Source organism: Chachezhania sediminis, from assembly GCF_009765275.1.
GTDB lineage: Bacteria > Pseudomonadota > Alphaproteobacteria > Rhodobacterales > Rhodobacteraceae > Chachezhania > Chachezhania sediminis.
Genome location: NZ_VOPH01000017.1, coordinates 1 through 55,161 on the forward strand (window position 1 = coordinate 1; position 55,161 = coordinate 55,161).

At 64.9% G+C, this 55,161-nt stretch carries 63 protein-coding genes, 2 tRNA genes and 1 other RNA gene (1 of these 66 only partly in view); 42 read left to right on the plus strand and 24 right to left on the minus strand.

What is annotated here, in order from left to right; genetic code table 11:
• The 19 genes from FQK05_RS24410 to FQK05_RS24500 form a co-directional block, all read left to right on the plus strand.
• Positions 1-360: hypothetical protein (locus FQK05_RS24410; RefSeq protein WP_199252764.1), on the plus strand; the 360-nt coding region annotated here is incomplete at its 5' end.
• Positions 360-947, plus strand: a complete 588-nt coding sequence (locus FQK05_RS24415; RefSeq protein WP_158971947.1) for a hypothetical protein — start codon at positions 360-362, stop codon at positions 945-947. The genes FQK05_RS24410 and FQK05_RS24415, both read left to right, overlap by 1 nt.
• The gene (locus FQK05_RS24420; protein WP_158971949.1) at positions 944-1,315 is read left to right on the plus strand and encodes a hypothetical protein; all 372 of its coding nucleotides are present in this window, start codon (positions 944-946) and stop codon (positions 1,313-1,315) included. Before FQK05_RS24415 ends, FQK05_RS24420 begins: the two co-directional genes overlap by 4 nt.
• Positions 1,312-1,605: a hypothetical protein gene (locus tag FQK05_RS24425; protein WP_158971951.1), complete on the plus strand. Its 294-nt coding sequence runs from the start codon at positions 1,312-1,314 to the stop codon at positions 1,603-1,605. The genes FQK05_RS24420 and FQK05_RS24425 overlap by 4 nt, the downstream gene beginning before the upstream one ends.
• Before the next feature lie 203 nt (positions 1,606-1,808).
• Positions 1,809-2,471 carry a DUF3164 family protein gene (locus FQK05_RS24430; protein ID WP_158971953.1) on the plus strand — a complete coding sequence of 221 codons (663 nt, stop codon included), beginning with the start codon at positions 1,809-1,811 and terminating at the stop codon, positions 2,469-2,471.
• A 51-nt stretch (positions 2,472-2,522) separates the two neighbouring features.
• Positions 2,523-2,660, plus strand: coding sequence for a hypothetical protein (locus FQK05_RS24435; RefSeq protein WP_158971955.1), 138 nt, complete (start codon positions 2,523-2,525; stop codon positions 2,658-2,660).
• A gap of 52 nt (positions 2,661-2,712) precedes the next feature.
• Positions 2,713-2,982 (plus strand): HU family DNA-binding protein, encoded by a 270-nt coding sequence (locus tag FQK05_RS24440; RefSeq protein WP_158971957.1) that lies wholly within the window; start codon positions 2,713-2,715, stop codon positions 2,980-2,982.
• An RNA gene (locus FQK05_RS24445) (hammerhead ribozyme type II) lies at positions 2,981-3,048 on the plus strand. Before FQK05_RS24440 ends, FQK05_RS24445 begins: the two co-directional genes overlap by 2 nt.
• 6 nt (positions 3,049-3,054) lie before the next feature.
• Positions 3,055-3,633 (plus strand): hypothetical protein, encoded by a 579-nt coding sequence (locus FQK05_RS24450; protein ID WP_158971959.1) that lies wholly within the window; start codon positions 3,055-3,057, stop codon positions 3,631-3,633.
• A gap of 33 nt (positions 3,634-3,666) precedes the next feature.
• Positions 3,667-3,894 carry a hypothetical protein gene (locus FQK05_RS26305; protein ID WP_233270667.1) on the plus strand — a complete coding sequence of 76 codons (228 nt, stop codon included), beginning with the start codon at positions 3,667-3,669 and terminating at the stop codon, positions 3,892-3,894.
• Positions 3,891-4,340 carry a gp16 family protein gene (locus tag FQK05_RS24460; RefSeq protein WP_158971963.1) on the plus strand — a complete coding sequence of 150 codons (450 nt, stop codon included), beginning with the start codon at positions 3,891-3,893 and terminating at the stop codon, positions 4,338-4,340. Before FQK05_RS26305 ends, FQK05_RS24460 begins: the two co-directional genes overlap by 4 nt.
• Entirely contained in the window at positions 4,337-4,738 is a 402-nt protein-coding gene (locus tag FQK05_RS24465; protein ID WP_158971965.1) for an RNA polymerase sigma factor sigma-70 region 4 domain-containing protein, read from the plus strand. Before FQK05_RS24460 ends, FQK05_RS24465 begins: the two co-directional genes overlap by 4 nt.
• Positions 4,739-4,840: 102 nt before the next feature.
• Complete coding sequence (locus FQK05_RS24470) at positions 4,841-5,752, plus strand: lysozyme (protein ID WP_158971967.1); 912 nt, start codon at positions 4,841-4,843, stop codon at positions 5,750-5,752.
• Positions 5,752-6,279 carry a hypothetical protein gene (locus FQK05_RS24475; protein WP_158971970.1) on the plus strand — a complete coding sequence of 176 codons (528 nt, stop codon included), beginning with the start codon at positions 5,752-5,754 and terminating at the stop codon, positions 6,277-6,279. Before FQK05_RS24470 ends, FQK05_RS24475 begins: the two co-directional genes overlap by 1 nt.
• A complete protein-coding gene (locus FQK05_RS24480) occupies positions 6,279-6,626 on the plus strand; it encodes a DUF2730 family protein (protein WP_158971972.1) in 348 nt (115 codons plus the stop codon). Before FQK05_RS24475 ends, FQK05_RS24480 begins: the two co-directional genes overlap by 1 nt.
• Positions 6,623-6,922 carry a VpaChn25_0724 family phage protein gene (locus FQK05_RS24485; protein WP_158971974.1) on the plus strand — a complete coding sequence of 100 codons (300 nt, stop codon included), beginning with the start codon at positions 6,623-6,625 and terminating at the stop codon, positions 6,920-6,922. The genes FQK05_RS24480 and FQK05_RS24485 overlap by 4 nt, the downstream gene beginning before the upstream one ends.
• A 3-nt stretch (positions 6,923-6,925) precedes the next feature.
• Positions 6,926-7,495 (plus strand): phage protein Gp27 family protein, encoded by a 570-nt coding sequence (locus tag FQK05_RS24490; protein WP_158971976.1) that lies wholly within the window; start codon positions 6,926-6,928, stop codon positions 7,493-7,495.
• On the plus strand, positions 7,492-9,174 hold the full coding sequence (locus FQK05_RS24495; protein ID WP_158971978.1) for a terminase large subunit domain-containing protein: 1,683 nt from the start codon (positions 7,492-7,494) through the stop codon (positions 9,172-9,174). The genes FQK05_RS24490 and FQK05_RS24495 overlap by 4 nt, the downstream gene beginning before the upstream one ends.
• Entirely contained in the window at positions 9,174-10,811 is a 1,638-nt protein-coding gene (locus tag FQK05_RS24500; protein WP_158971980.1) for a DUF935 domain-containing protein, read from the plus strand. The genes FQK05_RS24495 and FQK05_RS24500 overlap by 1 nt, the downstream gene beginning before the upstream one ends.
• A 65-nt stretch (positions 10,812-10,876) precedes the next feature.
• Here FQK05_RS24500 and FQK05_RS24505 read toward each other — a convergent pair whose 3' ends face one another.
• Entirely contained in the window at positions 10,877-11,245 is a 369-nt protein-coding gene (locus FQK05_RS24505; protein ID WP_158971982.1) for a hypothetical protein, read from the minus strand.
• A gap of 157 nt (positions 11,246-11,402) precedes the next feature.
• Between FQK05_RS24505 and FQK05_RS24510 the strand changes: the two genes are divergently transcribed.
• The 20 genes from FQK05_RS24510 to FQK05_RS24605 all read left to right on the plus strand — a co-directional run bounded on the left by FQK05_RS24510 (position 11,403) and on the right by FQK05_RS24605 (position 29,910).
• Complete coding sequence (locus tag FQK05_RS24510) at positions 11,403-12,413, plus strand: phage head morphogenesis protein (protein WP_233270668.1); 1,011 nt, start codon at positions 11,403-11,405, stop codon at positions 12,411-12,413.
• Positions 12,414-12,542: 129 nt separating this feature from the next.
• Positions 12,543-13,055 (plus strand): phage virion morphogenesis protein, encoded by a 513-nt coding sequence (locus FQK05_RS24515; protein WP_158971986.1) that lies wholly within the window; start codon positions 12,543-12,545, stop codon positions 13,053-13,055.
• Between the two features lie 114 nt (positions 13,056-13,169).
• On the plus strand, positions 13,170-14,225 hold the full coding sequence (locus tag FQK05_RS24520) for a phage protease (protein WP_158971988.1): 1,056 nt from the start codon (positions 13,170-13,172) through the stop codon (positions 14,223-14,225).
• Positions 14,225-14,683, plus strand: coding sequence for a hypothetical protein (locus FQK05_RS24525; protein ID WP_158971990.1), 459 nt, complete (start codon positions 14,225-14,227; stop codon positions 14,681-14,683). Before FQK05_RS24520 ends, FQK05_RS24525 begins: the two co-directional genes overlap by 1 nt.
• 10 nt (positions 14,684-14,693) lie before the next feature.
• The gene (locus FQK05_RS24530; RefSeq protein WP_158971992.1) at positions 14,694-15,587 is read left to right on the plus strand and encodes a Mu-like prophage major head subunit gpT family protein; all 894 of its coding nucleotides are present in this window, start codon (positions 14,694-14,696) and stop codon (positions 15,585-15,587) included.
• 69 nt (positions 15,588-15,656) lie between these two features.
• Positions 15,657-16,100, plus strand: coding sequence for a hypothetical protein (locus tag FQK05_RS24535; protein ID WP_158971994.1), 444 nt, complete (start codon positions 15,657-15,659; stop codon positions 16,098-16,100).
• A gap of 133 nt (positions 16,101-16,233) precedes the next feature.
• A complete protein-coding gene (locus FQK05_RS24540; RefSeq protein ID WP_158971996.1) occupies positions 16,234-16,662 on the plus strand; it encodes a gp436 family protein in 429 nt (142 codons plus the stop codon).
• Complete coding sequence (locus tag FQK05_RS24545; RefSeq protein WP_158971998.1) at positions 16,662-17,093, plus strand: phage tail terminator protein; 432 nt, start codon at positions 16,662-16,664, stop codon at positions 17,091-17,093. Before FQK05_RS24540 ends, FQK05_RS24545 begins: the two co-directional genes overlap by 1 nt.
• Positions 17,090-17,257: a hypothetical protein gene (locus tag FQK05_RS24550; RefSeq protein WP_158972000.1), complete on the plus strand. Its 168-nt coding sequence runs from the start codon at positions 17,090-17,092 to the stop codon at positions 17,255-17,257. The genes FQK05_RS24545 and FQK05_RS24550 overlap by 4 nt, the downstream gene beginning before the upstream one ends.
• A 3-nt stretch (positions 17,258-17,260) precedes the next feature.
• The gene (locus FQK05_RS24555; protein WP_158972002.1) at positions 17,261-18,193 is read left to right on the plus strand and encodes a phage tail tube protein; all 933 of its coding nucleotides are present in this window, start codon (positions 17,261-17,263) and stop codon (positions 18,191-18,193) included.
• Between the two features lie 24 nt (positions 18,194-18,217).
• Entirely contained in the window at positions 18,218-18,547 is a 330-nt protein-coding gene (locus FQK05_RS24560) for a hypothetical protein (RefSeq protein ID WP_158972004.1), read from the plus strand.
• Between the two features lie 113 nt (positions 18,548-18,660).
• Complete coding sequence (locus FQK05_RS24565) at positions 18,661-18,894, plus strand: DUF1799 domain-containing protein (RefSeq protein WP_199252765.1); 234 nt, start codon at positions 18,661-18,663, stop codon at positions 18,892-18,894.
• Positions 18,891-21,398, plus strand: a complete 2,508-nt coding sequence (locus FQK05_RS24570; RefSeq protein ID WP_158972006.1) for a phage tail length tape measure family protein — start codon at positions 18,891-18,893, stop codon at positions 21,396-21,398. The genes FQK05_RS24565 and FQK05_RS24570 overlap by 4 nt, the downstream gene beginning before the upstream one ends.
• Positions 21,395-21,814: a hypothetical protein gene (locus tag FQK05_RS24575; RefSeq protein ID WP_158972008.1), complete on the plus strand. Its 420-nt coding sequence runs from the start codon at positions 21,395-21,397 to the stop codon at positions 21,812-21,814. Before FQK05_RS24570 ends, FQK05_RS24575 begins: the two co-directional genes overlap by 4 nt.
• Positions 21,811-22,335 (plus strand): hypothetical protein, encoded by a 525-nt coding sequence (locus tag FQK05_RS24580; RefSeq protein ID WP_158972010.1) that lies wholly within the window; start codon positions 21,811-21,813, stop codon positions 22,333-22,335. The genes FQK05_RS24575 and FQK05_RS24580 overlap by 4 nt, the downstream gene beginning before the upstream one ends.
• Positions 22,332-22,763: an NlpC/P60 family protein gene (locus FQK05_RS24585; RefSeq protein ID WP_158972012.1), complete on the plus strand. Its 432-nt coding sequence runs from the start codon at positions 22,332-22,334 to the stop codon at positions 22,761-22,763. Before FQK05_RS24580 ends, FQK05_RS24585 begins: the two co-directional genes overlap by 4 nt.
• Positions 22,760-26,119 (plus strand): TipJ family phage tail tip protein, encoded by a 3,360-nt coding sequence (gene gpJ, locus FQK05_RS24590; RefSeq protein ID WP_158972014.1) that lies wholly within the window; start codon positions 22,760-22,762, stop codon positions 26,117-26,119. Before FQK05_RS24585 ends, gpJ begins: the two co-directional genes overlap by 4 nt.
• A gap of 21 nt (positions 26,120-26,140) precedes the next feature.
• The gene (locus tag FQK05_RS24595; protein WP_158972016.1) at positions 26,141-28,882 is read left to right on the plus strand and encodes an SGNH/GDSL hydrolase family protein; all 2,742 of its coding nucleotides are present in this window, start codon (positions 26,141-26,143) and stop codon (positions 28,880-28,882) included.
• A gap of 16 nt (positions 28,883-28,898) precedes the next feature.
• Positions 28,899-29,627: a CAP domain-containing protein gene (locus FQK05_RS24600; RefSeq protein WP_158972018.1), complete on the plus strand. Its 729-nt coding sequence runs from the start codon at positions 28,899-28,901 to the stop codon at positions 29,625-29,627.
• 91 nt (positions 29,628-29,718) lie between these two features.
• Positions 29,719-29,910, plus strand: a complete 192-nt coding sequence (locus tag FQK05_RS24605; protein ID WP_158972020.1) for a hypothetical protein — start codon at positions 29,719-29,721, stop codon at positions 29,908-29,910.
• 27 nt (positions 29,911-29,937) lie between these two features.
• Here FQK05_RS24605 and FQK05_RS24610 read toward each other — a convergent pair.
• The 13 genes from FQK05_RS24610 to FQK05_RS24670 form a co-directional block, all read right to left on the minus strand.
• Positions 29,938-30,012, minus strand: a tRNA-Phe gene (locus tag FQK05_RS24610).
• Between the two features lie 107 nt (positions 30,013-30,119).
• The gene (locus FQK05_RS24615; protein WP_158972022.1) at positions 30,120-30,338 is read right to left on the minus strand and encodes a DNA gyrase inhibitor YacG; all 219 of its coding nucleotides are present in this window, start codon (positions 30,336-30,338) and stop codon (positions 30,120-30,122) included.
• The gene (locus FQK05_RS24620; RefSeq protein ID WP_158972024.1) at positions 30,335-31,372 is read right to left on the minus strand and encodes a ribonuclease E/G; all 1,038 of its coding nucleotides are present in this window, start codon (positions 31,370-31,372) and stop codon (positions 30,335-30,337) included. The genes FQK05_RS24615 and FQK05_RS24620 overlap by 4 nt, the downstream gene beginning before the upstream one ends.
• Positions 31,369-31,944, minus strand: coding sequence for a Maf family protein (locus FQK05_RS24625; RefSeq protein WP_158972026.1), 576 nt, complete (start codon positions 31,942-31,944; stop codon positions 31,369-31,371). The genes FQK05_RS24620 and FQK05_RS24625 overlap by 4 nt, the downstream gene beginning before the upstream one ends.
• A gap of 8 nt (positions 31,945-31,952) precedes the next feature.
• A complete protein-coding gene (gene infA, locus FQK05_RS24630) occupies positions 31,953-32,171 on the minus strand; it encodes a translation initiation factor IF-1 (RefSeq protein WP_005978431.1) in 219 nt (72 codons plus the stop codon).
• An 82-nt stretch (positions 32,172-32,253) separates the two neighbouring features.
• A complete protein-coding gene (locus FQK05_RS24635) occupies positions 32,254-33,132 on the minus strand; it encodes a carbon-nitrogen hydrolase family protein (RefSeq protein ID WP_158972072.1) in 879 nt (292 codons plus the stop codon).
• A 228-nt stretch (positions 33,133-33,360) separates the two neighbouring features.
• Positions 33,361-33,630, minus strand: a complete 270-nt coding sequence (locus tag FQK05_RS24640) for an amphi-Trp domain-containing protein (protein ID WP_158972028.1) — start codon at positions 33,628-33,630, stop codon at positions 33,361-33,363.
• Entirely contained in the window at positions 33,627-34,997 is a 1,371-nt protein-coding gene (locus FQK05_RS24645; RefSeq protein WP_233270669.1) for a metallophosphoesterase, read from the minus strand. Before FQK05_RS24645 ends, FQK05_RS24640 begins: the two co-directional genes overlap by 4 nt.
• Before the next feature lie 35 nt (positions 34,998-35,032).
• Positions 35,033-35,710 carry a histidine phosphatase family protein gene (locus tag FQK05_RS24650; RefSeq protein ID WP_158972030.1) on the minus strand — a complete coding sequence of 226 codons (678 nt, stop codon included), beginning with the start codon at positions 35,708-35,710 and terminating at the stop codon, positions 35,033-35,035.
• Complete coding sequence (locus FQK05_RS24655; RefSeq protein WP_158972032.1) at positions 35,707-36,807, minus strand: HprK-related kinase B; 1,101 nt, start codon at positions 36,805-36,807, stop codon at positions 35,707-35,709. The genes FQK05_RS24650 and FQK05_RS24655 overlap by 4 nt, the downstream gene beginning before the upstream one ends.
• Positions 36,804-37,688 carry a GAK system ATP-grasp enzyme gene (locus FQK05_RS24660; protein WP_158972034.1) on the minus strand — a complete coding sequence of 295 codons (885 nt, stop codon included), beginning with the start codon at positions 37,686-37,688 and terminating at the stop codon, positions 36,804-36,806. The genes FQK05_RS24655 and FQK05_RS24660 overlap by 4 nt, the downstream gene beginning before the upstream one ends.
• Positions 37,681-39,315, minus strand: coding sequence for a phosphotransferase (locus FQK05_RS24665; RefSeq protein WP_158972036.1), 1,635 nt, complete (start codon positions 39,313-39,315; stop codon positions 37,681-37,683). Before FQK05_RS24665 ends, FQK05_RS24660 begins: the two co-directional genes overlap by 8 nt.
• 27 nt (positions 39,316-39,342) lie before the next feature.
• Positions 39,343-39,792 carry an NUDIX domain-containing protein gene (locus tag FQK05_RS24670; RefSeq protein WP_233270670.1) on the minus strand — a complete coding sequence of 150 codons (450 nt, stop codon included), beginning with the start codon at positions 39,790-39,792 and terminating at the stop codon, positions 39,343-39,345.
• A gap of 76 nt (positions 39,793-39,868) precedes the next feature.
• Here FQK05_RS24670 and FQK05_RS24675 point away from each other — a divergent pair, with 76 nt between their 5' ends.
• Positions 39,869-41,065, plus strand: a complete 1,197-nt coding sequence (locus tag FQK05_RS24675) for a GAK system CofD-like protein (protein WP_233270671.1) — start codon at positions 39,869-39,871, stop codon at positions 41,063-41,065.
• Between the two features lie 4 nt (positions 41,066-41,069).
• Here the strand turns inward: FQK05_RS24675 and ygiD are convergent, their stop codons facing one another.
• From ygiD to FQK05_RS24700, 5 genes are all read right to left on the minus strand, one after another.
• Entirely contained in the window at positions 41,070-41,891 is an 822-nt protein-coding gene (gene ygiD, locus FQK05_RS24680) for a 4,5-DOPA-extradiol-dioxygenase (RefSeq protein WP_158972042.1), read from the minus strand.
• Positions 41,892-42,041: 150 nt separating this feature from the next.
• Positions 42,042-43,610 carry a class I adenylate-forming enzyme family protein gene (locus FQK05_RS24685; protein WP_158972044.1) on the minus strand — a complete coding sequence of 523 codons (1,569 nt, stop codon included), beginning with the start codon at positions 43,608-43,610 and terminating at the stop codon, positions 42,042-42,044.
• An 80-nt stretch (positions 43,611-43,690) separates the two neighbouring features.
• Entirely contained in the window at positions 43,691-44,776 is a 1,086-nt protein-coding gene (locus FQK05_RS24690) for a DUF1513 domain-containing protein (protein WP_158972046.1), read from the minus strand.
• 1 nt (position 44,777) lies between these two features.
• Positions 44,778-45,818, minus strand: coding sequence for an imelysin family protein (locus FQK05_RS24695; protein WP_158972048.1), 1,041 nt, complete (start codon positions 45,816-45,818; stop codon positions 44,778-44,780).
• Between the two features lie 27 nt (positions 45,819-45,845).
• On the minus strand, positions 45,846-47,123 hold the full coding sequence (locus tag FQK05_RS24700; protein ID WP_158972050.1) for an imelysin family protein: 1,278 nt from the start codon (positions 47,121-47,123) through the stop codon (positions 45,846-45,848).
• A 305-nt stretch (positions 47,124-47,428) separates the two neighbouring features.
• Here FQK05_RS24700 and FQK05_RS24705 point away from each other — a divergent pair.
• Positions 47,429-47,504: transfer RNA gene (locus FQK05_RS24705), tRNA-Trp, on the plus strand.
• A 517-nt stretch (positions 47,505-48,021) separates the two neighbouring features.
• Here FQK05_RS24705 and FQK05_RS24710 read toward each other — a convergent pair.
• The 5 genes from FQK05_RS24710 to FQK05_RS24730 form a co-directional block, all read right to left on the minus strand.
• Positions 48,022-49,842, minus strand: a complete 1,821-nt coding sequence (locus FQK05_RS24710; RefSeq protein WP_158972052.1) for a UvrD-helicase domain-containing protein — start codon at positions 49,840-49,842, stop codon at positions 48,022-48,024.
• A gap of 11 nt (positions 49,843-49,853) precedes the next feature.
• Entirely contained in the window at positions 49,854-51,713 is a 1,860-nt protein-coding gene (locus tag FQK05_RS24715) for an ATP-dependent nuclease (protein ID WP_233270672.1), read from the minus strand.
• A 345-nt stretch (positions 51,714-52,058) separates the two neighbouring features.
• Positions 52,059-53,762: an IS66 family transposase gene (gene tnpC / locus FQK05_RS24720; RefSeq protein WP_158972054.1), complete on the minus strand. Its 1,704-nt coding sequence runs from the start codon at positions 53,760-53,762 to the stop codon at positions 52,059-52,061.
• A 203-nt stretch (positions 53,763-53,965) separates the two neighbouring features.
• Complete coding sequence (locus FQK05_RS24725; RefSeq protein ID WP_233270673.1) at positions 53,966-54,220, minus strand: helix-turn-helix domain-containing protein; 255 nt, start codon at positions 54,218-54,220, stop codon at positions 53,966-53,968.
• A gap of 154 nt (positions 54,221-54,374) precedes the next feature.
• Entirely contained in the window at positions 54,375-54,548 is a 174-nt protein-coding gene (locus FQK05_RS24730) for a hypothetical protein (protein WP_158972056.1), read from the minus strand.
• Positions 54,549-54,665: 117 nt separating this feature from the next.
• On the opposite strand from FQK05_RS24730, the gene FQK05_RS24735 reads away from it, so the two are divergent.
• Positions 54,666-55,161: the 5' portion of a type I restriction-modification system subunit M gene (locus tag FQK05_RS24735; RefSeq protein ID WP_158972058.1), read on the plus strand. Its footprint extends 1,958 nt past the window's final position; the window shows 496 of its 2,454 coding nt (coding positions 1-496); the start codon lies at positions 54,666-54,668; the stop codon falls past the right edge of the window.

Consider the following 55,161-nt stretch of genomic DNA (forward strand, 5'->3'; position numbering starts at 1 on the left):
CATCACCATCTGAACCGCCCGCTCGCGGAACTCCGCCGGGTACGGGCTCGTCGTATTCTTCTTCCTGTCCATGGAGAGCTATCCTTTGAGAATTTTGCTCTCCGGGCAAGCCGGGGCGGTTCAGACCTTCGCGAGGTCCAGATGCTGGCCCGGATGAAGTGTTCCGGCGTCGAAATCGACGAAGACGTTCTGACGGAGGTTCTGCGCGCCGCCAACGGTCGCGCAAGGCGCATCGTCGTCATCCTGGGCCAGATCCGGGAGGATGCCGCCCTTCGTGGAAAAGATCGTTGCACCATGGCGGATGCAGAGCGGATCCGCTTCTACACCGGCGATGCGCCTGCACCGCGGGGAGGCCGCTGATGTCCGTTTCCACGTCCGGCCGTCCGCCGGTTCATGAGCGCAAGCCGGCCCGCCAGGATATCTGGGAAGCCATTCAGGCCACGCCGGAGGGCTTCACCCTGGGCCACCTGCGGAACCGCTCCCTGGCCGACAGGAAGACGATCCAGGACTATCTGAAGTGCCTGATCGCCGCCGGCTATGTCGTGAAGCACGAGGACCTGGACCCGCCGACCTATGACCTGGTCAAGGACGGTGGCCACCATGCCCCGCGCCTGCGGGCCGACGGCACCCCGGTTACCCAGGGCGGCGGTGTCGAGAACATGTGGCGGAGCATCTACATGCTGCGCGAGTTCACCCATGTGGACATTGCCCAGCATGCCACGACGCTGTCGGTCACGGTGACCAACGAGACCGCCAAGTCCTATGTTTCGATGCTGCTCAAGTGCGGTTACCTGAAGGTCCTGCGCAAGGCCGAGCCGGTGAAAGGACGCCTGGCGCTCTACCGGCTGATCCGGAACAACGGCCCGCTGCCCCCCAAGATCCAGCGGGTGAAGCGGATCTATGACCCGAACACCCACGAGGTTTTCGAGCCGCAGGGGGCCGCATGACCAGTCAAATTGAAATCGCGCGCGCCGCTTGGGGACCGGAGATCCCGGACTGGGTTGTCACGCTGGCGCAGGAATGTGCCCAGGCCAGCCAGAACAAGGTCGCCACAAAGCTGGGCTACTCCGCAGCGCTGGTCAGCCAGGTGCTGCGCCGCAAGTACCCAGGGGACCTTCGCGCCGTCGAGACGGCCGTGCGCGGCGCCTACGAGGATTTCGTGATCGCCTGCCCGGCGCTTGGCCCGATCGCCCCGAAGCTATGTCAGGAGTGGCGGGGCAAGGCGCGGAAGTTCTCTGCCGAGAACAGCCAGCGGGTCCGGATGTTCCGGGCCTGCAACGCCTGCCCGCATTTCCGGAAGGAGCCGCAGATATGACCCAAACGCGTTTGCTGGAACGGATCGAAACGACCGAGTTCTCGAACGAGGCAGTTGCCCAGTACCAGCAACTGATCGGCACGCCACCATCGAATGAAGACGAGGCCGTCGTCCTCACCGCCGCGGCGGTGATCCTGACCCGCGAGCGGCCGGGGATCACCTGGGATGACGACGTGGCCCTGGTGCGCCTGGGCTCCGAATTCATCGAACTGATGTTCGCCGTGCGGGACCGGCGGCGCGCTTCGACCAGCCAGCGTGGGCTTCGGATCGTGGGAGGCGCCGATGTCTGAACGTTGGGAGCTGCACGAGATGATGCAGAAGGCGGCGCGCGGTCTGGGCAAGGTTGATGTCCTGGGCCCGCGGGGTGCCACCCTGGTGAGCCAGGAAGAGTTCGAGGCGATGGCCGGAACGCTGGTGCTGTTCGGCCTTGTTGCCATCCCGCCCGGGGCACCGGCCCCGGAAACCATCACATCACTTACGAGGAGCCGCAGACATGAGCGCGCACACGACGAGTTTCACCCCGGCCGAAGTGCCGGACGGCCGGATCCTGGTGAACGGCAAGACCTACATGGAAGATGCCAAGGGCAAGCTGACGCCGATCGAACTGATCAAGCCCCAGCACCTTCTGGAGGATGAAACGGTCCGGAAGGTCATGGGGTACGCCCTGGCCCTGAGCGATCAGGTGAAGCGCTTCAAGGCGCACACCTTCGAGGACCTGGGCGCCTTCGACGAGCTCCTGGCGCAGGAATACGAGCTGGTGAAGGGCGGGCCGAAGGGCAACCGGACCTATCAGACCCACGATGGCCTGATGAAGATCGAGGTCCGCGTGGCCGATCTGATCGACCTCGGGCCGGAACTGCAGGTCGCCAAGGGCCTGCTCGACGAGTGCCTCACCGAATGGACCGCTGAAACCCGGTCCGAGATCCGCGGCATCATCACCAACACGTTCAACACCGAGAAGGAAGGCAAGGTGAACCGGGCCCTTCTTTTCACGCTGTTGCGCCTGGAGGTCGAGGATCCGCGCTGGAACCGGGCGATGGACGCGATCCGCGATGCGATCCGCGTCGTGGGCTCGAAGACCTACTACCGGATCCAGATGCGCGAGAGCCTCGACGCGCCCTGGGGAACCGTCACCATCGATCTGGCGAAAGCCTGAGCGATGGAGGGGCAAGTTTCCATCACCGTGAACCTGGGCACGATCTTGCTCGTGGCAGAGATCCTGCGTCGGGAACGTTCGGCCGAGACCCCGGACATCGACGATGCCTGCAAGGCCATCAGCAGCGCCATGCTTTCGCTGAAACGAAACATTGCAGACGGCGCCGCCATCGGCCCGGCGAAAGCCTGAACCCATCCCGGCCGGGGGGTCCGGTCGGGACATAACCACCAAGGAGAGACCTATGAAAACCTACACGAAAACCGCCCTGATCAAGGACGTGGCAGCGGAAACCAAACTCAACCAGGCGACGGTCGGCACCGTGCTCGACGCGATCCTGGGCAAGATCTCCGATCAGACGGCCGCGGGCGACAAGGTGGCGATCCCCGGCTTCGGCAAGTTCGAGACCCGGACCCGGGCCGCCCGCACCGGTCGCAACCCGGCCACCGGCGCATCCGTGGAGATCCCGGAGCGGACCTCCCTGAAGTTCACCGCGTCGAAGAGCGCGCCTTAAGCGAAACGCCCCGAGGTTCGGGGCGTCGTCCTGGCGTGGTGGCCGGGGCCTGATGAGCAGCCGGAGGAAGACATGAGCGGATTTGAACTGCGCGATCGCGGCGACGGCAACGTCGACCTGGTCGAGATTGTCCCGACCGTGATCGCCACTTTCACGGACCGGGCGCATGCCGAACGGTACTTCAACGTCCTGACCGGAAGCGGCGCGCCGGATCAGCCCCAGGGCGTCGTCACCATCGAAAACCATGCGCCCGGCGTGGATGTCAGCTTGCAAGAGGCCTCCGCTGAAGGCGGCGGGCCTGTGGTCGTCGTCTCCCCGACCGACCCGATGCCGATCGTGAAACGGAAGTCGCCCCCCGTCGCGCCCGTCCAGGCCCCCCCTTCGGACGAGCCCGACGAGGCGCAGTGGACGTCCGCCTTCAAGGCGCTGGCGGACGGCGGCGATCTGAAGACGGAAGCCGACAAGCTGAGCGTGGACTTCCACAAGCTTCGGGGCAAATACGCAAGGTGGTGCCGGGATCAGAAGGAGGCCGCGGTCGAACCCGCGGCTGCGTCGGATCAGAGCAGCCGGGTCGATTGCCGGCTGTGTGGCCGTGCGTTCAAGGAGACGCCCGAAAGCGACGGGCTGTGCGCGCGGTGCTTCCATGGATGAGGATCTGAGCCAGAAGTTCGGGAGTGACCGGTGATGCGCCTTCGACCGGATCAATCCATTCCCGAGCGCGTCGCGATCCTTGAAGCCGCACTGGAGAAGCTCCTCGATCGAGACGACATAATGTCCGTCGAACCTACCGAAAAGCCCGGCGAGATGGCCGTTTGGGTCCGCACCCGATGGTGCGGGTCCTGCGAAAGCGGGGATCGCACCGGGTACGATCTCGGCCAGCTCGCCCGCGAGCTGGAGGTGCTGCTGTCATGACGGACCGAGCCCTGCAACGTCAGATCCACGTCGCCTGCCGCGAGCTGGGCCTGGACGCGGACACCCGGCACGACCTGCAACTGGCGGTCACCGGCAAGGCCAGCATGTCCGACATGTCCGATGCCGACCTGCACCTCGTCATGTCCGCCCTGAAGGATCGCGGCTTCAAGCCGGCCGGAAAAGGCGCCTTCAAGGGCCGTTCAGAGCCGCTGGCTCCCCGGGCCGATCTGCGCTTCGTCCATGTACTCTGGAAGCAGCTTGGCGATGCCGGCGCACTGACGCGTCCGGATCGGGACGGGCTCAACGCGTTCATCCGGTCCCGGTTCGAAGGCAAGTGGCAGTTCGTTCCGCTGGACGTGGACGCGCTTCGGGATCCGGTCCAGATCAATGCCGTGATCCAGGCCCTGAAGGACATGTGCCGGCGGGAAGGGATCGATCTGGAATGACCCGGCAGGAGAACCGCGAAGGCACGTTCCCGAAACCGCCCGTCCAGATCGAACCGTTCGTCCGGGTCCTGGGGCCGGACCGGGCGGCAACCTTCCTTTTGGAGTTCGGCGGGGCCGAGCTGTACCTCACGGCCAACCCGAAAGGACGGTCCCGGCTCGCCGAACTCTTTGACGTGGAGACCGCAGCCGAGATCGCGAGAGCGGCGGAGCATCTGCCCCGGCGGATCCCGACGGCCAAGCCCTGGCTGGCGTTGCTGATGCATTCTCGGGACTTGCCTATCGCCGAAATTGCCCGCAAGCTGCATGTCACCGACGTGACGGTCCGAAGCTACCTGAAGGCCGCGAATACGCGGTCTTCCGACCCTCCTTCCCGACAGATGAATTTGCCCGGCCTCTGACACCCGCAAACCCTTGCGGGTGTTTCCGTTTCCGGCGCCGGGCCACCTTGGAGCAAAGCGAAGGGCGCTGATCGCCCCCGCGCGATCTCACGAGGTTCTTCCATGCAGACCAGCGCCGAAGGGGTGGCTTTCATCGAGCGCCATGAAGGGGTCGTCCTGACCGCCTATCGCGATCCTGTCGGGATCTGGACGATCGGCAGCGGGCTGACCGCGGCCTCCGGCGTCGTGACGCCCAAGGCGGGCATGAAGATCAGCAAGGCCGAGGCGGCGGGACTGCTGTCCAGGGCGCTTGCCGTGAACTACGCGCCGGCCGTGGCCGGTGTGATGCCCGGCGCGCGCCAGCACGAATTCGACGGCGGCGTGAGTTTCCACTTCAACACCGGCGCCATCGGCCGGGCCTCCTGGGTCCGGGCGTGGATCGAACGTGACTGGTCGGAGGTCGGGCGCCGGATCAAGCTATGGAACAAGGGGGGGGGCAAGGTGCTGCCCGGATTGCAGCGCCGCCGCGAGGAAGAGTTCCTGCTGATCCAATTCGGTAGCTATGCCGGCAAGGTCGCCCAGAACCCGCCCAGTGGTTGCGCCCGGATCGTGGTGCCGGTGACGCCTGACGAGATTGCCGCGATCCGCGAAGGTTTCACCGCACTCGGTTATCCGGTCGGCGATGACACCCGCGGTGTGGCGAAAGAGGCCGTCCTGGCATTCCAGCGGGACCACGCCCTTCTGGCGGATGCCATCCTGGGCAAGGCCACCCTTTCGACGCTTCAACGGATGCTGGATGCCCGGTCCAAGGTGAAGGCCGCCGGCGGCAGCGCCGCCGTCGCGGCACCGGCGACCCAGGCCCCGGCAATCGCGGGCGACACGAGCGCGGCCGACTGGCTCGGCTGGGCCGGGTGGATCGCGCTTGCCGTCTGCCTCTGCTGGGGGCTGTGGCTGGCCTGGACCTATCGCGACGCCATCGCCGCCAAGATCGCACCCCGCGCCCCGAAACTTGCCACCTTCCTGCGGAGCTTCTGATGGTCTCGTCTGCCCTTGTCACGCTTGCCGCCCAGGCCGGCGCGCCCCTTGTCGAACGGGTCCTGGCCAACAGGATCGGCCAGGGGAACGCCGCGCTGGTCGGCCAGGTCCTTCAGAGCGTGGCGCAGAATGCCGGGACAACTCCCGATCAGCTGGAAATGCTTGCGGAGACGCGGCCCGAAGAGCTGGGCAAGGCAATGGTCCGGGCAGAGGCGGAGGCGCCCGAGCTGATCGAGCTGCACGAGACGGCCCTGAAGGGCCAGTTCGCGCTTCTGCAGGCCGAAAAGACGGACCCCGTATGGATGCGCGCCTGGCGCCCGCTGTCCATGTACCTGGTGGGCTTTCTCTGGCTCTGGAGCATCGTGGTCCTGCATGTGCTGAACGCGATCTTCAAGATCGCGCTGCCGCAGCCCGACCTCGTAACCCTGTTCCAGCTGACGGCCGTCTGGCTTGGCCTCTACATGGGCGGCCACACGGTCAAGGACTTCGTCTCCGTGAAGTGGGGCGGGAAAGGCGCTCCGCGGTGATGATCGACCTGGACACTGCGCACCGCGCCCTGGTCTTCGTGAGCCTGGTCGTGTCGTTGTGCTCGGCCGCCTATGCCTTCTTTGCGACGCGGAGGAAGGACGTGGACCGGCGCTTCGACGAGGGCAGCAAGCGGATGGACCGGCACGACCTGCGCCTGCAGGCCGTTGAGCAGGCCATCCAGACCATGCCCGGCAAAGACGACATGCACCGGCTGGAGCTGCACCTGAGCGAAATGTCCGGCGATATGAAGGCGATGTCCGCCACGATGATGGCCATGGCCGAAAGCCAGACCAGGACGGAGCGCATCGTCAGCCGTCACGAAGACCACCTGAGGGGCACCACATGACCGCCTACAACGAGACCCTGCGCAAGCACCGCCGCCTGGCGATCCTTCGACACCTGGAGGCCTGCATGGACTACACGTCCAACGCCTCGATCCTCACCGATGTCCTGGACGGTGTCGGCGTGACGTCGAGCCGTGACCAGGTCGTGACCGAGCTGGCCTGGCTGAAGGAGAACGGCTTCGTCACCTTCGAGGACGCAGGGGCCTTCCTGGTCGTCGAGGCCACCGCCCGCGGCGTCGAAATCGCCCGCGGCCGCGCCCTCCACCCGGAGATCCAGCGTCCGAGCGCCCGGAGGTAAACCATGCCTCCGCCCCGCAAGGTTGACCTGCTGCCCGCCGAGCTGCGGCTCTGGCTCCAGGAGGAGCTGAAGTCCCGTGGCTTCGGCGACTATGTCGCCCTGGCCGATGCCCTGAACACCCGCCTGGAAGAGGACGGGCTGGAGCTGCGCATCGGCAAGAGCGCGATCCATGCCTTCGGCCAGGAGTACGAGCATTTCGTGAAGGCGCAGGAACAGGCCAGTGCCTGGGCCGCGGGCTGGATGAACGACAACGGCCTGGAGGAAGAGGCCAAGCGCCACAACGTGCTGTTCCAGATGATCACCACGCTCGCCTTCAAGGTCATGCAGTCGCAGATGATGAAGGAAGGCGACGAGATCGATGCGCGCGAACTGCACTTCCTGGGCAAGATGCTGAAGGACGTCATGAGCTCGTCGGGCATCCGCGAGAAGCTCATGGAGGAAGAGCGGGAGCGCATCGCCCGGGAAACCCGCGAGCGGGCGGCTGCCACGGTCGAGAAGCATGCCCGCAGCGCCGGCATGACCGCCGAGACGGTCGAGGGGATCAAGGCGGAGATCCTCGGGGTCTCGGCATGACCGCCCCGATCACCCGCGAGGAATGGGAGCGCCAGCGCCGCGAAGCAACGGAGGCGCTGCCGGATGTCATCGATCAGGTCGGGCTTCCGAAGGTTCTGCTGCCCTACCAGGCGCAGGCCGTCTCGCTCCTGGACAGCGCTTCGACCCATGTCCTCTTCATCGAGAAGAGCCGCCGGATCGGCCTGACCTGGGGCCTTGCCGCCTATGCCGTTCTGCGTGCCGGCCGCGAGAAGGCCGCGGGCGGCATGGACGTCATGTACATCTCCTACAGCCAGGAGATGACGCGCGAGTTCATCGATGCCTGCGCCATGTGGGCGCGCGCCTTCTCGGTCGCGGCCCAGGCGCACGAGGAATTCCTGTTCCCGGACAGCGACGAGAACGGGGATCGCTCGATCAAGGCCTTCCGGATCGCCTTCGCCTCGGGCTTCGAGATCATCGCGCTCAGCTCTGCCCCGCGGGGCCTGCGCGGCAAGCAGGGTGTGGTGATCATCGACGAGGCGGCCTTCGTCGACAGCCTCGCGGAGCTCCTGAAGGCGGCGCTTGCCTTTCTTATGTGGGGCGGCCAGGTCGTGGTCTGCTCGACCCATGACGGCACCGAGAACGTCTTCAACCAGCAGATCCAGGACATCCTCGCCGAACGCTCGCCCTACAAGCACCTGCGTATCGATTTCGACCAGGCGCTGCGCGACGGGCTGTACCAGCGGATCTGCCTTGTCCGCGGCAAGGAGTGGACGCCCGAGGGCGAGGCGGGGTGGCGCCAGGAGATCATCGACTTCTACGGCGACGGTGCCGATGAGGAACTGTTCTGCATCCCGTCCATGGGCTCGGGCGCCTGGCTTTCGGCCCCGCTGATCGAGGCGCGGATGACGGCGAAGATGGCGCCGGTCCTGCGCCTGGAGCTGCCGGCAAACTATCTCCAGCTGTCCGAGGTCGAACGCCTGGCGCTGTTCCGGCCGTTTATGGAGGAGCTGGAGGCCGCGCTGGCTGAGCTCGACCTCGATCTGCTCTACGCCTTCGGCTTCGACTTCGCCCGCGTCTCGGATCTGTCCGTCGCCTCGCTGCTGGCCATTGAACAGCGTCTTCAACGCCGGGAAGGCCTCTCGGTCGAAATGCGCAACGTGCCGGGCGACGAGCAGAAGACCGTCGTGCGCGCGATCCTGAGCCATGTCCGCGCCCGTCTTGTCGGTGCAGCCTTCGACGCCACCGGCATGGGCTGGACCGTGGCCGAGGACATGGGCCGCGAATTCGGCCTGCGCGAGGGCGAGGACGGCGGCGGGCTGGTCTGGGCGATCAAGTTTTCCGAGGACTGGTATCGCCTTCACATGCCGCCGCTGAAGGCCGCCTTTGAAGACGACCAGATCGCACTCGCACCAGATGCGGAGCACCTTTCCGACCTCCGGGTGATCAAGCTGATCCGGGGCACGCCCCGGGTGCCGCCGACCCGTGAAGGCGAGAAGGGCAAGAAGCGCCACGGCGACTATGCGATCGCCCTGGCGCTGGCGCATTTCGCGAGCCGGATGCGGTGGGTCGAATACGACTACCGCGGTGCCGGCGGCAGCCATGCCGGGCAGCGTTCCGGCGCATCGATGACGGACACGGCCGAGGAGGCCGACCGCGCAGGTGAGCGCCGCGACTGGTGGTCCAGTCCGCTGGGTGCCGGGCTTAGGGGAGCAGTTTGATGGGTAAGATACCGCAAGTCCTGGACCGCTGGGGCCGCCCGGTGAAGCGCAGCGCCCTGACCGAGGAGGTGGCAGCACCTACCGTCGGGGGCGTGCGGTCGCCGATCACTGGCTACCCGGCCGACGGTCTCACGCCATTGCGCCTGGCCTCGATCCTGCGCGAGGCGGACCAGGGCGATCCGGTCCGCTACCTGGAACTGGCCGAGACGATCGAGGAGCGCGATCCGCATTACCTGGGCGTCCTGGGCACCCGCCGCCGGTCCGTCAGCCAGATTGACGTGACCGTGGAAGCGGCAAGCGACAGCGCGCAGGACCAGAAGACTGCCCAGATGGTCCGCGACTGGCTGAAGCGCGACGAGTTGACCGAGGAGATCTTCGATATCCTGGACACGATCGGGAAGGGCTATTCCTTCACCGAGATCATCTGGGAGACCTCCGAAGGCCAGTGGCAGCCCGCGCGCCTGGAATGGCGCGACCCGCGCTGGTTCCGCTTCGCCCGTCATGACCTGGCCACACCGCTGATGCTGGACGAGAACGGCCAGGAGGTCCCGCTTTCGCCCTTCAAGTTCATCTTCGCCCAGATCCGGGCGAAGAGCGGGATCGCCCTGCGGTCGGGCCTTGCCCGGGTGGCCACCTGGGGCTGGATGTTCAAGGCCTACACGCAGCGGGACTGGGCGATCTTCACACAGACCTACGGTCAGCCCGTCCGCCTTGGGAAGTACGGCGCCGGCGCGTCCGACCGCGACAAGGACACGCTCTTCCGGGCGGTGGCCAATATCGCGGGCGATTGCGCGGCGATCATTCCGGACAGCATGTCGATCGACTTCGTGGAGGCGAAGAGCATCGGGTCTTCGACCGACCATTACGAGAAGCGCTCCGACTGGCTGGACAAGCAGATCTCGAAGGCGGTCCTGGGCCAGACCTCCACCACGGACGCTATCACCGGCGGGCTCGGCTCCGGACAGGAGCACCGCGAGGTTCAGGAGGATATCGAGCGGGCGGATGCCCGTGCCCTGGCCGCGATCCTGAACCGGGATCTGATCCGGCCCTGGGTCGATCTGGAGCATGGCCCCCAGAAGGCCTACCCGCGCCTGGTCATCGCCCGGCCCGAGAAAGAGGACCTGACGGCATTCTCCAATGCCCTGGCACCCCTGATCACCGCCGGACTGCGGGTCCGGCAGTCCGAGGTCCGGGACAAGTTCGGCCTGTCCGATCCGGATGAAAAGGACGAGATCCTGGTGCCCCGGTCCGCGCAGCCGGGCGTGCAGCCCGGTGACGGGAACGGGAATGGCGCTGAGAGCGCCGTTAAATACCCATTAAAGGGCCAGAGCGCTCCGGCGGGGGGCGTTGCCGCCCTTCAGGCGGAAAGCGCCTCAGCGGCCCGCTCAGCGGCTCCCGATGAAATTGCCCCGATCCTCGACCGGATGGCACGCGAGGCCGATCCAGAGATGGAAGCGATGCTGGGCCAGATCGAGGTGATGCTTGAGGCGGCCGGGTCGCTGGAAGAGTTCCGGGAAATGCTGCTGACCGGGTTCCCGGATCTGGACGCGGGCGGCTTTGCCAATGTGCTGGGCGACGCGATGGCCGCGGCACATGCCGGGGGCCGTGCCGCTGTCGAAGAGGACGGTGATGGCTGAGGATCGCGAGACCTTTGGGGCGGCAATGGATCGTGCCGTCGCGGTGGCGACGCGCCAGCCTCCCGTCATTCTTTCCGAACTGTCAGGCTGTCTCGATGAAGTTCTTCGAGCGCGCCCAACCGCTCCAGGAACAACGCAAGCACTGGCTCCCCAAGCCTCGTCGAAGACGAACCGTCCAAAAGCCAGCTTGGAGACGGAAGGGGATTGCCATCTTCTGCAGCGATCCGAAGAACGATGACCCATTGCGTGAGCAGGACCCGCAACCCTTCGCGAGCGCCGTCCGGCCATTGCGCAAGCGTTTCGACGCGCAAGGTCCGGTTCGCACTGAGCTGGACTGACGCGGCTTCGAAATCAGGCTCGACGCCTGGAGAGCGCTCTCCCCAGAACGCTGCCTGCAAGAAGCCGAAGACGATGCTTTCGAGCGTTTTCTCCATGGAGGCACGCTAATTGGCCGATCCTGAGTCGTCTATCACAACAATCTTCCGCCGGCCCTTCCCGGAGCAGGTCGCGGCCTTTCGCCTTCGCCTGGGCAACCTGGTTCCGACCAGCAGCTGGCAGGATGTGTGGCAGGGTGCCAACGACCGTGGCTTCATGGTGGCGGGCGCCACGAAAGCAGACCTTCTGGCCGACCTCGCGGCCGCCGTCGACAAGGAGATCAACGAGGGCACCAGCCTGGAGGAGTTCCGCCGCGACTTCCGCCAGATCGTGGAACGCCGTGGCTGGCACGGCTGGACCGGTGAAGGCACGAAGGCGGGCGAAGCCTGGCGCACGCGCGTCATATACCGGACCAATGCCAGGACCAGCTATGCGGCCGGCCGCCTGGCGCAGCTTCGCGAAGGGAAGTTCGCGTTCTGGATCTACAGGCATGGCGGATCGCTGGAGCCGCGGCCCGAGCATCTCGCCTGGGATCGCATCGCCTTGCCGCCCGATCATCCCTTCTGGGAGACCCACGCCACGCCGAATGGCTGGGGCTGCAGCTGCTACATCGTCGGTGCCCGGACCAGGGCCGGGATCCGGCGCCTGGGCGGCGACCCCGACAAGGTCCTGCCCGAGGGCTGGCAGAAGCTCGACCCTAAAACCGGGGCACCACGCGGGATCGATCGGGGCTGGGCTTATGCGCCGGGGAACACGGTCAGCGACACGGTCACGGCACTTCGGCCGAAGCTCGACGCCCTGCCGCCGCAGCCCTCGATCGACCTGATACGAAGCTGGCTGCAGGAAGGGCCCTTTGCCAAGTGGATGGAGGCACCAGAAGGGAACTGGCCCCTGGTCCGGATATCCACAGAGGACGCCGCCAGGATCGGAGCCCAGCGTGAGGTCGCGGATCTTTCGGCCGAGACGGCTCTGAAACAGCTGCGGGTGCATCCCGAGCTCACGCCGGCCGAGTATGTACGAGCCCAGGAAACGATCAGCCGTGCGACCCACAAGGTTCAGGACACGCCCCGAAGCCTGATCTACATCCTGGATGAACCGGACGGCCATCTGCTGGTCGTCAAGGCGACGCGGACCGGTGAGGGGCTCTTCATCACCAGCTTCCGCCGCATGAGTGCGGAAGGGGTCAATCGTGACCGTCTGATCCGCAGGCTTCTGAGAAGGGAGTAATGCAGGCGGCGGGGCCCCGCACCCGGGGGAGAACCCGGAAACCCCGCATGGCGCTCCGTCAGGTCGAAACCGATCGTGCTACGGCCGCGAGAATATTACCGTGTCACGCCTGCATAAAGGAAGATAGCCATGATCACCGTTGAAATCAACGACGCCCAGGTCAGGCAGGCCCTTGACGAGATCGCCCGTGCGCTCACGGATCTGACCCCGGCGATGCAGGACATTGGCGAGTATCTGACCGAGACCACGAAGGAGCGGTTCCGCAAGGGGGTGAGCCCGGAGGGAACGCCATGGGCGCCGAAGAGCCAGGCCACGATCGACGCCTATGTCGCCCGGAAGGACAAGGTGGACTTCCGGCCGCTGCACGGCCCTTCCGGTCGGCTGTCGAGCGAGATCTCGTATCAGGCCGGTCCGTCTCAGGTCGAGATCGGGTCGAACCTCATCTACGCGGCTGTCCAACACTTCGGCGCCGAGGCGGGACAGTTCGGCGCCCGGATCGGCACCGACAAGCGCGGCCGGTTCTATTTCATGCCGATCCCCTGGGGTGACATCCCGGCGCGGCCCTTCCTGGGCCTCTCGGCCGAGGACCGGACCGGTGTCCTGGAGATCCTCGAAGAGTACGTCACCGGCGCCCAGGAGTGATCCGCGCTTGACCGGCTGACCGGCACCGGGCAACCTGACGGCAGAGCAAAAAGCGCCAACCCCGCAAACCCTTGCGGGTGTATTGGCCCCTCCCATCGCGGCGAATATGGCCGCATGGAAAACGCCCTTGTCACCCTCTCTGCGATGGAACTGCCCGCGCCCGGCGAAGGCGCGGTCGTGCCGGAATGGGTCCAGCTTCTGCCCAAGGGACAGGTCGCCGCCTATGACGGCCGCGGTCCCTGGCACTACGACGATGCGAAGCGGGTGATCGAGGAGAGCTTCTCGCGCCGCCGCCGGATCCACATCGACGAGAACCACTCCACCGATACCGCCGCCAAGCTTGGCCTGGCGGCGCCCGCCCGGGGCTTCATCACCGAGATGGAAGAGCGCGCCGATGGCATCTGGGGCCGGGTCGACTGGACCGAGAGCGGCCGCGCGCTGCTGTCCGACCGGGCCTACTGGGGCATCTCGCCCGTCCTCGCCTACGAGAAACTGACCGGCAAGGTGGCGGCAATCTCGCGCGCCGCCCTGACCAACGACCCCGCCCTGCGCGAGCTCCTCGCGCTCAACAGCACGGAGAAACCCGACATGTTTGCAGCGAAGGTGGCCAAGATCCTTGGCCTGTCCGAGGATGCCTCGGAAGACGACATCGTTGCCGCCCTGGGCAAGCGCCTGGACAAGAGCGGTGAAGGTGAGGCCGCAATGAGCTCCTCGCTGTCCCGGATCGGCACGGCCATGGGCCTTGAGGGCGAGGTGTCGCTGACGGCAATCATCGCCGCCGCCACCGGGCTGAAGGCCGCCGGCACCGAGCAGACCGAAACGATCGCGACCCTGCAGAGCCGGGTCAACACGCTCGAAACCAACGGCAAGCGCAAGGCTGCCGAGGATTTCGTCGACGGTGCCATCCGCGATCTGCGCGCCGGCGTGAAAGCCAGCCGCGAGGAATACGTCACGCTCCACATGGAAAGCCCGGAGCGCGCCGAGAAGCTGGTCGCGGGCCTGCCGAAGCTGGACCGCAGCGGTACCACTATCACGCCCCCGGCCGCGACCCAGGAAGGCCAGGCCACGCTGAGCGCCGACCAGAGCGCCGCGGCCCGGCTGATCGGGGTCGATCCCAAGGCCTACGCTGAAACCCTGAAGGCCGAAGCCGCCGCGAAGGAGACCTTCTGATGACCGCGCTGACCGCAGATCGCAACACGCCCCGTTCCGAGGGCGATCTTCGCAGCGGCCTGGTGGCCGCCGCCACCCTCGTCTATGCCGGCGCGCTGCTGATGCGGAACGCCGCGGGCAACGTGATCGAGGGGCAGACCGCCACCGGCCTGGTCGGCATCGGCCGCGCCGAAGAGCGGGTCGACAACAGCACGGGCAGCGCCGGCGATCTTTCGGTCCGCTACCGCCCCGGCACCTTCCGCTTCGCCAACTCGGCCGCCGCGGATGAGATCACCATCGCCGATATCGGCCAACTGGCCTACGCGGTCGATGACCAGACCGTCGCCAAGACCGATGGCACCGCCTCGCGCTCGGCGGCCGGCATCGTCGACGCGGTCGACGACCAGGGCGTCTGGGTGCGCCTGGACGAAGCCCTGACCAACGCCGCCGCGACCGCTGCGGCCGCCGCAGCAGCCTAAGGATCCCACCATGCTTATCAACGCCGCAAATCTCGACAGCCTGCGCGTCGGCTTCAAGACGTCCTTCCAGAACGGCCTGGGCCAGGCTTCCACCATGTGGGAACGGGTCGCGACCGAAGTCACGTCGACCCAGAAGGAACAGAAGTACGGCTGGCTCGGCAAGCTGCCGAACGTCCGGGAATGGATCGGCGCACGCGCCGTCCAGAACCTCCAGAGCCACGATTACGCCATCAAGGAAAAGCCCTGGGAACTGACCATCGGCGTCGATCGCGACGACATCGAGACCGACAATCTCGGGATCTACGGGCCGCTCTTCCAGGAGATGGGCCAGTCCACGGGCTCCAAGAAGGATGCCCTGGTCTACGCGCTGCTGAAGGAAGGCTTCGCCACCGCCTGCTATGACGGCCAGTACTTCTTCGACACCGACCACCCGGTGCTGGACGAGGACGGCGAGGTGATCTCGGTCAGCAACTCCGGCGGCGGGGGCGGCACGCCCTGGTTCCTGCTCTGCACCAACCGCGCGCTGAAGCCGGTGATCCTGCAGAAGCGCAAGGACTTCGAGTTCGTCGCCAAGGACAAGGTCACCGACGACAACGTCTTCAACAACAAGGAATTCGTCTACGGCGCGGATGCCCGGTTCAACGCGGGCTTCGGGTTCTGGCAGATGGCCTACGGGTCGCAGCAGACGCTGAACGCCGCCGCCTATGCGACCGCGCGTGCCGCGCTGACCGGCATGAAGGGCGACTACGGCCGCCCCCTGGGCCTGATGCCGAACCTGCTGGTCGTGCCGCCCGCGCTGGAAAGCGCCGGCCGCAAGATCCTCAATTCGGAACTCGGCACCGGTGGCGAGACCAACGAATGGAAGGGCACGGCCGAGCTGCTGGTCGTTCCCTGGCTCGCCTGACGACCGAGAAATCAGTTTCCCGAGGGGCCGGTTCGGCCGGCCCCTTTCGCAAACTGATAGGAGGTCGCCGTGACCGAGAAAAGCGAAGCCCGGATCGCCCTGGAAGCCCGCGCCGCGGAGCTGGACGTCAAGTTCGCCTGGAACACGGGTGACGACACGCTGGCCGCCCGGGTGCAGGAAGCCGAGGCCAAGGCACAGGCGAAGAATACCGCACCGGAGACGCCGCCGCAGGAAAACCCGGAAGGGTCCGCCACGCAGGCGGTTGGTGGCGAGGGTCCGGTCCAGGCGGAGGCACCGGAGGCCTCCGCCACCAATCCCCAGCCGGCACCGGCTGAAGCTGTTTCCGTCCTGGTCATCACTGGCCCGGCCCGCGGGTTTCGCCGGGCGGGCCGCCATTTCGGCCCGGAGAAGGTGATCATCCCCGTGGATGACCTGACCCCCACCGAATTCGAACGGCTTGTGAACGAACCCGCGCTGACCGTCGTGAAGACGGACGTGCCGGCGTCGACCTGATCCCCGGCGGGAGGCCGGCGGGCAGCGGCCGGGATGGGCGCCGGCCGTGAGCGCATGAGCCCAGCTCCTTCGGGGGCCTGCCTGGCGGCGGGAGATCGCCGCCAGGACTTCTCCAGACAGGATTGCTCGACAGATGCCCTATGCCACCCTCGACCAGCTCACGGACCGCTTTGGCGCGCAGATGCTCGTCAGCCTGACCGACCGTGCCGCGGTGGCGACCGGCTCGATCGACACGGATGTCGTGGACCGGGCGCTGGCCGATACCGACGCCGAGATCGATGGCTTCCTGCGCCCCCGCTACGTCCTGCCCTTGGCCGAAGTTCCGCCGCTGATCGCCGACCTGGCGCTGGCCGTCGCCATCTACAAGCTGCACCGCTACGAGCCCGACCCGAAGATCCAGAAGGATTACGAGCTGGCCCGGCGCTCGCTTGAAGGCATCTCGCGGGGCGCCATCCGTATCCCGGCCGAAGGTGTCGAACCCGAGACCTCCGACGGTACCGGCGCCCGGATGACCGATCGCGAGCGGCCCTTCACCGAGGCGAACATGAAGGGCTTCATCTGATGATCGACCAGGTGATTGCCCGGCTGAAGGCAGAGGTGACGGAACTGGGCGGGCGCGTCGAAGGCGCGGCCAGTTTCGCGACCCTGATGCAGCAGAACGCGCTGCCGCAGGTCACGCCGGCCGCCCATGTGCTGCCTGTCGGGCTGACAGGAGGCAGCGCCAATGCCGCGACGGGCATGTTCACCCAGCTCTTCGACGAGGCCGTGGGCGTGATCCTGACCATCCGGGGTCACGACCAGACCGGCGGGCGTTCGCTCGACCTGACCCAGGCGCTGATCCGGGCCGTCATCGCGGCCATCGCTGGCTGGGAGCCCGCGGACGAGATCGGCAGCTTCCGCCTCGTGCGGGGCAACCTGGTCAGCCTGCGCGCCGGTGCGCTGGTCTACCAGCTCGACTTCTCCATCACCGACCAGCTGAGGATCCCGACATGACTGCCAAGACCCGGAAGGCCCTCCCGCAAAGCGGCGGGTCCTGGAAGCGCGACGACAAGGGCAAGCTGACCGCCCTGGTCAAGCCGCCCCGCACCGAAACACTGGCAAAGCCGCCGGCCGCCAATCCCGCGCCCGCCACCTCCGCGGCGAAGAAGGAGGGCTGACCCATGCCCATCAAGTGGAAATCCAAGATCCTCCTGGCGAAGATCGAGAGCGCCTATGGCATCGACCCGACGCCCGCCGGTGCTGTCAACGCTGTGTCTGCCACGGACGTGCAACTGACGCCCATGGAAGGTTCGGATGTCGATCGCGCGCTGGAAACGCCCTGGCTGGGCGCCACTGGCACGATCCCGACCGAGCTGCATGCCATGCTGCGCTTCAAGGTCGAACTGGCCCCGTCTGGCGCGGCCGGGACGGCACCTGCCTGGGGGACGCTGCTGCGGGCCTGCGCCGTGGCCGAGACGATCGATGCGGGCGTGTCGGTCACCTACAACCCGGTCAGCGACGGACACGAGAGCATCACGCTGTACCTTCTGATCGGCGCGACCCGCTACGTGCTTCTCGGCAGCCGTGGCAACTGCACCTTCGAGGTGAATGCCCAGGGCATCGTCTATCTGAACTTCGAGTTCACGGGCCTCTTCACCCTGCCCACGGAACAGACCCGTCCGACGGTGGACCTGAGCGCCTACCAGAAGCCGCTGCTGGCGACCAATGCCAACACGCCGACCTTCCAGATGGCCGGCGAGGATTTCGTGATGCGCAGCTTCACCCTGAACCTGGGCAACGCGGTCGAGACGCGGTTCCTGATCGGGTCCGAAGGGGTGCTGATCACCGATCGCGCCGAAACGGTCGAGACGGTCGTGGAAGCCGTGCCGCTGACCACCTTCGATCCCTTCACCCTGGCGGCCGGACAGACCGGCGTCGAGATCGACCTGGTCCATGGCACGACGGCGGGGTCCATCGCCGCGATCAACATCCCGACCGCCCAGATGCAGCGACCGCAGGGGCTGAACAACAGCCAGAACATCAAGGAATGGCCGCTGCGCCTGGTGCCACTGCCAGCGGCCGGCAACGACCAGTGGACCCTCACCCTCACCTGATCCGCGAAAGCACCGGAGCCCGACATGTTCAAGATCACCGCCAATCCCGCGTTCACCCACCCGGTCACCGTCCTGGTCCCCCAGGATGAAGGCCACGTTGAACAGACCTTCAAGGCCCGGTTCAAGGTCCTGCCCGACGGCGAGGCCGAAGGGTTCGACGTCGCATCGAAAGATGGGCTGAAGGACTTCCTGCGCGCGGTCTGGGTGGGCCTTGAAGACGTGGTCGATGACGCGGGCCAGCAGCTCTCCTGGTCGACCGATCTGCGCGAACAGATGCTGGGGCTGCCTTATGTGCGCCTGGCGCTGCTGCGCACCTACATGGCCGCCCTGACCAAGGCCAAGTCGGGAAACTGAAGGCGGCCGGGCGGGCCTGGGCAGAAGGCCGGCTTGGCCGGGACGAAGACGGGGGCGCCGAGGATGACGCGGCGCTTTGGGGGATCGACCTTTCGAAGCTTGCGCCGCGACCCGTGGCCTTCGAGCTCTGGGCCGATCACCTGAAGGCGCTGGAGCTCTTCCTGGCGATTTCCACCCAGTGGCGGGTCGTCGCCGGCCTCGGCGGCGCGGTCACCATCGGGCTCGATTACAGCGCGGCCGAGGCCGGGCTGCGACTGGAAGGCAAGATCCCGGCTCCCTCGGTCTGGTCCGACATCCGGATGATCGAGCGGGGCGCCCTTGAGGTTCTGAACGAGGACAAGGCATGACGGCGGCACTCTCCATCCTGATCCAGGCGGACGGCAAGGCGGCCGAGGCCACGCTCCGTGAGTTTGGAGCCAGTGCCGAGAAGGCCGGGCTGTCTGTCCGCAACCTCGGCAAGAAGGGCGCCGCCACCGACGCGGAAATCTCTGCGCTGAACAGCGAGCTGGCCAAGGCATCGGCCCAGGTCGAGGTCCTGACGAGAGCCGAAGCCAGCGCCGTCGCCCAGATGGCGGCGCTGCAGGCACAATCCGACCGGGTCAACGCGAAGATGCTCGGGATCGGCCAGAGCACCCCGCTGGCCGCAGGCAGCGTTTCCAACCTCACCGCGAACTTCAACGACCTGATCGTCATGATGGCTGCGGGGCAGAACCCGCTGCAGCTGGCCCTGCAGCAGGGCACCCAGATCACGCAAGTCATCGGCCCGATGGGGGCAGCCGGTGCCGTGAGGGCCCTTGGCACCGCGTTCCTGTCGCTTCTGAGCCCGGTCAACATCGTGACGCTTGGCGTGATCGCCGGCGGGGCCGCCCTGGCGCAATGGGCGTTCCAGGTGGACGAGACCAAGAAGAAGACGCTGACCTTCGCCGAGAAGGTGGACGAGGCGGCCGCCGCGATCAGCCGGGCCGGGTCGGCCGCGCAACTGGCCAGCATGGGCGGGCTGGAAGAACTGCGCTCGAAATACGGCGAGATATCGGACGAGGTGCTGGGCCTGTCCAAGCGTCTTTTCGATATCGAGAAACGCGCGGCCGTGGCCAAGGTCCAGGTCGTGCTGGACGATGCCACCGGCCCGGCCTTCGAGGCCGAGATCGAGAAGATCGCCGGCGCCGTCGGCGCAGCGCTTGCCGGCGCAGGCAGCCAGGCCAATGCAGAACAGATCGCCGAAGCGGAACGGGAAATACGAGATCTGGAAGCACAGATCGCGCTGGCGCGGCTTTCGAACCGGTCCACTCGCGACATGGAAAGCCAGCTGACCGAGCAGCGACAAGAGCTGGCCGCCCTGAAAGGTGACATCGCCGCGATCGGCGATCTCGCGTCCGAACTCTCGATCCCGCCTCAGTTCGCGGCCGAGATCGCCGAGATCCGCAATGCCCTGCGCGGTGCGATCGATGCGGGCGACATCGCCGGCGTGGCCGATCAGCTGGCGCGGATGCAGGCGGCGCTGGCGGCCAGCGGCGCAACCATCGACCAGAAAGTACTGGACGGGCTGACCAGTGCCGAAGACGTCGCCCGGGCGCTGGCTGCGCGTTTGAAAGAAGGCGAGAGCAACGCCGCCGGCATCGCCAACGCGAACATGGTCGGCAGCATTGCCGCCGCCCGGTCCGAGGCGTCGCGGCTGGCGGACGAACTGCGCCGCGCCTATGACGCCTCGGTCTCCCTGGCGGCACAGGGCGCCGTGGATCTGCAGGAGGCGCGCATCCGCCTGGAAACCGCCGGGAACCCGGTGGAAGAGGCCCGCCAGCTGGGCGTCCTGCGGATGCAGCAGGTCCAGGGCGTCCGCCGCCAGGATGCCGATGCCCCCGAGATCGCGGCGCTGGATGCCGAAGCCATAGCCTATGGCAACCTCATGGCCGAGAAGGCCAAGGTCGACGCGCAACGTTCCGAGGCGTTGAAGAGTGCGCGGGGCTCGGCCAGGGCCACGGACCAGGAGCGCGAGGCGATCGCGAACCTGATCGCCCAGCAGCAGCTGCAGATCGAACTGCTGCGGGAAACCGACCCGGTCCAGAAGGAGATGATCCGCAATCGCGAGACCCTTGCGGCCGCGACCGATAGCGAACGCGCGGCCGTGGAAGGCCTGATCCGGCAGCGCCAGCAGGAAGAGACCCGTCTTGCCTCTCTGACCGAGCAACAGGATTTCTACGCAGGCTCTGCCTACAGCGCGCTCGACGGGTTGATCCTGCGCGGCAGGACGCTGGGCGATGTCTTCGAGAACGTTGCCGACATGATCGCATCGGCGGTTCTGCAGGCAGCCCTTATGGGCGAAGGGGCCTTCGCGGGCGCCCTGGGAACCTCCACAGGGGGCGGCCTCTTGGGCATGGCAGTCTCGGGGATCACGGGGAGCCTGACCAAGAGCGCCGGCACGGCCATTGCCGGGGCGCTGCCGGCGGCGGCGACCGGCGGCTATATCCATGGTCCCGGCAGCGGGACGTCCGACGACGTGCTGATGTGGGGTTCCTCGGGCGAGTTCATGATGAACGCCCAGGCGACGCGACGCTATCGGCATATCCTGGAAGCCATGAATGCCGGCGGGCTGCCGGCCTTCGCGCGGGGGGGCGCCCTGAGCCAGGCCGCCAGCGCCGGCCAGGCCGGCACGCTCGGGCTGTCCCTCGTGGTCAACGACTATTCCGGCCAGGGCGTGGAGACCGAACAGGGCACCGACAGCCTTGGCCGCCCGCAGCTGACCATGACCGTCGGCCGTCAGGTGGCCTCGGCCGTCTCGCAACGGGGCAATCCGTTGCGCAAGGCGATGTCGCAGGAGTTCGCCCTGCGACCGGCCGGGAGGAACCGCGGATGATCCTCGACTGGCCCGATACCTTGCCGCGTCCCGAGCGCAACAGCTGGTCGGCGGAGCCGCAGGACGGCCGACGCCGCCGCCAGGGCGATGCCGGCCCTCCGGGGTTCGCGCGCCGCTTCTCCAGCGTCGCGACCATGGTGACCCTCTCGCTGCTGCTCGACCGTGGCCAGAAGGCCGTCTTCGATCTTTTCTATCGCGACGACTGCGCCTGGGGCAGCCGCCTGTTCCGGATGCCGGACCCCACGACCCATGGTTGGCCGCTCTACACGACCGAGGGCGTGCCCCTCCTCGATGGCGAAGGACAGCCGATCCTCATGGCCAAGATCTGGCTGTGCTCCTGGGGGGACAAGGTGCCGGTCGAGACGCTCAAGGGGGGCGAGTTCCGCAAGACCTTCAGCCTCGTGGTGATGCCATGAGACGGGTGAGCCTCAATGCGCGTCAGGCGCAGGACGCGGTCTCGATCGAGGAGATCTATGTCGCGCTTTTCGAGATCAGCCATCCGGAGCTCGAAGACGTGATCCGCCTTTCGACCTACCCCGCGGAGCGGTTCTCGACCGACCCGCTGATCTATTGCACCCGGTCGACGTGGCGCGGCGCAAATCCGGTGACCGAGCCCTGGCTTTGGACCATCGCATCCGCCTTGCTGCCGTCGGACCTGGACGACGCCCCGGCCTCCGCCTCGATCGTCCTGGAGAACCTCGACAGCGACATGGTGGAGATCTGCCGGAGCATGATCACTCCACCGTCGATCTGCATGGCCGTCGTGCTGGCGGCCAGCCCGAACGTGATCGAGGCCGAGTTCCTGGACCTCCAGATCCTGGCCGCCGACATCGATGCGGGCTCGATCACCCTGTCGATCAGCCGCGACGAGATCGAGGCCGAGCCGTTCCCATCCGGCCGCATGACGCGTGACCGCTTCCCGGGGCTGCACCTATGAGCTGGAGCAACGCCTATATCGGCCTGCCCTGGGCGGACCTCGGCCGCGGCCGTGACGGCGCCGACTGCTGGGGCCTGGCCTGCATCATCTACCAGGAGGAACTGGGGATCGGTCTGCCGGATTATCTTGGCTACAGCTCGGCCGAGGAACGCGGCGAGATCGCGGCCCTCATCGCAGGCGCCGAGACCTCGCCGCTCTGGCTGCCCGTGAACGGGCCGGCCATTGCCTTCGACATCGCGGTCTTCCGGCGCGGCCGTTTCGCCTCGCATGTCGGCATCGTCGTGCGCCACGGGCTGATGATCCACATGGAAGGCGACGATTGCGCCAAGATTGCCGACTACACGCACGGCAGCTGGAAGCCGCGTTTCAAGGGGCATTACCGGCACGTTGAACGCCCCGTTCAAATCGTCACGGAGGTGCGGCGATGACCGGATCCCTGACCCATGTCCTGGCCGCGTCGCAGTTCGATCCGGACCGGGATCGGATCGTTCTGGACCTGCCCGCGGGCCAGACGCTGGCCGAGATCCTCGCCGCCGCCGTTCCGGGCCTGTCCGAAGCGGAGCGCGCCCTTTGCCGGATCGCCCTGGTGACCGACCGCGGGTCCGAGATCATCGCGGAAGCGTACTGGCACCGCGTCCGGCCGCAACCGGGTGTCCGGGTGGTCATCCGCTTCGTGCCGGGCGGCAACAACCTGCGCTCCGTCCTGACCATCGTCGTGGCGATCGCGGCCGTGGCGGCAGGGCAGTACTATGCCCTGAGCTTTTTCCCAGCCGGCTCCTTCGGTTTTGCGGCTGTTTCCGCCGGGATCTCCCTCGGCGTGACCGTCGTCGGCCAGCTGTTGATCAATGCCCTGATCCCGCCGGTCGTGCCCACCACCCCGGAAAGCCGCCAGGCCGAAAACCGCTATTCAATCTCCTCGATCCGCAACCGCGCCGATCCGAACGGCGCGGTGCCCGTGATCCTGGGACAGATCCGCGTCGCACCGCCGTTCGCGGCTATCAGCTTCTCCGAAATCGGGGGCGATTGGCAGTTCCTGCATTCGGCCTTCAACTTTGGCGAAGGTCGGCTGTCGCTTTCCGACATTCGGATCGGCGAGACCTCCCTCAGCGAGTTCAGTGATGTCGATCTGGAGACCCGCGATGGGCTGGAGACCGACCTTCCGCTCAGCCTCTACCCCCGCCAGGTGGCCGAAGAGAGCGTCGCGATCGAGTTGGTACGCCCGCTGGCCCGGGACGATCTGGGCGAAGTCATCGCCGGGGATCCCGCGGTCGCAACACCGGTCGTGCGCACGACCGGCGCGGATGCCGACGGCGCTTCCGTTCTGCTGGCCTTCCCCTCGGGTCTTGTGCGTTTCGATGGCGATGGCGTGGCGCAGACCGAGGAAGTGTCGATCCTGATCGAGCACCGCCTGGCAGAGGCCGCCAGTTGGACCGAAGTCGAGACGCTGTCGATCCGTGCCGCCAAGCTGGAAAGCTTCTACCGCCAGCACAGCTGGACCTTCCCGAGCCGCGGCCGCTGGCAGGTCCGCCTGACCATGCTGACGGACGAGAACACCGACAGCAATCGCCAGCGCCGCTGCAGCTGGGCCGCGCTCCAGACCCTGCGCCCGGAATACCCGCTGAACTATGGCCGCCCGCTGTCGCTGATCGGGACTCGGATCCGGGCAACGCATCAACTCTCCGGTGCGCTCGACAACCTGACTGCGCTCGCCGGCCGGATCTGCCTCGACTACGACCATGGCACCGGCACCTGGATCGAACGCGTCACCTCCAACCCGGCGGCGCTCTACCGTTTCGTGCTGCAGACAGAAGCCAACCCGAAGGCGGTCTCCGACGCGGGCCTGGACCTCGACCTGATCGAGGACTGGCACGACTTCTGCCGTCTCAACGATCTGAAATACGACCGGGCCCTGATCGAGGTCTCCACAACCCTGCGGGATGTCCTGATCGAGATCGCCGCGGCCGGCCGGGCCACGCCCCGCCACGATGGCGTGAAATGGGGCGTCACGATCGACAGGGCGCAGGAGCTGGTCGTCGACCATATCAGCCCGCGCAACTCCTGGGACTTCAAGTGCCACCGGGCCTATTTTGAGCCGCCCCATGCCTTCCGTGTCCGCTTCCTGGACGCAACCAACGACTTCAAGGAAGCCGAGCGGGTGGTGCGCTGGCCGGGTTACGAAGGCGAGATCACCCTGACGGAAGCCCTGGAGCTGCCCGGCAAGACCGACCCGGCCGAGGTCTGGATCGAAGCCCGCCGCCGCATGTACGAGGCGATCCACCGGCCCGATACCTACCAGGTCACACAGGCCGGCCCGGTGCGTGTCGCGACCCGAGGCGACAAGGTGGTCCTGAGCCACGATGTCCTGGACAAGGTCCAGCGCGGCGCCCGTGTGAAATCCGTCCAGGGCAGCCTGATCGAGCTCGACGAGCTGGTCACGATGGAAACGGGCGAGGCCTACGGGATCCGCTTCAGGGTGTTTGCGGAAACCGCCGAGGGGGAAGAGCCCGACACGATCGGCACCTCCGTCGTCCGGACCGTCGCGACCGTCGAAGGCGAAACCCGGGTCCTGAGCCTGACCGGCAGCGGCGACATGCCCATGGCCGGAGACCTTGTCCTCTTTGGCAAGGCCGCCTCGGAGAGCCTGAAGGCCATCGTGACCCGGGTCGAAGCGACCGAGGACGGCCACTCCATCCTGCACCTGGTGGACGAGGCTTCGATCATCGACGAACTGCTCGCGGCCGATACCGTGCCGGCCTGGTCCGGCCGTGTCGGAGAGGAGCTTGACGAGAACCTTTTGCAGCCGTCGGCGCCGCGTTTCGTTTCGATCCGTTCGGGTGTCTCGGGCACCGGTGCCGAGGATCTGGTCGAATACCTGATCGAGCCGGGCAGCGGCGCAATCGGCGCGGCCTCCTTCGACGTTGATCACCGTCTGGCAGGCGCCCCGAGCTGGACCGAGACCAGCATTCCTGCCGCCAACGGTGGTGCCGCGATCGACGACTACGTCCGCGACGACCCCATCGAAATGCGGGCACGGGCCGTCTCGGCTACAGGCGTCGAAGGTCCCTGGGGCGCTACCGTCAGCCTGACCGTCGGTGCGGGCGACGCGGACATCCCCGCGGCGCTCGACGAAGATGCCATCGGGGTCACGGTGCTCCTCGGCGGGGTGCTCATCCAGGTCGCGACAGGGGCGGATGCCGCCACGGCTGCACTGCAAGTCTACATCAACCAGACAGGAACGCTCGATCGCGAGACGGACGCCGCCGGAGCCCCGGTCGCAGTCACGCCACTGCAGAGCTACTCGGTCGCCCTGGGTGACACGACGCGGCAAGAGCTGATCGTGGGCGGCAACATGGGCGATGCCACTGACTGGGACCTCGACGCAGGCTGGGCTGTTTCTGGCGGTGTCGCCACCCATACCCCGGGCACAAGCGACACGATCGGGCAAGCGCTGTCAGCGACGGCCGGGAAATTCTACCGTATCGCCTTCACGGTCAGCGGCCGGACCGCCGGGTCCGTGACACCGCGCCTGACCGGGGGTTCTGACCGGCCGGGTGTGGCGGTTTCGACAAACGGCGACCACGCGGACAGGATCCAGGCGGTCACCGGCAACGACACATTCGAGTTCCTGTCGAGCAGCGACTTCGACGGCTCGATCGATGCCGTTTCGGCCTACCGCGAGACCACCGCATGCCTCGATCAGGGCACGCATTTCATCTGGATCGAACCGCAGAATTCGGACGGCGTGCCCGGTCCGATCAGCGGTCCGTACTCTGTCAACATCTAGGAGCGTCAAATGCCGCCAGGGATGACCACCACCACAGTCGACGAAATTGATGTTGCCGACGAGCTGATCGGCAACCGCGATGGCAGTACGGGCAGGCTTGCTTGGCTAAAGTTTGCAGTCCAGCTCCTCAGTTCTGGCCCGTTCGTGGCCCGGTTTAATGAGACAGACGCAAAGATCTCCTCGAACACGCTCTCCGTGTCTACATGGGCTGTGCTGGAGACCCTGTCAGCCGCCGCCGATGGAACCGGGGCCGAGGTGCTGGACAGTGACGGCGGCACGCACAGCCAGGCGACGGCCACCGGATACGATGGCGCCGCCGTCAACAATGCCGGCCGGTATAGCTGGAAAGACAGCTGGTCGCGCTGGGTTCGCATCGGCGATACCGGCCTGTCGGCGAAGGCCAACACTGCAGACCTCGGCGTAGCGGCCTTCAGCAACAACAGTGACGACCTGACCGAGGGCACGGCGAACCTGTTCGCATCGCCGGAGAACATCGCCGCCGTCATCGGGGGCACCGAGGTCAAGACTGAACCCGTCGGCGACGACACCGTACCTATGTTGGATAGCGAGGCGGACGGTGCGCTGACGCGCGGCGCTCTTAGCACCCTGCCGATCAGCACCAAGACGCAGGCCGCCCTGGACCTCAAGGCCAACGCCGCACAGGTCGATGCAATCGCCCCCGCGTTGCGCCTCCTGACCCGTCAGCAGATCCGTGCCGAGTTGGACGAGGCGTTCTCGTCGCAGATCACCGGCACGGACCGTACGGCAATCACAAACGGCAGCGCGGCGACCTCTGACACGCTGGGGGCCGTGTGGCGTTTGAACGGGGTCGATGCCCCGGGCGGCTGGCAGACTATCGCGCCGCGAGTGGACGTCGCGGTCGAGCCGGGGCGGGTCTACAAGGCGCGCGTGCGGTTCCTGCGGGTCACGGATCCGGCAGATCCGTCCGGCCATGCCATCCAGGTCAGGATGCAGAACCTTTCCGCATCGCGCGCCAATGTCGGCGATGGCCTGGTTCAGGATCTGGGCAGCGTTGTCGTCGCCGATGGCGTGGTCACCTACGAATTTACCTTCGCCATGGAGCCGGGTCAGGATTACCAGTGCCCAGCCACGACCCGCTATGCCGTTCCGTTCTTGCGGATCTTCGGTGGCGACCACGAGACCGACGTGGCAGTGATCGAGGTCAAGGACGTGACCGACCTGATCTCCGAGGCGGCAGCGCTTGCGACGCACGCGGGGAACACTGAAAACCCGCATGGCGTGACGGCAGAGCAGGTCGGACTGGGCGAGGTCAACAATACCGCCGATGCCGATAAGCCGATCAGCACAGCCACACAAGAGGCACTGGGCGAAAAGTCGGACAAGGGCCACGAGCACGATGCAGCCGACATCAGCGACAGCACCGAGGCCGGTCGGTCCATTCTGACTGCGGAAGACGCGGCAGAACAGCGCGCCGCCCTTGGGTTGGGGACCGCTGCTGAGGCGGCAGAGTCTGATTTCGTCCTATCGTCTTCGTTTTCCGTGAAATACAGCGATAAGTCCGGAGCCCTCCTGCATGACAGCCGCGGCTTCTGGTTCAGGCTACTGGCCGCCCGCTCGATTGCCAGGCACACTGCGAAACCTGGGGTGCATCTGGAGGATCAGCGCGGATTTACGGTGCGACTGGATAACGTCGATCCCCGCGACGCGATCCCGAATGTCCTGCCCCTGCACACGAACGGCTCAGGCGTATGGGCGCTTAGGCTGCAACTGGGCCTACTGGCCGCCGGGGGCAGCACCACGGCGCGCCTAGCGCTATTCGGCGATAGCTGGCACCAGCACGCCTATATCACGCAGGCCATCATGGACCTGCTCTATGCCCGGTACGGGCAGGGCGCTGACGGCTGGATCTCGCCCACACATGACAGCTCTGGAGCCGCGGACGAGAATATCAACGATGTGGCGGTCAGCATCTCCGGCTGGACCGAGGTGGATGTGACCGACGATGGCGGCACCGTGGCCGACCCGTGGTCAATCACCGCCGATTATCTGGAGACCACCGGTACGGACGCGACATGGTCCGCTACCGGCCTTCGGGCCGAGACGATCCATATCTACTACGAGGACGGCGACGGCACCCTTCGCTATCGGATCGACGGGGGCAGTTGGGTCGCGGTGGCGGGGACCGACAGCGGCAATCCGGCCCATGTCGCGATCTCCGGACTGTCCACCGGGGCGACACACAGCGTGGAGATCGATACTGTGGGCAATACCGGCAGAGTCAGGTACGGCGGCCTCTACTGCACCGGTATCCCCGGCGTCGAAGTCAGCAAGTGCGGCAACGGTGGCGCCACCTCTCTGGACTGGGCCCGGATCATGGCATCGCCGATGCTGTCGTACATTCTGGCCGACGTGGACCCGCACGCCGCCACGATCTGCCTGGGCACCAACGATATCAGCAACGCGGTCAAACCGACGCAGTATCGCGCCGCCATCGAAAGCATGATCGACGTCATTCGCGGTATCAGCCCGGACTGCGGAATCGTGCTGGATCCGCCGAACGAGTGTTTCCGGGCGGGCACATTCGTCGTTGCAGATTACACGGCGCAGTGTGCCGCGGCGGCGGCGGATGGTCTCAATGTCGAGTTCATCAACATGGCCGAACTGATCGGGCCCTATGCCAGCACCAAGGACCTCGGGATCTGGCGGGACAACTCGCACCTGAACGCGCTCGGCGGATTTCTCTTCGCCCGGCATCTCTTCCGCACCTTCTTCACCATCTGACCTAAGGAGCATCACCATGGGCGCACTGCTTACGATCCCCGCGGGCCTCAACATCGAGGCCGTGGCTGACGGCTACGAGGCTGCCGTCGCGACAGGGCTTGTCTACGCCAACTTCTTCAACACGACGGCGAACTTGCAGCGCAACTTGGCGGACGGCGGCGATCCTGGGACCTCTTTCGGCACACCGGTCGTGGACGCCGAGTTTGCAGAGGTCGGAGAGGACGACTACATCGACACAGGCATCCCCTCGCCAACTGGTGATTTCACCTGGATCGTCGTGGCCAATACGACCGACAATGACCAGACGAGCTGGCTGATCAACAGCCGCAACGCGGCCGCCGATACGGGGCACTGGCTCTACCGGGCACAGTTCGCACCGGACCGGCTGACGGCGGGGGGATATTTCGATGTGTCCGGCGTTCCGACTGCCGATACGCTGACCAGCCCGATAGGCATCCTGACCGAAGGCGTCCCGTTCTGTGTCGCGTTGCGCTACAACGCAACTTCAGGATTGCGCAAGATTGATGCGCTGACCGCTGGCGAGGCAACCAGCGATACGGTGGCCGATCCGCCGGAAGCCTCTTCCGACACGATCCTGATCGGTCGCACGGTGGATGACATCAGCTCTGGTGGCTCCGGCATCGCCGCCGTGTTCCTCTATGACCGCAGCCTGTCCGACAGCGAACTGGCCGTTCAATACGCGCAGATCAAGGCGGCCATGGCCGTGGTCGGCGTAACGGTTTGATGAGAAGTGAGCCGAGGGTCAGCGGCCGTTGCTGTAAGACCCTCGGCAATCGCGCTGCTGCAATTTTCCGTGTCGCACACTGAAAAAATCCATGTCGCGCTACACTCAAGACTCGAAGGTCATGGGGCTGCACTATTCCAAGAATGCTGCGCTTGCCCGCAAGAACAGGAAAACGATGCAGGTCTGGGAAACGGAATACAAACGACGCGCCAAACAGGCAAAAGTGTCAAACCCACAGGAAAAAGCGTCAAACCCTGACAAGAGGAGCTTATCAGATGACTAAAAACGACTTACTTTTTATATGCTTAAATGGTGCCCGGGGGCGGAATCGAACCACCGACACGAGGATTTTCAATCCACTGCTCTACCCCTGAGCTACCCGGGCACGGGGAAGGTCTGACCTTCGGGGTGGGCGATGTCTATGCCGACAAAAAGGTAGTGTCCAGAGGGTTTTTTCCTGTTTCGGCATCCCCTCGCGAAGACGTCGTGACGCTAGTGCAGGCGGCCCTTGCGTGGGCTGCCCTCGACGCCGCCCGCACAGCGCTCCTCCTCCAGGGCCCGTTCGTATTCGTCGGGCTCCAGCGGTTCGGCCGAGGGCACGGCATAGCTGCCGGACATCCACTTGCCCAGGTCGATATCGGCGCAGCGGCGCGAGCAGAAGGGCCGGTAGCTGGCCTCGGTCCTGGCGCCGCAGATCGGGCACTTGCTCATCCCGGAACCTCCGACAGGGGCACGCGGCCCCGCTTGCGTTGCAGTTCGTAATGGCCAAGGCCGGTCCAGCCGACCAGGGCGGTTTCCTCGGCGTCGTGGCGGAAGGCCGCGCGCAGGACGCTTTCCAGCGTCCCGCGATCCTTCTTGGCCATTGGCGCGAAGTCGATCACGATCTGGCCGCCAAGGCCGCGGATCCGCAGCGCGCGCGGAAGGGCCCGGGCACAGGCGATATTGGCCTTGATCCCCGCCGCCAAAGACGTGTCGGAGCCCGTGTTAACGTCCACCGCCACCAGCGCGCGGGTGGCTTCGACGGCCATCCAGGCGCCGCCGCCCACGTCCTCGCGGTAGCCGCGGGCCAGTTCGATCGCGTCGGCCACGCCGTGGGTTTCGAAATTACCGCTGGCAGAGACGACCTCGGCCGGGTCGGCCCATTCTCGCCAGGCCAGCACATGGGGGCTGTCACCATCCAGCAGCCGTTCGGGCTCTGTGCCGGTATCGGCTTCGACCTGCGCCGCAAGGGACAGCATGTTGGCGATATCTTCGGCGATGTCGCGATCGTCCGCCCCCGCACAGGACGACCGAAGGACCAGCCCGGTACCTTCCGGCAGCCCCCCCAGTTCGGCCAGTGCCTCTTGCACGCCGACCTGGATCCGGTCGCGTTCGTCGTCGTCCCGGATCGCGCGCGACAGGTTGATGCCTGGGGCGGCGGGCGTGACGATGGCGTGGCGGCTCTTGAAGATCAGGCGTTGGGTGACCGGGAAGGCCTTGCCCGGTTCGGCATAGGACGTCACCTGCACCAGAATCATGTCGCCCGGTGCCAGGCCGCGGACCTGACGCAGGAAGGCGGTGCCGTCGGGCGTGGTCAGAAAGACGCCCCCCTGCCCTTTCACCGGCCGGTCCGCGCGGGCGCGATAGATCGTGCCGGGCGGCGGGGCCGACCCTTCGAGATACAGGTCCTCGAGCTTGCCATCGACCATCAGGGCGGCGGCCTCGGCCTTGCCCAACGTGTCCAGCAGGATCTGGCGGCCCTTCATGTCGTTCTCCATACCGGCAGGCCCGCGGCCTGCAGAAGCCCGGCCGTTTCGGCCAAGGGTAGCCCTACGATGGCAGTGAACGACCCCGAAATCCACGGGATCAGCGCGCCGGCCGGCCCCTGGATCCCGTAACCGCCGGCCTTACCCTGCCAATCGCCGGTGTCGAGGTAGCTGCGGATCTCGTCCGGGGACAGAACCTTCATCTTCACGTGGCTAACCACGTCGCGCTCCCAGACTCTTTCGCCCAGGCGCACGGCCACCGCGGTGATCACACTGTGGCGCCGGCCGGACATCAGGTTCAGAAAGGCCGCGGCCTCGTCCCGATCCGCGGGCTTGCCCAGGATCCGGCGGCCAAGCGCCACGGTGGTATCCGCACACAGCACGACATCACAGGACCCGGCCGTGACGGCCTGGACCTTCTGGCGCGCCATGCGCTGGCAATAGGGACGGGGCAATTCGCCCTTGGCGGGCGTCTCGTCGATATCGGGCGGGCGCACGTCATCCGGCACCACACCGATCTGGGCCAGAAGCTCCAGCCGGCGCGGACTGCCCGAGCCCAAGATGAAGGCCATGACTGGCCTTACTTGAACCGATAGTTGATACGACCCTTGGTCAGATCGTACGGGGTCATCTCGACCTGGACCTTGTCGCCGGCCAGAACACGGATCCGGTTCTTGCGCATCTTTCCTGCCGTATGTGCGATGATCTCATGGCCGTTTTCAAGCTCGACCCGGAACGTCGCATTGGGCAGGAGTTCCTTCACGACACCGGGAAATTCGAGCGTATCTTCCTTGGCCATGGTCTCTCCATAGGTAAAACTCCGCCTAGGTGCGGAGCATGCGCCTAAATGAGCGCTGCCGCCCCTTATTTCAAGGGGATTCTTAACGCATCACGACGGAAGTGACTTCGGTCGCCACATCGTCCTGTTCGTCCCAGTGCCTGCGGTGCAGCGTGACGCCATCGGCGCGGACCGCTTCGACCAGCCCAAGGTCCACATCGGCATAGACCCAGCCGGGCACGTTCATCTCTCCCTCGGCGATCACGCCGGTAGGGGGAAAGCCCGTGTCGGGCGGCCCGAAAATGCCGCCGCGCCCCACCCCGGCCTCGATCGCCGGAAGCCACGGCACGTCCCCGATGACCGAGGACATGGCGACCACGCACTGATTTTCCATCGCCCGCGCCATCGACCCGATCCGCACCCGGGAGTATCCGGTCAGCCGTTCGGTCGCGGACGGCACAAGGATCAGGTCGGCATCCTTCAGGGCCCGGCCCAGCAAGGGGAATTCGCTGTCATAGCAGATCAGGATCCCGATCTTGCCCAGGCTTGTATCGAACAGTTTCAAGCCGTTACGCCCCGGCGCGATGTCCCAGTCCTCGCGTTCGAAGCGGGTCATGATCTGTTTCGCCTGGGTCCCGGTCCGGCCGTCCGGAGCGAAGAAATGCGCGCGGTTGACGGGGCGCCCTTCGGTCAATGCCGGCACGGACGGTGCCAGGACATGCACGCCATGTTCGGCCGCAAGCCGGGCGAAAAGCGCGTTCATGTCGTCCGCCCGTTCGACCACCGCCGTGATCGAGGCCTCGAGATCCGCCGCGACCTCTTCCCCCGCGAGCGACGCCAGTTCCATCGATCCGTATTCCGGAAAGATCAGCAGATCCGCGCCCGCTCCGGCGGCTTCGCCGATCCAGGACGTGATCTTCCGTTCGTACTCTTCCCAGCTGTTCAGCCAGTCGAGCGGATAGGTTGCAGCAGCGATCTTGATCATCCGTTCGGTCCCTGGTTGCCGCATGCAGGATCGTGCCGATCCCGCTGGCCAACATGTCATTAGGCCCATTTGCCCAGCGCCACCATGCGAAAGATGTCGCCGGCCCGGGCCCGGTTTCGCATCCCGCGGACGGCAGGCAGGCCAGCCGGACCCGGCAGGCGATTCCCGATCAAACTGCAAAAGACCGCCGGGATCGTCCACCCCTACCCGACAGAAGCCTTCTGCTCAGGTGACCCTTGGGGCCGCTTTCCGGTCGTCCTCGTCGGGACGCTCGCTCCACGCGACCGAGATGTCGAAGCGGCAGGCGCCGTCGTTCTTCTCGCCCCGGATGCGAATGGTCATCAGGCCCTCGGGCTGAAGGGTAAAGCTGCCGTCCTCGTCCGAAAAGGTCAGCTCGCCCTTGGCGACGCCCTTGGTCACGGCCTCCAGCAGGACCTTGATGGTCTTGCGGTCCTGCACGGACTGGTGGCGGAACTTGCCTTCGGCCTGTTTCATTGGCGCGGTCCTTCTTGCCCGTGGTGCAGCGGGTGGAAATGCTTGGCCATCGGAAAATCGGCGCAAAGCCCCACCATGTCGCCGGTCGGATAGATCAGCGTGGCACCAGCGCCGTGGCCCGCCAGCCCTTCCAGCGCGCGGGTGCCCGCGTCCAGCGACACGTCGCCTTCCAGATGAAGCAAACCGTTCTTAGCCAAGAGCCTTTGGCCTGCGTGATTGTTGACGTGGCCCTGCACGACCATCTTGACCCCCGTCGCCAGCAGGTCGTCGACCCCCTGTTCCGTCAAAGTCCGGTCGCTGTCGCGGTACTTGGTCCGCATCATGTTGGCCACGGCCCCGAAGTAGAAGCCGAAAGGATCCCTCAGCGCCTCGTCCAGGAAGGCGTGGTTGACGGCATCGGGGCCGTCCTCTGCCAGAAGCCTGCAGGCGGCATCGTCCAGGCCCGCATGAACAAACAGGATCGACCCCGTGCGCGTCACCGCCTGCATGCGGCCATAGAACCAGGACAGATCGCCGTTTCCCAGGAACAGATCCCGGCAGGCCCGCGCCGCGGCCAGGATCATGCGCATGGTCAGGCCATAGTCCTCGGCGGCCTCGGCAAAGGTGCGGCGCTTCTTCTCGCCCCGCTGGATCTCGCGCGCGCGGGCCTTGCCTTTCAGGTACGGCTTGGCCGCCCTTTCGAAACGTTTGGCCCAGTCGTCCCCGGGATAAAGGATCGCCTTGCACGCAGCCTCGTCCGGCAGGTCGGCGGGCAGGCCGTGGGGCGCGACATGTTTCCCGTAAACCTCGGCCAGCAGGGGCATGGCCTTGCGACCCAGCCGGATGAACAGATGTTCGGTCAGGGCCCGCGTGGCGGCGACGCCACCGCAGGGCGCACGTTCCAGCGCCATCAGCGCCACCAGGAAGCGCAGATCGTGATTGCCGGCCAGCAGATGAACGTCGGCCCCGGTGTCGATCAGCGCCTTCAGGGCCGCCAGCAGGTCCAGGTTGCTGGGACCCTTGTCCAGGCAGTCGCCGCCGACGACGATCTTGGCCGTCCGGCCGAAGGGCGTCAGCTGGAACTGCCGCGGCTGCGCCCGGTCGCGGCGGATGGCCCCGGCAGCCACCAGCGAGCGCAGAAAGCCGTCGGCATCGGCATGGGCGTCGGACACGAAGACGACCGGCCTGTCCGGAAAGCGCCACGTCCCGTGCCGCGCGGCCCGCGCCAGGCTTGCGGCAACCGACGCCGCGCCGGTCCCGGTGGCACAGCCCGAATGTCCCTGATCCAGCGGCCAGCTGACCATGCCCCGGGGCAGGCCCGTCATGTCGGGCAGATCGTCGCCGGCCAGCGGCAGCAGCGGGCTGTGAAAGGCGATCGGTTCGGACATCTCGAAGTCTCGTTTCCTGTCAAAGTCGCGTGTCTTCAGTCCGGCGCTTCGGACCGTCTTTGCTTCCATTCACCACCCGCGTGGCGCCATTGGCCCGAGGGGTGGTCTTCCAGAACTACAGGACGACCATGAAACATACTTAACAACGGGACCTCTGCCGCAGTCAGGGCGCCAAGGTGGCAGGAAGCATGGCGGAAGGCCGCCCCGTGGCCCACATATAGGGTAACGCACGACGCATGAGAAACGGTCCCCCGGACATGATCCGCAACACGGCGTCCCGCCTCTGCCAGCGATTCAGCCCCCGGCAGGGGCAGGCAGTAATCGGGATCGGCCTTCCAGCCTGCGGGCGGCGGACCAAAGCGGGGATCGGCAGCCAGCACCGCCTCGATCTGCTCCAGCGTCAGGTTCGCGGCACTGCCGACCGACCGTTCCGTCAGCGCGTCTGTCTGGCGGATCTCGGTCACATCGAGACCGGCCGCAACCAGCGTGTCGGCCACGATCTCTGCCGTCTGCCAAGCGCGCAGCAGGGTGGAACAATGGATCACCGGGTCCAATGATAGGCCGCCGTCGCCCAGGTATCGGGCCAGTTCGCCCCCTCCATCGGCCGCGTGACCGCGGCCTTCGTCTGTCAGGGGATAGGGCTGCCAAGCGCTTGGCGCGCCCTTCGCTTGGGCATAGGCACCGTGACGCAGGAAGGCCGCCCGGGCGGTCATGTCGCCATCGCCCTGGCAAAGAGCGTGCGGCCCGCATCTGCCAGCGCGTCGAAATCGACCCGGCCCGTGACCTCGAACATCGCGACATTGCGCAGCGCGTCCAGATACCCGGCCGGCAGGGGCGTTTCGGTATCCGCCAGAAAGCTGCCATCGGGCTTGTGGTAGAAGACCCCGGGGCTTTTCATGATCGCCGGCAGCAGGTCGGGTCGGTCATGAAGTGATACCGGCCGCACCAGCGTCGGCGCATCGGTGTCGTGCCGCCAGTTCAGGACCCAGTAATGGGTGATCACCGTCGCCAGCCGCGTCCGCCCGGCGCCATAGACGGCGTCTATGTCGACGTCGTGCTTGTCCTCCAGCGACCAGAGGTCGGCCTTGTCCATCGCCGCAACCTCGGCCAGGCGCGCCGGCGTCAGCAGGCCATGCAGACGCGGATTGCCCAGGATGGTGCCCGGGTTGATCCGCGGGGGCTTCGGCACGCCAAGACCCCGGGCCCCGTCGGAAGCCGCGCGCAGAAGAAGCCGGTCGTTGGTGACATAGGACAAGCCGCCCATGTCCATCAGCCGCAGGATGGTGGTGGACTTACCCCCACCCGACAGGCCCGACACCGCCAGCCCGCGCAGCCCGTCCGTCACGGCAGCAGCATGGGCGATCTGCCAGCCGTCGCGCTGTGCCGCGCCCAGGATCTGGGAATTGGCGAAGTTCACGATCTGGTTCAGGTTCTGCCCCGCCGGCCCGAAGGCCACGGCGACCCCCTGCCCCAGAAGGAACGCCATGCCGGTGCGCACCTTCACCACCAGCCGGCCGTCGGCCAGATCGGCATAGGCATCCTTGCGCCCGACCTTCCCCGGCTCGCGCGCCCATGGGATGACCGGCGGCAGATCCGTCAGCGGCGGGCAATCCAGCACGTGGATGGTGATGCAATCTTCCGCCCCCTCGCCCACCACGGCCGGGGCCAGCATCGCGGCAAGGTCCGCGCGCAAAGCGGCTGGGCAGCGCAAGGTCAGGTGAATGTCGCCGGCCTTCAGGAAGATCGGTTCGGTCCCCTTCAGCGGCGAAAGGTCCAGACGATCAAGGATATCGGATACGCGCGTGGTCATGCAGTTACCTGTTCCAGGACATGGTCCGCCAGCAGCGCCGCGGCATCCAGTCCGCAACCTTCGTTCACACCGCGGAAACCGCCGAAGGCCGAAACCTCGAACACCACCGGACCACTGGCGGTCAGGGCCACATCGACGGTGGTAAAGGACAGCCCGAAGGGCGCCTGTGCCTTTTCGGCCAGGGCGATCAGGTCGGCATCGGGGTCGAAGGCCGCGTATTTCCCGCCACTGTGGATCGTCGTGTTCCACGCGTCGCTTTGCGACACGCGGGCATAGGTACAAAGGTACTTTCCACCAAGGAACACCATGCCAAGGTCCTGCCCCGACAGGTCCAGCTTCTGCTGGATATACATCACCGGGTTGGCCACCCCGAAATCCGCCAGCACCCGATCAAGGTCGGGATCTTCGGCGGAAACCAGCGCCATGCCCCGCGCCTTGGTGGAATAGAGCGGCTTCAGAACCGCGCCGCCGAAGGCATCAATGGCGGCACGGGCTGCGGTCAGGTCCTCGGTCACGCGGGTCGCGGGCATCGGCACACCGGCATTGGCCAAGGACACGGTGCAGGCCAGCCGGTCGATCAGGCGCAGGATCGATTCGGGGCGGGAAAAGATCCGGACGCCCTTCGCTTCGGCCACCCGCAGCAGTTCCAGCCGGTCCAGCGCATGGGGCGAATAGGTTTCCGAGATCTTCTTGACCACCAGACCGTCCAGCGTGGACAAGTCCAGCCCGTCATGGATCAACCGGCCCGTGGCCAGGTCGCAATCGACCTGCCCCATGTCGATCACGTGGCGAAAGCCGGTCCGCGCTTCCAGCGCGTCGGCCATGGCTTCGGTCGACCATTTGCCGGGAATGCCGACAACGCCGATGCGGTGGTTACTCACGAAACAGCTCCTCGATGGGCAGGCTCAAGCGCTGTTCCTTGCCTGCGGGGCAAGCCAGCGCTAGGTCGAGCAGATAGCGCGACCGCTGGAACATCCGCCGCGCATGGGCACGGTCGAACACGAAACGGGTGGACGACGCGAAGGACCGCGCCAGGCCCAGCGCCAGGCGATAGTCGAAGGTCGTGTCCTTCCGGGCCCGCGCGAACTTGCGCGACACGTTGTGGAAATCCCCGGCCATGGCCGCGATCCGCCGCCGGATCGGCACGTCGTGGATCTGAAGCCGGTACATCGACACCAGGAAGACGGAAATGTCCTGCACGTAATCCATATAGCGCGACCGGTGCAGGTCGATGAAATGGATCCGCCGCTCGCCCGGGTCATAGATTATGTTGTCGAGGTTGAAATCCCCATGAATGAAGACCGAAAACGGCGCTGCCAGCGCCGCTTCGCGCGTCGCCGCCCGTTCGATCAGATCTTCGAAACCCGCGATCTTCAGGCCCCCGATCCGGCGCGTGCCTTCGTCGAATTCCGGGTGCACGCGGATCACGTCGCCCATCCGGGCCTTCAGCTGCGCCATCGACCCCATCGCCGCCGGTTCGTCCGTCCGCGTCCGCGTCCAGACATCGCGCAGGGTGCTGGACAGCGCGTCCTGCGCCTCGGCCAGCAGGGCGTCGCTTTCGTTCAGAAGGATATGTTCCAGCGTCTGCCCCGGCAGGTGTTCGATTAAGAGCGCGGCGGACCGGCCGCGTTTTTCCCAGGACAGGATCTTGGGCGCGAGACCCGGATAGATCGTATGCCAGCTTTTCACGCCGTCGCGTTCCTCGCGCAGCTTGGCCTTTTCGCCGTCCTTGAAGACCGCCGGCACCGGTCTGTCGCCGTCCCGCGCCGTGACCGAGGATATCGCGCTGCCCGACTTCGTGTCCGCAAGCGGCGCCACCGCCATGTCGCCGGAAGTTTCCGACAGGATCGACCGCAGGGTCAAATAGCGATCGAACTGCACCGACTGGCCGATATTGGCGGAAATCAGTGCCTCGCCGATGCTTTCCAGCGCCTCGCCCATGCGCCGCACCTCGTTTGCGGTCAGCAGGCAGTGGGCCAGGTCCTCGATATCCCGGCCTTCGCGCATTTCGGCCGTATAGGTCGCGAAGAGGGTGCGATAACGCTTTTCGACCTTGGCCGAGGTCTGACCGATGGACACGGCCTTGCGGCTGTCGCGCGCGGCGATGGCAGGCATGACGCCGTCCACGGCCTTGCGGACCTGGGCCACGACCTCTGCATAGACCGGGCCGCGCAGAAGCTCTGGCCGGGACACGGCTTCGGCCTGCAGAACTGCCTGACGGGCGTGGCGGCCGATCAGATCCAGGTTCCGGGCCACCAGCTCCATGTTCTTCAGGAGCAGGCGCTGGGGTTCGGTGCCCTTCTTCCGCGACAACTGCGCGATCGAGGCATCGTGCACCCGCTGGCGCAGATTGTAGGCATAGCCTGCCCGCACCATCAGCCGCTGGGCCGCACCGTCGCCCGGCGCCTTGAAGTAATCCTGAAGCTTGGCCAGCTGGCTATCGAGTTCCGCGCACAGGAAGTGGAGGTTCTCGTCAATCGCCCGCGGCAGGCCGGGCTGATGCTTCATCGCGTCCTCGCAGGTCGGGTTTGCGCGCTACTCGTCAAGCAGGCCCAGGTATTGCGGTGCATCCTTGGCCGCAAGAATTGTACGATAGTCCGGCTTGAACCGCGCCGGCGGCGTGTCGAGCGAGGCCCAGATGGTGCCGATCTGCGACGGATCCGGCGCCGGACCCAGCTTCGGGTCATAGCCATCGGCGACGGTACACAGGAACAGGAATTCCAGCCGGTGAAGCCGGCCCGCGTCCTTCTTCTGGAACAGTTCGGCCACGTGCAGCAGTGGGCCGACCCTGACCTTGGCCCCGATCTCCTCGGCGCATTCGCGGACGACGCACTGGGCCAGCGTCTCGCCCGGGTCCTGCTTGCCGCCGGGCAGGGTCAGATAGGGCTTCTGGCCGCTGCGCTTCTTCAATTGCACAAGAACATGACGGTCCCGCAGGATCACGGCACGGGCAGCCGGGCGAATGGGCAGTGTGAACCTGTTCAAAACGTCGCGTGCCTTGCCTATCTCGCCGGTTTGTGGTCCCGGATGGTTGCGGGACAAGTGCCTTGGAGACCCAGCCGTGTCAAACCCCATCGTCGCCAGAAGCGGCGAAACGACCGTGACGGCCCGCCCCGGCCGGGCCCTGCCCGACGTGCCGGCGGACGGTCCGCGACTGCTGTTCTTCAGCGGCGGCACGGCGCTGAACGACATGTCGCGGCGGCTGAAGCGCTATACTTGGAATTCCGTCCACCTGATCACGCCCTTCGACAGCGGCGGCAGCAGCCAAGTCCTGCGCCGCGCCTTCGACATGCCGGCCGTGGGCGACCTGCGCAGCCGGCTGATGGCACTGGCGGATGAAACGGTCGAAGGCCAGTTCCATGTCTACCGCCTGTTCACCCACCGTTTCGCCAAGGTCGACCTGCCGTCCGGCCGCCCGGCCCCGGCGGGGGAATACGCGGCCCTCTTGGAAGGAACCCATCCGCTACTGCAGGACGTGCCGGACCCCGCCCGGCAGGTCATCGACATGTTGCTGGTGGAATTCGACGCACACCTGCCGAAAGAATTCGATTTCCGCGGCGCCAGCGTCGGCAACCTGATCCTGGCGGGCGTCTATTTCGCCCATGGCCGGCAACTTGCCCCAGCGCTGGAACTGATGACGAAGATGGCCGGGGTGCAGGGCATCGTCCGCGGCATCGTCGACGTGAACCTGGAGATCGGGGCGGAACTGGACGACGGCACCACCGTCATCGGCCAGCGCGACATCACCGGCAAGGAAGTGGCGCCACTGGCCCGTCCCATCCGTCGCCTGTTCCTGGTGGGACCTGACGGAGAGCTGCCGCCCCAGTCGGTCCCGCTGGGCGAGCAGAACCGCGACCTGATCACCGGAGCGGACCTGATCTGCTTTCCCCCCGGAAGCCTTTACACCAGCGTCATCGCCAACCTGCTGCCCGCGGGCGTGGGGAGGGCCGTCGCCGCCTCGACCGCGCCGAAGGTGCATGTGCCGAACCTTGGGACGGATCCCGAATGCCAGGGGCAGGATCTGGTCGCCCGGGTCGAGGCAATCCTGTCCGCCCTGCGCGCCGATGCGGGCGAGGTGGAGGCCGTCGACCTGATCGGCTTCGTGCTGGCAGACGTGGACACCTATGACCGGGACGCGGCCGGAGAGCTGAAGCGCCGCCACGGGATCGAGACGGTGGTCATGCCGTTGGTCAGGCCCCAACGACCCGACCGCTACGACCCGGACCTGCTGGCCCGGGCGCTTGTTCAGATGGCCTGATCCGTCACGCGTAGATGAAGGACCGCATCGAGGCGGCGCCCAGGTCGATCCCTTCGGCAAAGAAGGCCAGGTCGTCCTTGTCGTCCGCAAGCGCCGCACCGTAAAGCGCGGGGATGAAGTGTTCGACTGTCGGATGGGCCAGCCGCATCAGGTTGCCGATCTTCGGCGCCTCGACGAAGGCAGCGACATTGCGGTCGACCAGCCAGTCGGCGGTCATCTGGTCGAATTCCACGGCAAAGTCATGCGGCACCCCGTCGAAGCGCAGGGCGCGCAGATTGTGGACCAGATTGCCCGACCCCATGACCAGCACGCCACGGTCGCGCAGCGCCTTCAGGTCGCGCGCCAGTTCGACATGCTTTTCGAACGACATGCGCAGGTCGATCGACAGCTGGAAGACCGGCACATCGGCATTGGGGAAGATCTTGGCCAGCACGGCCCAGGACCCGTGGTCCAGGCCCCATTCGACGTCTTCCTCGACATGGGCATGGCTGGACAGCATCGCCGCAACTTCGCGTGCGATCCCGGGCGCGCCAGGAACCGGGTACTGCTGGGCATAGAGTTCCGCCGGAAAACCGCCGAAATCGTGGATCGTCCTGGGGCGTTCCGAGACATGGACCAGCGTCGTGCCCCGGGTCATCCAGTGGGCCGAGATGCACAGCACCGCCTGCGGCACCGGAAGGGCCTCGCCCAGCTGGGCCCAGGACCGGGTATAGCTGTTGTCGTCGATCACATTCATCGGGCTGCCGTGCCCCACGAAAACGACCGGCATCCGCGGGCTGGCCTTCAGCCCGGCGGTCATTTCGTCAAAACTCACTGTGCGTGGCATGTTCGTGCCCTCCTGCCAGATCCCGCCAAGATAGGGCACCGAACTTCCTGCGCCACCCTGCGCGCAAGCGCGGTACATGTGCAGAGCAAGAGAGAGCGCGATGTCCCGGGGCGGAAGGATGCCCCCCCGCCCCGCCAGGTCGGGCCTGTGTCAGGCCGGGGTCTTTTCCCAGAAGGGCGCGCGCAGATCCTTCTTCAGGATCTTGCCGATGGAACTGCGGGGCAGGACGTCCCGGATCTCTACCCCCGAAAGGCGCTGGCTCTTGCCCAGTTTCCCGTTCGCGCGGGCGCAGATTTCTTCCGCTGTCGCGTTCGATCCCGGTTTCAGCACGACAAGGCCCAGGGGGGTCTCGCCCCAGGCATCCGAAGGCACGCCGATCACGGCAGCATCCGTCACGTCCGGATCCGCCAGAAGCACCAGTTCCAGGTCGTTGGCATAGATGTTCAGCCCACCCGAGATAATCATGTCCTTCTTGCGGTCCGACAGAACAAGAAAGCCATCTTCATCGAAGCTGCCCATGTCGCCGGACTTGAAATAGGCGTCGCCGTTTTCGTCCCGCCAGATGTAGTCGGCGGTCAGATCTTCGCGCCCGTGATAGCCGGCCATCATTGCGGCGCTGCGGCCGCAGATCTCTCCGATCTCGCCCGGGGCGACTTCGAGGCCCTTCTCGTCCAGAAGCTTGATCTTCACGCCCGGGCCCGGCTGGCCCACGGTGTGCAGTTTGTCCGGGTGGGCGCCGGTGTCCAGCACCGTGACCCCGCCGCCTTCGGTCAGGCCGTAGTATTCGACCAGGTTGCCCGGGAACCGTGCCAGCACGTCGGCCTTCACATCCGCCCGCAAGGGGGCCGAGGTCGACAGCTTCAGCTTCATCGAAGACAGGTCGAAACTGTCGAAATCCGGCACGTCCATGATCCGCTTGTACTGGACCGGGACCAGCATCGAATGGGTGATCTTCTCGCGCTCGATGATCTCCAACAGCCCCCGCGCGTCGAACTTGGGCATCAGGTGCACGGTCGAGCCGCCGACCAGCGTCGGCAGGAAAGCCACGATGGTCGTGTTGGAATAAAGCGGTGTCGACAGCAGCGTGCGCGCCTGCTGATCGTATCCGTTGGCCGTCACGCGATCCATCTGCACGGCGCGCATCCAGTGGGAATGGACGATACCCTTGGGTGTGCCCGTGGTCCCCGAAGAATAGATGATGTTGAAGGGATCGGTCATCGCGATCTCGACCATCGGATCGGTGTCCGGGGCCGCGTCTGTCAGGGCCTGGAAATCCTCGTACCCGTCGGCGACGAAATCGATGGCGAAGCGGCGGACCGGCAGCCGGTCCAGGAACGGGTCCACCAGCGCATGGTATTGTTCTGCCACGAAGAAAATCGGCGCGCCGCAATCGGTCAGCATCTTTTCCAGCGCATCAGACGACGACATCGTGGCCAGCGGCGTCACGCAGCCGCCGGCGCGCAGGATGCCCATGAATAGCTCGGCAAAGGCGACGGAGTTGGGCGACAGCACGGCGATATTGTCGCCCTTCTGCAGACCGGCGGCCAGCAGCATGTTCGCAACACGGTTGATCCGCGCGTCGAACTGGGCCCAGGTCAGGCGGGTGTCGCCGCAGACCAGCGCCTCAAGCCCCGCGTTTTTCCTGGCGGATTTGCGGACCATCTCGACCACCGTTTCGGTGGGCGGCGTTTCCGGCGCAGACGGATTGATCGTGACCATAATGTTCCTCCCTCGACGCCGGACTTTCCCGCCAAGGCCCGCTTTTTGCAAGCCTTACATTTGTCAGGAAGGGGAACATGTCACAGGGCGCAAACAGAGGGAATCGCCACGAGGTGATTGTCGAAGACCAGGTCCCATGCCGTCGCGGCGGGTTTCAACCCGGTAGAGTTGCCGACCGAAAGGCCGCCCGCCCGGCTGATCACCACGCCGTCGCCGAAAGGGGCAACGCCGCTGGCCAGTTTCAGATCCACGGACCCTTTCGCAGCACCCGTCGCGGCATCGTAGAACAGGACGTGATTGCCACGCGGCCCCGTCACCGCGATCTCGTGCCCGTCGCCCGAAACGGCAAGGGAATCGGCGAATTGCTGCATCCGGGCGGTTTCGGGATGGGGAAGGTAACGCAGGTCGTCCCCCTTGCGGTGAATCGCGGCCAGCGGGACAATCTGCATGGGATTGCCGAACCATTGCATCGCCAAGACCACCTGCCCGTCTGGCGTTTCCGCCACATGGCGGATGGAGTTCGGGCGCATCTCCACCGGCGGTTCCACAACTTCGGCAAGGGTTCCGTCGGGGTGCAGATAGGTCAGGTTCGGGCGGATGTTGGGCAGGTTCAGCTTGGCACGTTCAAAGGCCGGATGGGTCTGGATCCCGCCATTGGCCACAACGAAGCGACCGTCGCGAAGGCGCAGGATCTCGTGCGGGCCGATTCCGCCGGAGGTCATCTCGTCCACGCGCCGGTAACCGGCAGCGACGTCCCAGACGCCGACCCGGCCCGCCGGTGCGTCATAGTCGTTTTCCGTAGTCAGAAGCCACTTTCCGTCCGGCGTAAAGGCACCGTGGCCGTAGAAATGCCGCCCCTCGGGCGCCGGCAATTCGGCCTGGACCCGGCCCGTGGTACAGTCGATCACCTGCGCCACCGTGCCGGGGCGACGGGGAAAGGCGATCAGTTCAGCCCTTTGGGGATGAGCCGCGGCGGCATGGCCGCGGGCGGGCACGGGGATGCGGAACACCTCGGCCCCTGTGCCATCCAGCCCCACGATGAAGGTGGCATAGTCGCCATCGTTCGCTGCACTGACGAACAACGGCGCACCCGCGGCCGCCCAGCCCTTGGTGGCAAGACCCGCAAGGACGGCCGATCCGGCCGCGAGGAAGCCGCGGCGATCCATGTCAGTCCCCGTCGGCCGGGCTGAAGCCGGTGTCGACGCCCAGGGCGGGCCCGACCTCCTGCGCCAGCGTGGTGCGCAGGTCGCTGATTCTGTTCTGAAGCGCTTCGACCCGAAGCCGGGTCTGCGGATCCGCCACTGCCTCGGCAATGGGTCCACCGATGCGGTCGATCCGCTGCTGCGCCAGTTGCAGGCCCTGCAGAACCTTGTCCCTATCCCGCGGCTTGATGTCCCCGGCGAAACCGTCGCTGATCATCAGGGCGATCCCATCCAGCTGGGCATCGATCAGGTCCGCGGTCAGATCCGACCGCCAGGCCTCGGCCCTTGTCGGGAAAGGGTGGTCATAGGTTCCAAGGGGCCGGGCCAGTCGCTGGTCCGAAATCCGGACAAGGCCGAAATCCAGCGCGGTATAAAGGGTCTTGGTGAATTCCTCGGGCGAGCGGTAGACCGGATTGTCAGGGCCCGCCGCCAGCGCCAGTTCGGCCCAGCCTTCCGGTCCGAACCAGTCGCCATAAAGCCGACCCGCCACCTGGGTCATGTAGGCGGTGATGCCGACGATCGCCGGGCATTCCGGCATGTCCTCGTAGAGCAGCCGCTCCAGCGCCGGGAACCCCTGCCCCGCGGCGGACCCGAGTTCCACTGTTTCCGCCAGCCGCTGCGCCTCGGCCGGGTGCGACAGCAGTCCCTGCAGCGCGCGACCGACGAAGTTCTTCTTGTCGGGCCAGAAATTCACCGACAACGCCGCGGCGTTCCGTTCGATGGGCCCGAACTGATAGCTGTCGAGCGGCGCCCAGGCCAGCCAGGCGTCCCGGAAGGCGGTCCGGACCTCCTCCTTGGGCGCGTCGTTGTCGCAATGATCGATGGCCGCGGCTTCCAGCGTGACCGTGGCATCGCGGAAGGCGCCAAACTGGCGATCCAGAACCGCCAGCGCACGTTCCCGAAGCGCCTCGTGATCCGGAGCGCCGCTGCCCGGTCCCCCGCCCTCCTGCGCCACGGTCGTCGTTGCAGCAAGGATCAGGCACAGGGCCGGCAGAAGTCTTGGCATGGAACGGCGCTCCTTTTGCTTGCGCCCTTACTGGAACACGGCGCTTTCGTTGTCGAGACTGTCCGACCCTTCGATCGTCACACCTTCGAGACCGACAACCTCGATCGCGCGCTCGATCTCGCGGGTCTGGGCGACCAGCGCGTCGATGGCGGTCATCAGCAGCAACTCGCCCGCGGCATTGCCGCTGCCCAGCATCTGGTCATAGGACATGACACCGGCTTCGGCGGTGGTCTTGATGGCGCCCAGCGACATCATGGTGTGGTCCAGCGCCCCCGACAGCGCAGCGGCCAGCGCCGGATCGCGTTCGGCCACGATATCCTTCAGCGACGGACCTTCGACGACCGACCCGTCAATGCGGACATAGCGGCCGTTATAGACGTTCCACATGCCCAGCCCGTCGTAATAGTGGCTGTTGTGGGTGTTGTCGGAAAAGCAGTCGTGCTCTTCCTCGGGGTCGTGCAGCAGCACACCCAGCTTCATCCGCTCGCCCGCCTGCTCGCCATAGGACAGCGACCCCAGGCCGGTGAAGGCCATCACCAGACCATTCGCCGGATCGGCAGAGACATCGGCCCGCCCCTGCCCGCCTTCCGACCAGTTGGCAACGGCCTCTTCCAGATCCGACACCAGAAGGTCGGTCGCAGCGACCAGATAGGCCACGCGACGATCGCAATTTCCGCCAGTGCAGTTCGCGGTATCGAAGTCGGTCGCCGGGCGCTCGCCCGCGCCCGGACCGGTGCCGTTCAAGTCCTGGCCCCAAAGCAGGAATTCGATGGCGTGGTAACCGGTGGCCACGTTCGCCTCGATCCCGTCGATTTCATGCAGGCTTTCGATCAGGTCCGCATTGATCTCGGTCGCATCCAGCACCTTGCCCGACAGCTCCACCGTCGGATTGGCAATAATGTTGATCTGAGCGTAGGGGTTTTCGTCGTTCCCGCCCAGGCCCGCATCGACATAATCGATCAGCCCTTCGTCCAGCGGCCAGGCGTTCACCTTGCCCTCCCAGTCGTCGACGGTCGGGTTGCCGAAGCGGAACGCCTCGGTCTGCTGATAGGGAACGCGGGCCGACTTCCACGCCGCCCGGGCCGCTGCCAGCGTCGCCTCTGACGGATCGGCAACCAGGGCCGCGACGGCATCCTTCAGCACCCGTGCCGTGGACAGGCTGTCCTCGTACCCGGCCTGTGCGATATCGGCATAGGTCGCGATGACATCGGCGGGTTCCACCGCATCGGCCGCCCAGGCGCTGCCGCCCGAAACGAGAGCAGCAACAACTGCGACAGAGGTGAGCAAATCGGAACGCAGACGCATGAGCCTATCCTTGAAAGCCATTTCAGATACAGGTTTGCTCCCGTGATAGTCCCATCACCCGCACCCGTCCACCATTTCCGACTTTTTTGCTCGGATACGACGCCGAGGCGCCACGCGCGTTGCCTGTGACGTCCGCCACGGACAGAGGACCCAGCTTCTCGGCCGCCCTGCATCGCAGGACCCCGGCGCACAGCTATCGCAACGACACCAATGTCGCCCACCCCGGGGAAATGCATGTCCTCGCGCCAAACACGGCGATATCCGGTTGACGCTTATGTCGGAAAAACCTATTCAGCGCTCCACGTAGGGGTATAGCTCAGCTGGTAGAGCGACGGTCTCCAAAACCGTAGGTCGCGGGTTCGAACCCTGCTGCCCCTGCCACTTCCAAGCTCATCGACTGTCCGAATTTCGGCGCTTCATCGTACCCGATACTCGGTGCGCTGAACCCGTCTTGCCGCCATCATGACCTCGCACACCAGACACCGCGAAATGTCGGCTACCATTCAGTTCACTGACATGACGCATCGTTGTAAGCGTTACAAAGGGCCCCCTAATTGGTCTATTCCACGCTCCCCTTAGGCACCTTATATTGGCGTACGCCAATACGGGAGCCCGAGAATCGGTTGTGATCGGCCATATTTGCCGTCCACGATCATCAGATTTGTGTCCGCTTCGCGCCTCCATGTCGGTCGTTGGAGGGCTGACGGCGATCGCCTAAACGTGGAATCGGAATAAGCCGCCGGGGGCGTGGCCACGATCTCCGACGGTCGTGCCTCTCCATTTGTGGGCGTTCTTTGACCAGGACAGATGTTAGCTCGCTCGCCGGCGGAGTTGAGCAGCGGCATCGCTCACATTGTGACTTCTCTAAAGTGACGCCTGAGATGGCACGGGCCACCTCTCAGGCAGATTCCAGAAGAATGCAGACGTCGTCGTGTGGCGTCATGATCGTGGTGCGCAATTTAGCCCTGGTAACGCTTACACGAAAATTCTGGCGAGCCTGGGAAAGGTCGCCGTCTCCCTTGTTCTCGCGGACGATCCGATCCGGGTTCGCCTTGATCTCCTTGCCGACCCGCACGGGCCATCCTTCGAAGATGATCACTTCGTCGAACTGCTTTCCCTTTGCCTTGTGCATGTTCATCACAACGATGCCCGTCTCGGGGCGCTGCGTGGTGGCAAAGTGGTCCTGAACGAACGCCAGCCGCGTGATGTCAAGCGCATCAGCATATCGACCTCGCTCGCGCCAGTTCTGTTCCATCGTATTGCGCAGCATATTGCCCCGCTCGAGCAGACGCACGTTGCGGGCGTCGTTCGCAATCGCCCGTAGTCGGGGACACGCTCCATCAGCAAGCTTGGCGCGAATGGCGATCCAGTCCTTGTCAGGATCGCCGAGCATGACAACCTGCTGGCTTGCGTAGAGTACGGCAGCGATAGGTTGGATGACGCTGTTCGCGTGCGGGGCGCGTCCCGCGGCGATCCGCTGGTTCCATTTCGCCAGCGCCCTCTCCAGTCTGATCGCATCTCCCAGATCACCCTTGCCTGGGTCAGGCCCCCCACGGCCGCGAAGGTACTGGCACATCAGGTGGACCAACTGGTCGAGGTCATCCGCAGCACGCGCTTGCTGGAGTAGTAGCGCGATGACGTCGGCTGCCAGGATCGGTCCTTCCATATCGATTGAGGCGGCATGGGCGATGGCGGGCACGTTGCCGAACGGTTCGCGCAGGATATCGGAAACAAGCCGCATCATCCGCTTGGTCGGAACGAGGATTGCTAGCGACCAAGCGGGCCGCCCTGTGGCGATCAACCGAGCACGCGCCTGCAAGACCCGCGTGACCAGCGCTGCATAGGCCTGGCTCCGATTAGATGGAAACCCGTAAAAAACGATTCCTTCATACTCGGACTTGCTGAAGTTGGCGGTCAGTACCTCGTTGCCGAAAAGCAGAATGTCCGTGTCCTTGCTGCGGTGGTTATCCGAACCGAGCTCGGTGAAGGTCGGAGCGAACGCAGCCTTGAAGTGGTCAAGGCGAGCGGGATCGGCCCCGATAAACTCGAAAATCCGTTGCTCGGGGTCAGCCAGCGCGATCAAGGTGCAACGGTCGCCAAGCGCCTTAACGACGCGCCACTGAGCCGCGCTGGTATCTTGGAACTCATCGAGAATGATGCAGGGCCAGGTGATGGCAGCGAGCGCTCGCAGTTTGGCCGACTCCTCTAGAAGCCGCGCTACGAGATCGGCAAACAGATCGAAGCAGATTTTCCCCTCAGCAAACGCAAGGCGGTCCCGCTCAGCCTTCTCGCGCGTTCGCTTTTTGGTTAGCTCGGCATCGTCGAGCTTTTTGTCGGCGCCATATTCCCGGCGAATTGTAGCCAAGGCAATCGCCTCACCGGGTGGCGCGAGTATCGAGATCCTGCGCGGCAGGCCGACCAAATAGCCGTGCGTCTTGAGCAGCCGCCAGAAGAAGCTGTGATAAGTGTCGACCTCAATCCGGCTCTGATCGGCGGGCGAGATGTCCTGTTCCTCGTCGATCGCTTCGAGGACACGGGATACTGTCGCGCGCGCGAAGCTAAGAAAGAGGACACGCTGTCCGGGCTTGAGCGTTTCGCGGGCGATCTTTGCCGCCTTCAGGATCGACACGGTTGTCTTCCCCGAGCCGGGGCCGCCTGTGACCAACTGATGGCCGGCGGTCGCGAGTACGATCTGCTGCTTCGGCGTAAGGTCGACCATGATTCTTACTGCTACAAGCCGGAAAGGACGTCGAAATCGCCGCCGTCACCGCCAGTTGCCGGCCCCGCAGCCGGCGGAGCTGGGGGCGGATCGCACAGCTCGCGCAGCCGTGCGCAGGTCTGCCGAAACCAGAGAGGTATCTCGGCCTCTGAGCACTGGGCGAGGAAGTCGGCGATGCCCCAGTTGCCCTTCGACCACTGAAAATAATCCATCAGCGCATCGATTATATTCACATTGGAGCCCTTATGCTTGGCCAACAGATGCTGCGGCCAAGCCAGCGACTCCGAGAAGCGGTTCATTGCCTCCACAGTGGTGTTCTTCAGGACAAGTTCTTCAATGCCCTTTTCAGGATGCATGAACAGGTGTTCGACTTCGGCCTCGATCGCCTGCTGTGCCGCCTTTGTCTGCAGGTCACACAGCGCGAACACTCGCTTGCCCAGCCCCGCATAGAGCTTGCCCAGATCTGCAATCTGAGTCTCGGTCTTCGCATTAACTATTGTAATGCCCAAGGCTTCGATCGAGGTGTAGGCCGCCGGATTGAGATCAGAGAGCCGGCGCGCGACGACTGGAAGAGCTGCTGCTTCGGAATCACCCTCCGCGATAAGCACCCGGCGCGCCAGCAGCCCTTCGCAAAATTTAGTGCGGAAGTCCTGACGGTAGCGCTTGTGCTTTACGCTGTCGGGTAGGGTGAGCGACGACTGGCTTAGCACGCCTTGGTCCGTCCGTGAAAGGATGACGGTCTCGTCAAGACTGAACTCTTCCAGGACATAGGGGGAATGCGAGGTGAGGATCGACTGGGCCGCGAGCTTGCGTAGCTCATGGACGATCCGCTTCTGCGCATAGGGAGGAATGGCGGTTTCGACCTCCTCCATGGCGAAGATCACATTCTGCTTGTCCTCTGCGATCTGAGAGAGAAGCGCCAAGACGAGCATGTTAACAGTGCCTGTGCCCTGCCGATAGAAAGGCGCGGCATGGTCGCCATTGCCGGTGGCGATAAAGGCAGTGATCACTTTGCGCAAATGCTCCCGCGTCAGGCTGGAGACTCGAAGCTGCGGCTGGGCACCCCATTCACGGGGAACATATTTTTTGAGCGAGACATTCACGCTTTCGAGGACCCCGCTGATGCCCATTTCAGGGGCGCCCGCCACGTCCAGTGTGGAAAGTGCTTCGAGTGTGCCCTCCCAGAGTCGAGGGCGGATCTCCTTCAGGCGGAGGATGATGTCGAGTAGGCTGCCATGCTCAAGGCTGAGCGCGCGCGACCCGGTCCTGAGCGAGCGGAGAAACAGGAAGCCGCAACGCTGCTTATCGTTCTTGCGGAACGGCGTGGGCGTGTCGTCCTCGGTCAGGCTGCGGGTAAAATAGGTGGTCCCGGTGAAGTCGTCCTCGTCGGGATCATATTGACCGATAAAAGTGACGCGCAGCGCCGCGTTGATGGCCGCGGCATCTATGCCGGCGGGGTTCGCTTCTGTGAACAGAGTTCCATCGACCGTGTTGAGCCACTCAATGCTACCGCCGAAACGAGCGAGCTGTTCGTCCGACAGGTCAGTGATGGTCACTTCGATCTCGATCCGCGGTGGCGCTGCATCTACCGGTGGGTTGCCCCCGACATTCACGGGGGCATCACTTCCTTGGTCGGCCGCTTCCACAGCAGGCGGAAGATAGCGCCCCTCGAAGAAATCGTGCTCGTCTACCGGCGGCCGACGGGATAGCCGATCGGGCCCCAGCACCAGATCGATGGCCTCCAGAACCGAAGATTTGCCGGTATTGTTGTCGCCGATAAGCACCGCATGGGCCGGCAAGCAGATGGTGGCGCACCTGATTCCGCGAAAGTTGTTGATCGATACCGAATGAATTCGCACTTCTGCCTCCACCCCACCGCTCCTGCGCAAGATGAAGCAAGGTTGGCCTGTTGGAAAGCAAAGACAGGTAATTAATGTGTTCTAAAGGAACTTCTCCGTCGGATTGGCCATCTGTGCTGTGAGGCCCAATATCCGACTTCTTTGGGAGCAGCAGCGATCGTTGCACCCCACGGGCGAAGCGCAGCCTTCTGTGAGGTTCCAGGTTCGTCGAGCGTCAGCGTCTCAGGGCGACTACCATTAGAGAGATTGGCTGAGTCTAACAGCAGCCCTACCCACTTTTGTGCTGAAAACCAAACAGACGTTAGGCGGCTCCAAAGCGGCCATCCGTCGTCCCCGCAGCGAACGACCAATCCCGCCCTACTTCACGGGCCGCAGCTTCACCTTGCAGTGTTCTGGCGCACTCCACGGCAAATACCGACTGTAATCGATATCCTCATCAAGATTGTTCGCTCTCATCTCTGCCAGATCGTCAATCATCCAGGAAAAATAGCGGTACGTGTCCACTCGGTTTAGCTTGCATGTTTCAACCAACGACGACATCGCTGCCCACGTCTGTCCACCCTCTTCGCTACCGATGAAGAGGCTACCCTTGCGCTGAAGGATGATCGGTTTGAACTGACGTTCAACTGGATTTGTATCGAGATCTATGCGTCCGTCTTTCAAGAACTGTGTCAAGGATTCCCATCGTTCCAGCGTATAATTAATAGCCTTGCCGAGTTCGTCTCTCTGCAATGTTCCAGCTGATGCTTCCTGCAATCTTGAGTGAAGGCGCTGAACGACTTCTTCAGATATCTCTCTGCGATATGTTAGCCTTGCATCTGGTGTTTGTCCTTGAAGAATGCTTTCAACTTCAAAAAGCTCAGACATTATCTCGACGACCCCATTTGGCAGGCTCGAGTTCATCTGTTTCGCAGCTTTAATAAATTTGCGCCGGGCATGCACCCAGCATTCGACAGACACAATGTTCGCAACATCGGTACCCATTTGGCCAAGGCGGCCACATCCTGCATAACCGTCGTGCTGTACGATTAACGACTTCCCACCAAGGATGCCGTGAATATGCGTCATCGACCGCGAAGCTCGATGGAAATAGACCGTTGAGCGTGGGGCGTTGCCGCCAAAGGGGCTGTCGTCACGGTGAGCCGCGTACATGTAGGAATTCGCTGTTTTTCCTTCTCCCGGACGCTGGATTTTCAAAACTGTCTCATCAAAGAAGATTCGCAAAGCATCATCCAGAGTATGTCGCTCAAGTTCAGCCATTACATGCTTGAGCTGGATGCCGAGCCGCCTGATTTGTTTGCACATGGTCGAACGATAATAGGTGATGCCACTATGATTGAGCATGTTTTCGATCCGATATAAGGGCATCCCCCAGCCGTAGCGCATCGTCACTAAGTAGGCCAACATACTTGTCCCGCTCGTCGAGCCAGGCATCAACGTAGGCTTGTAAAGAGTCCCGACAGTGACATCTTCTTTTCGGCAGCGATAGCGAGGATACTTGCGAACTGCGATATAGTACTTTGCGGGTGCTACCTCACGTTTTTCATCAATATCATAATTTCTAATTGCACCGCCGCAGCCGCATGGGCACGTCTCTGGAAACTCCATCGGGACTTCGACGCGCTCCAGGCCATCCCAATTCTTCGCACCACGACCGTTCCTGTTACGTGGCCTCGGCGGCAGAACGGCGGCATAACTCTTGAGTTGCCTGGGAAAGGCAGGGCCGCTTCCCTCGCATTGATCATCAGCACGCATAGCCTCTTGACGTCTTTTTGCTTTTTCCGTTTCAGACTTCGGGCTGTATTGCTCATGCAGCAATTCTACAGTGCGTGCCGTTTGTTCCGCCACTTTGGCATTCAAGTCTTCTACTTGACGTCTTGTGCGCTTGAGCTCTGAGCGCAATGCCTTGATCTCCGAAGTTGCCTTGGAAAGCCTAGCTTGCAATTTTCCGTATTCATTGTCGCGCTTACGATCCGCCTGCTCAATAACTTCAGTGAGCCTTTGAACATACCCGTCCTGGTGGCCTGCGAGTTGGGCGCAGGCCGCTTGTATAATATCCATCCCATCATCCCAGTGGCCAAACAGGGTCTAGGCTCAAACACGCGAGCAAGACCCGAGTGTGCATGCCCGTGGGGTGACGGACATGAGGCTTGACTTCTTCGTTCGTGTCGGGAATAGATGAGGTGTCGCGCCGAGCGATTTTTCGAGGCCCTTGGGATTGCCGTCCCGGGGCCTCAACTCTTCCAGAGCCCTTTGTTTCTAGCTCATGTGCCCTCTCTGCTGTTGGCAGGGTAGCGGTCAGGGAAAAGCGCTGCCGGGCGAGTAGCCAAAGCCTGCGCCAAGATCAGTTCGATGCGCGCGGACCTGCTTTTTCCAAGTGAAACCGCACTAACGGAAGAAACGCTAACCTCCGCGCGTCTCGCGATCTCAGCGAAGGTCAGACCGCGCAGGGAAAGCTCGTATCGGATTCGAGCATGTCTTTCTCTATCGATGGCCAAATCCAATGGAGCGCCTTTCACCTTCGCGAATCAATTTAATAAGCAGATGGCGCGCTGAATAGTGAAGGTCAACAGTCAAGTTGATATGAAAAATTGTCGGCTATTTTTAAAACGCCGCTAGCGCTCGATTAATCGGAATTTTTCGCGGGCGCAATAGGATATTTTTCGCAAACTGTCATCCCGGCTGAAGCTGGTTATTTATAAGCGCTTCGCGCGGGAATGGAGTTATTTTTCGCAAGGCCTTAATTCGTTTTTTCGCAAGCCTTGCGGACGCCTGCTTGGCGTCGTTTTTTTCTGCACCTTTTTTGGCGTTGACGACCAGTAGCCCATTCAGAGTCGGCAGTTTCAAGGTCTTGGCTCGACTTGGTCAGGCAAGGCGTATCTGTTCCTTGCGGCCAGGACACGCTAGACCTGAAGCCATCTCGCGCGATGAGAACGCGGGCGACTGGGCGAAGGGCAGAGCACGATGGCTATCAAGAAGAGCGATATCTACAGATCCCTTTGGGACAGCTGTGACCAGCTGCGGGGTGGCATGGATGCTTCCCTCTACAAGGACTACATCCTCACGCTTCTGTTCGTGAAGTACGTCTCTGACCGCGTGGGTAAGCCCGACGCGTTGATCGAGGTCCCCAAGGGCTGCTCCTTCGACGACCTCAAGAAGCTCCGCGGCTCCAAGGACATTGGTGAAGCTATCGACACGGCCATCGCCGGGATCGCCGGAGCCAACGACCTCAAGAACGTCATCGACCGCGCCTACTTCAACGATTCAGAGAAGTTCGGCCGTGGCGCCAAGATGGTCACGACGCTGACCGCCCTCATTAACATCTTCAGCCGGGCGGAGCTGAACTTCAGCCGCAACCGGGCCGATGGCGATGACATCCTGGGCGACGCTTATGAATACCTGATGCGCAACTTCGCGACCGAGTCCGGCAAGAGCAAAGGCCAGTTCTACACGCCGGCGG

Bases quoted from the DNA above. Each gene is read 5' to 3' on its own strand.
- FQK05_RS24415 (WP_158971947.1), top strand. From the start codon at position 360: ATGTCCGTTTCCACGTCCGGCCGTCCGCCGGTTCATGAGCGCAAGCCG.
- FQK05_RS24420 (WP_158971949.1), top strand. From the start codon at position 944: ATGACCAGTCAAATTGAAATCGCGCGCGCCGCTTGGGGACCGGAGATC.
- FQK05_RS24425 (WP_158971951.1), top strand. From the start codon at position 1,312: ATGACCCAAACGCGTTTGCTGGAACGGATCGAAACGACCGAGTTCTCG.
- FQK05_RS24430 (WP_158971953.1), top strand. From the start codon at position 1,809: ATGAGCGCGCACACGACGAGTTTCACCCCGGCCGAAGTGCCGGACGGC.
- FQK05_RS24440 (WP_158971957.1), top strand. From the start codon at position 2,713: ATGAAAACCTACACGAAAACCGCCCTGATCAAGGACGTGGCAGCGGAA.
- FQK05_RS24450 (WP_158971959.1), top strand. From the start codon at position 3,055: ATGAGCGGATTTGAACTGCGCGATCGCGGCGACGGCAACGTCGACCTG.
- FQK05_RS26305 (WP_233270667.1), top strand. From the start codon at position 3,667: ATGCGCCTTCGACCGGATCAATCCATTCCCGAGCGCGTCGCGATCCTT.
- FQK05_RS24460 (WP_158971963.1), top strand. From the start codon at position 3,891: ATGACGGACCGAGCCCTGCAACGTCAGATCCACGTCGCCTGCCGCGAG.
- FQK05_RS24465 (WP_158971965.1), top strand. From the start codon at position 4,337: ATGACCCGGCAGGAGAACCGCGAAGGCACGTTCCCGAAACCGCCCGTC.
- FQK05_RS24470 (WP_158971967.1), top strand. From the start codon at position 4,841: ATGCAGACCAGCGCCGAAGGGGTGGCTTTCATCGAGCGCCATGAAGGG.
- FQK05_RS24475 (WP_158971970.1), top strand. From the start codon at position 5,752: ATGGTCTCGTCTGCCCTTGTCACGCTTGCCGCCCAGGCCGGCGCGCCC.
- FQK05_RS24480 (WP_158971972.1), top strand. From the start codon at position 6,279: ATGATCGACCTGGACACTGCGCACCGCGCCCTGGTCTTCGTGAGCCTG.
- FQK05_RS24485 (WP_158971974.1), top strand. From the start codon at position 6,623: ATGACCGCCTACAACGAGACCCTGCGCAAGCACCGCCGCCTGGCGATC.
- FQK05_RS24490 (WP_158971976.1), top strand. From the start codon at position 6,926: ATGCCTCCGCCCCGCAAGGTTGACCTGCTGCCCGCCGAGCTGCGGCTC.
- FQK05_RS24495 (WP_158971978.1), top strand. From the start codon at position 7,492: ATGACCGCCCCGATCACCCGCGAGGAATGGGAGCGCCAGCGCCGCGAA.
- FQK05_RS24500 (WP_158971980.1), top strand. From the start codon at position 9,174: ATGGGTAAGATACCGCAAGTCCTGGACCGCTGGGGCCGCCCGGTGAAG.
- FQK05_RS24505 (WP_158971982.1), bottom strand. From the start codon at position 11,245: ATGGAGAAAACGCTCGAAAGCATCGTCTTCGGCTTCTTGCAGGCAGCG.
- FQK05_RS24510 (WP_233270668.1), top strand. From the start codon at position 11,403: ATGGTGGCGGGCGCCACGAAAGCAGACCTTCTGGCCGACCTCGCGGCC.
- FQK05_RS24515 (WP_158971986.1), top strand. From the start codon at position 12,543: ATGATCACCGTTGAAATCAACGACGCCCAGGTCAGGCAGGCCCTTGAC.
- FQK05_RS24520 (WP_158971988.1), top strand. From the start codon at position 13,170: ATGGAAAACGCCCTTGTCACCCTCTCTGCGATGGAACTGCCCGCGCCC.
- FQK05_RS24525 (WP_158971990.1), top strand. From the start codon at position 14,225: ATGACCGCGCTGACCGCAGATCGCAACACGCCCCGTTCCGAGGGCGAT.
- FQK05_RS24530 (WP_158971992.1), top strand. From the start codon at position 14,694: ATGCTTATCAACGCCGCAAATCTCGACAGCCTGCGCGTCGGCTTCAAG.
- FQK05_RS24540 (WP_158971996.1), top strand. From the start codon at position 16,234: ATGCCCTATGCCACCCTCGACCAGCTCACGGACCGCTTTGGCGCGCAG.
- FQK05_RS24545 (WP_158971998.1), top strand. From the start codon at position 16,662: ATGATCGACCAGGTGATTGCCCGGCTGAAGGCAGAGGTGACGGAACTG.
- FQK05_RS24550 (WP_158972000.1), top strand. From the start codon at position 17,090: ATGACTGCCAAGACCCGGAAGGCCCTCCCGCAAAGCGGCGGGTCCTGG.
- FQK05_RS24555 (WP_158972002.1), top strand. From the start codon at position 17,261: ATGCCCATCAAGTGGAAATCCAAGATCCTCCTGGCGAAGATCGAGAGC.
- FQK05_RS24560 (WP_158972004.1), top strand. From the start codon at position 18,218: ATGTTCAAGATCACCGCCAATCCCGCGTTCACCCACCCGGTCACCGTC.
- FQK05_RS24570 (WP_158972006.1), top strand. From the start codon at position 18,891: ATGACGGCGGCACTCTCCATCCTGATCCAGGCGGACGGCAAGGCGGCC.
- FQK05_RS24575 (WP_158972008.1), top strand. From the start codon at position 21,395: ATGATCCTCGACTGGCCCGATACCTTGCCGCGTCCCGAGCGCAACAGC.
- FQK05_RS24580 (WP_158972010.1), top strand. From the start codon at position 21,811: ATGAGACGGGTGAGCCTCAATGCGCGTCAGGCGCAGGACGCGGTCTCG.
- FQK05_RS24585 (WP_158972012.1), top strand. From the start codon at position 22,332: ATGAGCTGGAGCAACGCCTATATCGGCCTGCCCTGGGCGGACCTCGGC.
- gpJ (WP_158972014.1), top strand. From the start codon at position 22,760: ATGACCGGATCCCTGACCCATGTCCTGGCCGCGTCGCAGTTCGATCCG.
- FQK05_RS24595 (WP_158972016.1), top strand. From the start codon at position 26,141: ATGACCACCACCACAGTCGACGAAATTGATGTTGCCGACGAGCTGATC.
- FQK05_RS24600 (WP_158972018.1), top strand. From the start codon at position 28,899: ATGGGCGCACTGCTTACGATCCCCGCGGGCCTCAACATCGAGGCCGTG.
- FQK05_RS24605 (WP_158972020.1), top strand. From the start codon at position 29,719: ATGTCGCGCTACACTCAAGACTCGAAGGTCATGGGGCTGCACTATTCC.
- FQK05_RS24615 (WP_158972022.1), bottom strand. From the start codon at position 30,338: ATGAGCAAGTGCCCGATCTGCGGCGCCAGGACCGAGGCCAGCTACCGG.
- FQK05_RS24620 (WP_158972024.1), bottom strand. From the start codon at position 31,372: ATGAAGGGCCGCCAGATCCTGCTGGACACGTTGGGCAAGGCCGAGGCC.
- FQK05_RS24625 (WP_158972026.1), bottom strand. From the start codon at position 31,944: ATGGCCTTCATCTTGGGCTCGGGCAGTCCGCGCCGGCTGGAGCTTCTG.
- infA (WP_005978431.1), bottom strand. From the start codon at position 32,171: ATGGCCAAGGAAGATACGCTCGAATTTCCCGGTGTCGTGAAGGAACTC.
- FQK05_RS24640 (WP_158972028.1), bottom strand. From the start codon at position 33,630: ATGAAACAGGCCGAAGGCAAGTTCCGCCACCAGTCCGTGCAGGACCGC.
- FQK05_RS24645 (WP_233270669.1), bottom strand. From the start codon at position 34,997: ATGTCCGAACCGATCGCCTTTCACAGCCCGCTGCTGCCGCTGGCCGGC.
- FQK05_RS24650 (WP_158972030.1), bottom strand. From the start codon at position 35,710: ATGACCGCCCGGGCGGCCTTCCTGCGTCACGGTGCCTATGCCCAAGCG.
- FQK05_RS24655 (WP_158972032.1), bottom strand. From the start codon at position 36,807: ATGACCACGCGCGTATCCGATATCCTTGATCGTCTGGACCTTTCGCCG.
- FQK05_RS24665 (WP_158972036.1), bottom strand. From the start codon at position 39,315: ATGAAGCATCAGCCCGGCCTGCCGCGGGCGATTGACGAGAACCTCCAC.
- ygiD (WP_158972042.1), bottom strand. From the start codon at position 41,891: ATGCCACGCACAGTGAGTTTTGACGAAATGACCGCCGGGCTGAAGGCC.
- FQK05_RS24685 (WP_158972044.1), bottom strand. From the start codon at position 43,610: ATGGTCACGATCAATCCGTCTGCGCCGGAAACGCCGCCCACCGAAACG.
- FQK05_RS24690 (WP_158972046.1), bottom strand. From the start codon at position 44,776: ATGGATCGCCGCGGCTTCCTCGCGGCCGGATCGGCCGTCCTTGCGGGT.
- FQK05_RS24695 (WP_158972048.1), bottom strand. From the start codon at position 45,818: ATGCCAAGACTTCTGCCGGCCCTGTGCCTGATCCTTGCTGCAACGACG.
- FQK05_RS24700 (WP_158972050.1), bottom strand. From the start codon at position 47,123: ATGCGTCTGCGTTCCGATTTGCTCACCTCTGTCGCAGTTGTTGCTGCT.
- FQK05_RS24710 (WP_158972052.1), bottom strand. From the start codon at position 49,842: ATGGTCGACCTTACGCCGAAGCAGCAGATCGTACTCGCGACCGCCGGC.
- tnpC (WP_158972054.1), bottom strand. From the start codon at position 53,762: ATGGATATTATACAAGCGGCCTGCGCCCAACTCGCAGGCCACCAGGAC.